Here is a 56750-nt window from a genome sequence, read left to right on the forward strand (position 1 = left end):
CGGCTCCTTCGCCCTCCGCGGATACCCGCACGGTCATCCCCGGGCAGGCGCGGGGGATTTCGGAGGAGGATGCCGAACAACCTTGGCTGCCTTGGGGATTCCCGCCTTCGAAAGAGTGAGCCCCTGCGGATTCGGACAGGAGCGAGAGGGCGCCGGCGATGAAGGGGGCGACGGCGCGGCCGGGTTGTGCGGCCGTTGCGTTGCGTTGCATTGCGATGGTGATCGCCGGGCTCACGTGTCCGCTTCACCGTCGTACCGCGCACATCGTTCTTCGTCACAGCGGCTTCGTCACATGGGCTTCGTCACAGCGGCTTCGTCCACGAGGCGTCCGAGCGCGTCAGCGTGAACGCCGCGATCGTGGCCGCCACCAGGAGCACCGCGGCGAAGAGCAGGGGGAGGGCCGTTGCGCCGTGCTCGACCGCGACGGCGCCCGCGAGGCCACCGGCGAACATCGACCCGGCCGAGAGCATCCGGCGGCCGACCTTGCTGCCCTTGCCGCCTGCGAGGCGGCTGTCCGACGCGACCCCGGTGATGGTGAGGGTCAGGACGGTCGTGGTCAGATCGGGGACGGCGAGGGTGCGGGCGGTGGCGTTCTGGATGCCCAGGGCCAGGCCGAGGAGGCCGATCAGGGTGTATTGGACGGTGCCCGTGTGGGGCGTCGCGGTGGTCTGCGCGACGACGTACGCCGCCACGACCAGGGTGGTCTCCAGGAGGAGCGCCAGGTGCAGTACGCGGCCTCGGTGGGCCCCGACCCGGTGCGCGAGGCGGCCGCCGGCCAGGGCGCCCGCGGCGAACGCGGCGAGTGCCGCGAGCGAGGCGGTCAGGGAGAAGCCGGCCGCGCCCGCGATCGCGAAGCCGGAGAAGACGACGTTGCCGGTCATGTTGGCGACGAAGACGTGACCGAGGACGAGGTAGCTGAAGGCGTCCACGAGGCCGGTGACCACGGTCAGCGTGAGCATCAGCGGGGGGAGTGGACCGTGCCGGTCGTCCACGTCGGGGACGACTGTGGTCCACGCGTCGCGCAGTACGGCAGACATGGCATTGCTCCCATTCGCTTCGCTGAAGGCCTTCCGGCTCCTTTTCGAGCGTCTCTCCGCGGGGAGCGTTGCGTCCAACATATGGATACGGACGCAGCGATCGGCCAGAGCGATCGATCGCCCCGGCGCTGTCTTTGAGCCCCTGACCTCAGCCCCTTGCTCTCAGCCCCGGCCCTCAGCCGCTGACCGCGTGTCGCTCCACCACCTCCAGGAACGCCGCCCCGGCCGGCGCCAGTCGTTTGCTGTCGTGGACTACGCAGATGGTGTGCACCGCCGCCTCGTCCGCGATGCGCAGCGCGCGGGCGCCGTAGGGCAGCAGACCGTCTCTGCCGAAGACCGACGACCGCGGTACGACCGTCACGCCGATCCCCCGTGCCGCCAGCCGGACCATGTCCTGGATCTGGCCGACCTGGAAGTGCCGGCCCGGTTCCACTCCGGCGCGGGCGAACGCTGCCTCGACCTGGCGGCGCAGTCCGCTGCCCCGGGTGAACTGGATGAGCTGGTGGCTCTCCGGCAGGTCGGCCAGGTCGACGACGACGTCACCGCCGTCGGCCAAGGCGTGCTCCGCGGGCACGACGAGGACGAGCGGGTCGCGGTCCAGGACGAAGTGGTCGAGCCCTTCCGGGACTTGGTGCGGGTCGAGGCCCACCACGGCGATGTCGAGGTCGCCCGCCAGGACCGCGGCGGCCATCTCCGCGCTGGGCGCGTTGGTCACGTGGAAGTCGATGCCCGGGTGACGGGCGTGGTAGTCGGCCATCACCTCGACCAGGTCGACCGAGGAGGCCCGCGTCTGCAGCAGCCCCAGCCGCAGGCGCCCGCGCCGCAGGCCGGACAGGGCGTCGAGGGCGGCCTGAGCGTTGTCGACGTCGGCGAGGATGCGGCGGGCCAGCGGTTCCAGGAGCTCCCCGGCGGCCGTCAGCCGCACGGAACGGCTCGTGCGGCTGAACAGCTGGGCCCCTACGTCCTTCTCCAGGCGGGCGATCTGCTGGCTGAGCGCGGACTGGGCGACGTAGCAACTGGCCGCGGCCTGCGTGAAGTTGCGCGTCTCGGCGACGGCGAGGAAGTACTTCAGGTGGCGCAGGTCCATGGCCGCCGCCCCTTCTGTGACCGGTGTCCGGTGACCGGCCCTCTGCGATCTGGTATGGCGATTGATTCGAGGAGAACCATGCCTTGAGCCGATTCATTGTCGCAGAGGTATCGGGGAGCTACCGCGGACCTGCCGCAGACCTGGTGGGCGACGCCGTCCCCCCGATTTCTACTGGTGGCCGCCGCCCAGGCGGGCGCGCAGCAGGTTGGGGTCGGTGGCCGTGGTGTAGGCGGCGCTGGGCACGTACACGTCCTTGCCGCGCAGGGCGACGGAGGTCGGGTTCTGCAGTCCGTCGCCGGCGTCCAGGACGGTGGTGCTGGTGCCGTCGGGGCGGATGCGGACGACCGTGTTGGGGCCGTTGAGCGCGGCGAGCACGTCGTCGCCACGGCCGGTGAAGGCGAAGTCGTCGATGCCGGCCAGGCCCGAGGCCTTCACCTGCGGTGCGCCCGCATGGTTTCCGGGGCGGATCGGGATGCGCAGGAGGGTGCCCTGATCGAGGTTGGTCGCCCACACCGCGCCGCCGTGCACCTTTACGCCGTTGGCTCCGAGGAAGCCCTTCGAGGCGAGTTCGGGGGCGGTGGACCAGGCGGTGGGTGTGCCGCCGGAAAGGGGGACGGTCCATACGGTGCCGAGTACCGAGTCGGTGACGTAGAACCGGCCGCTGCGCGCGTCCAGGGCGAGGCCGTTGGGCAGGCCCGTCGCGGGGAGGGCGGCGATGCGCTGCGGCGCGTGTCCGGGGCGCAGTCGCCACAGCCCCGTCAGGTCGGCCGTGCCGGTGGCGTAGAGCACGTACACGGTGCCGTCGGCGGTGTGGACGATGCCGGTGGTCAGGGGGAAGCCGAGGACCGGTGTGTTGACCCCGCCGTCGGTGGGTGCGGGGAGGGTGGCCAGGATGCGGGTCGTGCCCCGCGGACTGATCTGCGCCACCTGTCGGCTCGCGGCGAAGGTGACGTCCGCCGTGCCGTCGGGGAGCAGGCTGATGTTCTCGGGCAGCTGGCCCGCGGAGAGGTCGAAGTGGGTGGCGATCCGGATGTCCGTCAGTGGCCGGTCGGCGGGCCGGGCGCTCGCCGGGGCGGCGGTCGCCATGAGGGTGGACGCGGCTATGAGCGCGGCGACGGACGCGGCCGAGAGGACGGTCCTGACGGTGGTGATGCGGGTGCTTCGCTTGGACATGGTTCCTTCACTCACTGTTTCAGGGCATGCGGCGGCTGGGTGGGCGGCGCCTCGTCGGAGAGGGGCCGCTGGTACTGGGGAGATCAACTCGGTTCAGGTGGTGGGTATTTCGGTCGTGCCGTGGTGTGGTGCGGGTGCTTCCCGCGGTGCGGTGACGTGGGCGAGCAGGGTCAGGGCGGCCGCGGAGGCGGACCCGGGACCGGCGGTGGCGACGACAAGTGCCGGGCCGTCTCCCTGCGGGCTCTGCAAGGTCTGTTGAGTGACGGTCACCGTCCCGACGAGGGGGTGCCGCATCTCGTAGTCGGCGACATCGCAGGCCAGCACGCGGTGATCGGCCCACATGGAGGCGAACTCCTCACTGCGCATGGTGAGTTCACCGATGAGGGAGGCCAGCGACGGATCGTCCGGGTGCCGGCCGGCGGTGATACGCAGGTGGCCCACCACCGCCCGGGCCTTCGCGGGCCAGTCGACGTACAGGTCGCGGGTGTGCGCGTCGAGGAACACGAGCCTGGCCATGTTCGGCCGCCGGCCCGGGTCGTCGGGGCTGTCCGGATCCAGATGCCCGGCGAACAGCCCGTGCCCCGGCCGGTTCCAGGCCAGGACGTCGGTACGGCGGCCGACGACGACAGCCGGGGTGCCGCCCTCGATGGCCGCCAGCAACGCGCTCATCGCCGGGGTGATCCGCTCGGCGCGCGGCCGTGCGGCGGCCCTCTTCCGCCCCGACGTCCGGGCCAGGTCGTGCAGATGGGCCCGCTCGGCCCCGTCCAGCCGCAGCGCGTTGGCAAGAGCGTCGAGCACCTCGCGCGAGGCGTTGCGCGACTGTCCCTGCTCCAGGCGGGTGTAGTACGGCGCACTGATCCCCGCGAGCATCGCCAGCTCCTCCCGCCGCAAGCCCGACACCCGCCGCCGCTCCCCGTACGTCCGCAGCCCGACGTCCTCCGGCCGCAGCCGCCCGCGACATGCCTGCAGAAAATCGGCGAGGTGCCCGTGCTTGGTCATGAACCCGAGTATGGGCAGCGGGGGCGATCCGTGCCTGACCCTGTGGGGGTGGGGGTGGACAGGGTCTGTCGCGGATGCTCTGGCGGCATCGCGCCGTCGACGGTCACACGTTCATCAGATCCTTCGGCTCTGCGCGGTGGCGGCCCTTCGGCAGAGCCGTCCTGGCCGTCAGTCCTCGGGACTGCCACGCGTTGTCACGGAGCTTGAACAGGGCCCAGTAGCGGGTGGGGCACAGCAGCACGATGTTCATGAACACGGCCGTCGGAGTTCCGACGAGCCACGAGTGCAGCCGCTGGCGGGTGGTCATGTCCGGCCGCATCAGTACGTAGAGGCCGGCCTGGCCGTATCGGACCACGAGATAGACCACGAGGTAGACCAGGGCCACGCCGGGGTTGTGGTAGCGGCCGCCCAGAGTCATCACCGTCATCACGAGCGTCCAGGCCAGCATCACCGGGGTGATGACGAGTTGAAGGAGGCCGAAGGTCGGTGAGATGAGCTGCTTCAGGGAGAGGCGGGAGTAGACGAACGGCAGCATCCACCACCAGGAGCGGGCCCAGCGCAGGCGTTGCCGATACGTCTTCTCCAGCGTGGTCGGCATGTCGGTGATCACGCCGGCCTCGTTGACGGCCACGACCTCACCACGCATGAGAGCCCGCAACGCCAGCCAGCGGTCGTCGCCCGTTCCGCACTCCACCTCGTAGGCGTCCAGGTGGTCGTACAGCAACTCGGCCCGGTAGAGGGCGAGTGCGCCCGACGTCGTCTCCAGCGCTCCCAGCATGGAACGCGAGGACCGCATCATCACGCACGAGGTGCCGATGTCGATGTCGGCGGCCCTGGAGACCCAGGTCTCCTCGAAGTTGCGGATGTAGATCATCCCGGTGGTGGCCTGGATCCTCGGATTGCTCATGGCCCGCAGTTGCTGCTCCAGCGCGTCCGGGAAGGGCTCGCCGTCCGAGTCGATGGTGAGGACGAAGTCGAAGTGCTTGTTCCGCGCCTGGAGATGACGGAGCACGGTGACCTGGGCGCCGCGCTTGCCCTTGTTCTCCTGCCGGTGCCAGAAGACCCGGGGATGTTCGAAGGGCTCCACGGGGTGGTGCGTCGAGCCGTCGTCGATCACGTGGATCTCGTCGACCGGGTGCGTCTGGGCCAGCAGGGACCACACCGTTCGGTGCAGGTTCTCCGTCGGCTCCTCGAAGGCCGGGATGATGGCCACCGTCCGGCCGGGAGCGACGGGCAGGTGGGTGAAGGATCTGCCCTTCAGGAACGAGAGCAGGCAGAGCACGATCACCATCATGCCCAGCCACCAGTAGAACGTCAGGATCGGGCTCTTCGACTGGAGGTGCACCACCACGGTGGCAGCGGCCAGAGCCGCCACCACCACAGCGGTCACCGCGATGAATCGGACTCGCGATGAAGTGCTCAAGCGGTCACCCGCTCAGCACGGGTCGCCAGGCGGAAGACCGCCACACCGCTCATCACCAGGAGCATGGCCCCCAGCACGATCCATCCCAGCGCCGTGCCGCCGGTGGCGGCCAGTGCCGCTCCCCCGGTGGCCGTACCGATCGCGGCGCCCACACCATTCTGTCCGTACATGTTTGCCTCTTTCCGGAGCGCCTCAGGCGCTCGACGTCGTGGCCGGTCGGCATGGCACCGCGTATGTCCAACACGCGGGCGCCGAGCTACGGCTGTTGTGCCTTCTCGCGCTCTAGAGCCGCTCGACGTGCGGGGCTGTCGCCATGACGCCTCGCGTGTCCAGCACGTAGGCGGCCTCGGCGGCGAGTCGGGCGAGATCGAACTCACCGTGCGGGGTGAGCAGGACGACCGCGTCGAAGTCGGCGACGCTCATGTCGTGTTCCGCGGTGGCGAAGGGAATCTCCCTGGCGCCACCGTCCGGCAGGTGGGGGTCCACGACAGTGACGTCGGCCCCCATGGTGCGCAGCCTGTCGATGACCTGGACGGCCGGCGACTGGCGGGCGTCCGCGGTTCCCGGCTTGTACGCGGCGCCGAGGGCCAGGATGCGAGCGCCATGAACGCTGCGGCTGAAGCGGCGGCTGAGCGAGTCCTGGAGGCGGCGCACCACGTAGTCGGGCTGGCCTTCGTTGATGTCCTGGGCCAGCTCGATGAGCCGGAAGGTCTGCCCGTGTCGCGTCTTGACGTGATGGCTGAGGTAGACGGGGTCGATGGGCAGACAGTGTCCGCCGACGCCCGGTCCGGGCAGGAACCTGGTGAAGCCGAAGGGCTTCGTCGCGGCCAGCTCCAAGGTGTGCCACACGTCCACGCCGAGTGTGTGAGCCATCCGGGAGAGCTCGTTGACCAGCGCGATGTTGACGTGCCGGTAGGTGTTCTCGAACACCTTGGCCAGTTCGGCCTCTTCCAGCCCCGATGCCGGGACGGTGACTTCGGTGACCGAGTCGTAGAAAGCCTTCACCTGACGCAGGCAGGCATGGGTGAGCCCGGCAACGATCTTGGGCGTGTTCTCCAACCGCCAGTCCGCGTTGCCGGGGTCTATGCGTTCGGGACTGAACCCGACGTGGAAGTCCCGGCCTGCGACCAGGCCCGAGCCCTCCTCCAGCAACGGGATGAGGACGTCACGAGTGGTGCCTGGATGCGTGGTCGACTCGAGCACCACGGTGGCTCCCGGCTCCAGCCACTCGGCCAGGACGGCGCCTGCCTCCCGTACGCAACTGAGGTCCGGCGCACGGTCGGTCAGCGGAGTCGGCACGGTGATGACCGCGACCTCGAAGCCCTTGAGGTCTTCCGGGTCCGAGCTCGCGGTGTACGCGCCCGAACGCAGCACTCGCTGCAAGCGGTTGGAGTCGATGTCCTCGATGTAGGACGATCCGGCCGCGAGCTTCTCGCAGCGTTTTCGGTCGGGTTCGTACCCCGTCACGATGTGTCCGGTCTCGGCGGCCCTGAGAGCCAGGGGCAGGCCGACATAGCCCTGCCCGAGCACGCAAACGTGCATGGTGGTTTCCTCCCCTTCAGCCGGCCCGCGAGCATGCGCGAACCGGAAAACGGCGCCCCTGAAATGCGAACTGACTGTTCCTGAAGCAGGCAGTCGCGGCGTCGGGTACTGCATGAAGCGGTGCGGGAGCGTCTGGCCGAATTCCCCTCGGGTTGCAGCAAACGCCTACCTCGAACATCACCGCGTCACCGACCTGTCCAGGCCCCCTGCCTGAACGTGACCGAAGCATGGTCGGCGATCTTCACAAACCCCCTCATTTGTGGATCTCCAGAGTTCAACAGGATTCCGCCGAGCGGAGCCCTCTTTGCCGATTCAAAACCTGTCGGCGATGGTCAATCGCCTATGGCCCGCGGCTCGGCGACACCTCGACACACCCAAAGAGATCTTCACGAGTCCCCCGTCTTCTTGCTTGGTCAAGACTTCAAGGGATTGCCGCCAAGCGGAAGGCCTGTTTCCAGATCGCGACATTTAGAGCGGTGCACTAGCGAACACCGCGCGCCCCCTACGCGCGCCCCTCACTCCGCTGTCCAGATCTACGCGCCGCTAGTCGAGGATTCAATCCCTGGATTTCTCAGAGGAATCCAGCGGTCAGTCAGTCGAGCCGGGCGCACGCAGTTTCTCGTAACCCACGAACTCGAAGACCCGAACCCCCAGTTGAAGCGGCGCGGGCCGCCCGTCGAAGCGATGTACTCCCACCGACTGGAGCTGCCCCTCGCCGGTCAGCCATTCGCCGGCGAAACCCCGTTCCTCGAACCACCGGCAGATCAGCGGGACCCGGTCGGGGGTCTTGCGGTGCCGTGTCCAGATGACCCGGCCGCCGGTCCTGGTCAGTTGCGCGCAGGCGTCGATCGTGCGCTCGATGTCCTGGTCCGTGATGTTGCCGAACAGCCCGCAGATCAGGACGAGGTCGGCCGGTGCCAGGCCGGCGTAGTGGTCGAGGAGCGCGGCGTCGGCGGTGACGGTCTCGATCTGGTGCAGGCCGGCCGATCGGGCGGCCGACGCGGCCAAGTCGGTGTTCTGCGGGTCCAGTTCGACCAACCGGGCGTGTACGTCGTCGCGGCGGGTGTGGGAGGGCAGGACGCCCAGAAGGTCGCGGGCCTGGCCGGCGCAGAGGCTGATCACCCTGAGAGGGCCGGGCGGGCAGGCGTCCAACGCCTCGCGGATGCGGTCCTGGACCGTCAACAGACGGCGGGCCAGGGGCGATTCAGGGGTGTCGTAGGCATCGTGCCATTGCTGCCAGTCCATGCACGGAACCCTAGGCGAGCCTCGTTCAGCAGCCAGTGCCGCTTCAGGCAACGTTTGCCTCGTTGTGGTGCGGCCTGCCGCTCGGGTTCCGGCCTGGAGCACGGGAATCAGGGCAGCGGATCCCACTTCGTCCAGATCCTGACCGCCGCAGCAGGTGCCCCCATGGTCCCGGGCGGGGGCTCTTGATGAGCGATCAGCATGCTCCGCGGCAGTTGCTGGTCCATGCCGGGATGTCAGCGTCCGCTCGACCACGTGTCAGGGCTCGGTGCCAGGACCGCGTCGACCACCCCGCCCCCCGTCGTCATCACGTCCGCCACGAAGCGCAGGCGGCCGACGTGGAGTTGGCGTAGGGCCGGGCCGTGGTCGAGGGCCACGACCAGGGTGACTGCCAGTAGGAGGAGTTGCCACAGGAACAGGACCGGGCGGCGGGTATGGCGGGGTAGTTGCGCCAGGGACTCGTGGAGGCGGTCGCAGTGGAAGGGGACGTGGCGTTCCTCGTCGGCCAGGATGCGGGATGCCACCGACGAGGTGAGCTGGTCCTCGGTGCCGTCGCGCAGGGCGCGGTAGTAACGCAGCGCCACCACCTCCGCGATCATCAGGACCAGGAGTTCCAGGCGCAGGCCCATGAGGCGTCGTAGCCGTACGAAGACCGTGTCGGTCCAGTGGCCGGTCAGGGTCGGTGTGCCGTCGGCCTGGAGGAGGAGGGCCAGGAGGCGGGCGTGGTTCTGTTCCTCGGCGACGAAGAGGCGGACCGCCCGGGCGTAGTCGGCGTCGCCCGCCTGGTCCGCCTTGGCGACGAGGTTGGCGCCGTCGCCGTCCTCGCCGACCTGGAAGCGTTGGACGCTGGACCGTATCGCCGGGTGCAGGGCCGCCCCCTGGGTCCAGTCCGGGTCGCCCTTGGCCCTCCGCGCCTCCCGTTCGTCCTCGAACCGCTGTGTCCACTTGGCGAATCCGTCGGTCCGCACGCCGGGCCCCCTCTCCGGGACACGGCCACCGTGTCCGTGTCCTGGAGAGCAACGACGCCCGGCGGGCATCAAAACGTTCCGCCGGTTCAGCCCCGGTTCAGCCCCGGTTCCGCTGTTCCCCTGGCCCGCGTCAGCGCTTTCGGGCCAGAGTGATGCCGTCCGCCATCGGCAGCATCGCGAGGTCGACCCGCTCGTCGCCGTGCAGGGTCTCGTTGACCGCGCGTACGCCCACGGTGTCGGGATCCTGCTGCGTGGGGTCGGCGACCCTGCCCGACCACAGGGTGTTGTCCAGGACGATCAGGCCGCCGGGCCGGGTGAGGGCGAGGGACTGCTCGTAGTACTGCGGGTAGTTGGCCTTGTTGGCGTCGATGAAGACCAGGTCGAAACAGGCCGGGCCGCGTTCCAGGAGCAGGGCGTCCAGGGTCTCCACGGCGTCGCCGAGACGCAGTTCGATGCGGTCGTCCAGGCCCGCCTGCTGCCAGGCGTGACGCGCCATCGCCGTCCACTCCTCGCTGACGTCGCAGGTGAGCAGCGTTCCGTCGGCGGGCAGGACACGGGCCATGCACAGGGCGCTGTAACCGGTGAAGGTGCCGATCTCCAGAACCTCCCTGGCCCCGGTAAGCCGGACCAGCAGCGCGAGGAACTGGGCCTCCTCCGGCAGGATCTGCATGATCCGCCTGGGCAACACGGCGGTGTCCTCCCGCAGTTGCCGCAGTGCGGGCTCCTCGCGCAGGGAGATGTCGCGGACGTAGTCGAGGACGGGTGGGGTCATGTCGATCTGGTCACGCATGGTGGCTCCCTGACAGCGAAGTATCGTTACGATCAGCATTCACATGCAATCAGAGCGTGACGAACCTTGGCCAATCGCACGTCATCCGTTTGCGTGGGAACTCACCGCCGGGACACGCGTGTTGAACCGAGCCGCCCGGCTGAGAGCCAGTTGTGGGCGCCGGTCAGAGCCGGGGGCCAGATCCCGGTTGCCAGGCCCCGGTCGCCAGATCACGGTCGCCAGGCCCCGGTCGCCAGATCACGGTCGCCAGATCACGGTCGCCAGATCCCGGTCGCCAGACCCCGGTCATCAGATCCCGGTCGCCAGACCCCCGCCGCTAACCGACCTTGGCCGAATCCGCCTCCGCTGGCTCCCCCTCCGCCGCTGCCAGGGCTCGGTTGCGCCGCACCGACGACCAGAAGGACCAGCCGATCAGGACCACGCCGACGAGACCGGTGATGACCTCGTTGATCTGGTACTGGATGGTGACCATGAGGATCACGGCCAGCGCGCCGATCGCGTAGTGCGCGCCGTGCTCGAGGTAGACGTAGTCGTCCAGCGTGCCCTGGCGGACCAGGTAGACGGTGAGCGAGCGGACGTACATCGCGCCGATGCCCAGGCCCAGCGCCATCAGCACGATGTCGTTCGTGATGGCGAACGCGCCGATCACGCCGTCGAAGGAGAAGGACGCGTCCAGGACTTCGAGGTACAGGAACATGAAGAACGCGGCCTGGCCCGCCAGTACCACCGGTGCCCGCTTCCGCCCGCTGCGCTCGGCCGCCTCCTGCTCCTCCTGCTCGCGCTCCTCCTCGGCCTCCAGGCGGTCCTCGAAGAAGCCGGAGAGCCCGCCGACGACCATGTAGGTGATCAGGCCGGCGATGCCGGAGATGAGGACCGTCTGCGCCTTGTCCGCGTGCCCGCCGCCGTGCTGGTGGGCGTGGGTCGCGAAGGTGAACGACGTGATCAGCAGGACGATCAGGGCGATGCAGACCGACAGCATGTCGACCTTGCCGAGCTTGGCAAGCGGGCGCTCCAGCCAGCCCAGCCACTTGATGTCCCGGTCCTCGAAGATGAAGTCGAGGAAGATCATCAGCAGGAACATGCCACCGAACGCGGCGATCGCCGGGTGCGCGTCGGTGACGAGCTGCTGGTACTGGTCCTTGTCGGTCAGCGCGAGGTTGACCGCATCGTACGGATTCTTCTTGGCGGTGATCGCGACGATGGCCACCGGGAAGAGCAGCCGCATGCCGAAGACGGCGATCAGGACGCCGACCGTGAGGAAGATCGTCTGCCAGAAGGGCGACATCTTCTTCAGGATCCCGGCGTTGACCACCGCGTTGTCGAACGACAGCGAGATCTCCAGGACGGTCAGGATCGCGATGACGCCGAACGCCGTCCACCCGCCGTACAGCACTCCTACGGCCAGTCCGAGCGCGGTGGCCACGAACGACCAGCGGAAGGTCTTCAGAAGCACCGGTTGCCCCTTCCTGTCTCCGTTGTCGTGCGGTCGCCCGCGGACCGGGCATCGAACAGCCCTGACCGTCACCGGCGTTGTCTATCATGGCCGTCTGTCGCCCGGGTGTCGCGGCGAGCCCCCGGGAACGGACGCGCGTCGTCCGTCGCCGTCAGTCGTCTTCTGTGGTCGTCCGTGGGGACGAGGGGGTGTGATCGTCGTAGCGATACGCCCGGGCGCGGGCATACGTCACCGGGAGTACTGGCTGATCGGGTCCGCCGTCGCTGTCACCGCCCTCCTGACCCTGCACTCCCTGGTACCCAACCGCCCCGGACATATCGGCAGCGCCCTGGAGACGTTTCTGCCGTGGCTGGGCGTGGCGGTAGCGCTGCTCGCCTGCCTCGCGCTGATCGGACGGTCGGTGCGGGGGCTCCTCGCCTGTCTGCTGCCGACGGTCGCGTGGCTGTGGCTGTTCGCCGGGCTGTGGGTCCCGTCGGGCGCGTACGACCTGAGCGTCGTCCAGCACAACGTGGCCGACGACAACTCCGACCCCACCGGCACCGCCCGGGCGCTGCGCGCCACGCGCGCCGAACTGGTGGCCGTGGAGGAGCTGACGCCCGCGGCGCGGCCTTCGTACGAGAGAGTCCTGAGCGTCTCCCACCCCCATCGGGCGGTCCGCGGCACGGTCGGGCTCTGGTCCGCGTACCCCCTCTCGGACGTGCGGGCCGTCGACATCCGGCCCGCGGGTTTCCCGGACGGGTGGCAACGCGGTCTGCGGGCCACGGTCGCCGCGCCCGACGGCGAGATCGCGGTGTACGTCGTCCATCTGCCGTCGATCCGGCTCGGCGCGGGCGGTCTCGCGTCGGCGGCGCGGGACGAGAGCGCGGCGCTGCTCGGCGCCCGGATCGCGGCCGAACCGGCGGACGGGCTCCTGGTCGTCGGCGACTTCAACGGCACCGTGCAGGATCGCGGCCTGGACCCCGTCATCTCCCAACTCACCGCCCCCGGCTCGGGGTTCGCGTTCAGCTGGCCGGCTTCCCTGCCGGTGGCCCGGATCGACCAGGTGCTCGGCAGGGGGGTCGAGGTGACGGAGGTGTCGGCGCTGGACGCGACCGGGAGTGATCACCTTCCGGTGGTGGGACGCGTACGACTCGGGTAGGGCGGCAGGCCGACGGCGGCGCCCCTGCCGCCGCTGGATCCCCCGTTGCTCCCCTACAGGCCCACGTCCCGGCTGCGGATGTCGTCCAGGGACTCCCGGCGCACCAGGAGGCGGGCGTGGCCGTCGCGGACCGCGGCGACCGGGGGGCGGCCGACGAGGTTGTAGGTGGAGGCCATGGAGAGGTGGTAGGCGCCGGCGACGGGGACGGCGAGGAGGTCTCCGGGGCGTACGTCCGCGGGGAGTCGGACGTCGGTGGCGAGGGTGTCGCCGGCCTCGCAGTGGCGGCCCACGACGGTGACCGGGACGCGGTCGGTGGTGGTGCGGCGGCCGATCAGGCGGGGGGCGTAGCGGACGCCGTAGAGGGCCGGGCGGGGGTTGTCGCTCATGCCGCCGTCCACCGCGACGAAGGTGTGCGTGCCGGTGCGTTTGACGGCGAGCACGTGGTAGAGCGCGATGCCCGCGGGTCCGGCGATGGCGCGGCCGGGTTCGATGGTCAGGCGGGGTACGGGCAGGCCTGCGGCGGCGCAGGCGTCGTGCAGTTCGGCGCGGACCCGGCGGGAGAGGTCGGTGAGGTCGAGGGCCGGTTCGCCGGGACGGTAGGCGATGCCGTGGCCGCCGCCGAGGTCGAGTTCGGGCAGCACCAGACCGTGCTGATCGTGCAGCCGGGCCATGAGGCCGACGACGCGGCGCACGGCGGCCAGGTACGGCTTGACCGTGGTGATCTGCGAGCCCAAGTGGCAGTGCAGACCGGTCAGTTCGAGCTGCGGCTGGTCCAGGATGCGGGCGATGGCGTGCTGCGCGTGCCCGTCGGCGATGGACAGCCCGAACTTCTGGTCGTCCGTGCCGGTGCGGATCTTCTCGTGGGCGCCCGCGCTGACCGCCGGCACCACCCGGACCATGACCTTCTGGTGACCGCCGTGCCCAACTGCCGCCGCCAGCCGGGCAATCTCCGACGGACTGTCGATGACGATGCGGCCGACACCGAGGCGCAGGGCCATCTCCAGGTCGCGCGGGGACTTGGCGTTGCCGTGCAGCACCGTCCGCTCGGGCGGGAAGCCGGTGGTGACCGCCAGCTCCAGTTCGCCGGCCGAGCAGACGTCGAGGCCGAGGCCCTCCTCCTCGATCCAGTGGACCATCGCGCGGCACAGGAACGCCTTGGCCGCGTACAGGACTTCGGCGTCCGGGAAGGCGTGCAGATAGGTACGGCAGCGGTCGCGCACCTCGGCCTCGTCGAGGACGTACACGGGCGTGCCGAAACGGTCGGCGAGCTCCGCGAGCGGTACGCCGCCGACGGACAGTTCGCCGGGGTGCGGCTCGGTGGTGGAGGCGGGCCAGACCGACAGGTCGTCGGCGAGGCGGGCGACCGAGGGGTCGTGAACGGTGGTCATCTGGACAGCCCTCTCTCAGCCGACGCGCAGCGCGAGTACGACGGGGACGACGGGGACGACGGGGATGAAGGGGACGGCGGGGTTCGCCGGCCGCGCGGACCGGGGCGTGGACACAGGAGCGGGAGCCGGGGCGGGAGCCGAGGCCGGGGCCGTGAACTGGGGATCCACCGTGACGGTGGTGACGCCGAGGGGCTCGTTGAGCGCGCGCAGGGCGGGTTCGGCGAGCCTGATCCACGCCTGTCCTGCGCCGAGGGTCGCGGTCAGTCGCCGCGCGGAGGTGAAACCGACCGCTGTGCGGTCGCCCAGCGGGGTGCGGAAGACGCGGGTCACGCACCCCGACGGACCCGGCCGGACCGGGACGTACAGGGGTCCGGCCGGGAACCGATCGGAGGGTTCGGGGTCCTCGCCGTAGCCGGTCTCCGTCATGGAATGCCTCCAGGGCATGTGGGTCGCCGGCGTGTGTGGGTCGCCGGCGCAGGTGGGTCGCGAGCGCATGGGGGTCTCTTGCGACGGCCCCGACGCGGGGAGGCGAACGGGGTGTGCGAAGGACGCTATGCCCGCACTCCCCCGCTCTGTCCCGCCCGCCGACGGCTCATGACGCGATGCTGACGGAGATCGCGTGGACGCTGACGTGCTGCTTACGCGGGCGGGCGGGTGGGGGCGCGCAAGGCGTCAGGAGGGCGCCAAAGTCCGGCGTACGGGGTGGTCGTGCGGGGCGCGCGGGAGTGTGATGGAGGCAGTACCCGCGAGGTGCGCGGGCACGAGGAGCGGCGGAGCCATGTCTGATTCCGGTAGCGGTGACGGCCTGCCGGGAGCGGTTCGTGTGGTGGCCGGTGTGAGCGGCTCGCCGGGCAGTCTGACGGCTCTGCGCCGGGCGGCCCAGGAGGCCGCGCGCCGGGGCGGCGAGCTGTGGCCGGTGATCGCGTGGGAGCTGCCGGGCGGCGAGTTCCACGCGGCGCGCTCGTCCGTGCCGCCGCTCCTGCGGGAGCGCTGCGAGCAGCTCGCCCGGGAGGAACTCCTCGACATCCTCGACACGATGTTCGGCGCGGCCGGCCCCGGTGTCCCCCTGCACGCCCTGGTCGCCCGTGGCCGCGCCGGTCAGGCCCTGGTCCGGATCGCCGACCGCGACACCGACGTCCTGGTCCTCGGCGCCGGCCACCGCGGCCGCCTGCGCCGGCTCCTGTCCCCCTCGGTGAGCCACTACTGCCTCACCCACGCCGGCTGCCCGGTGCTCGCGATACCCCCGTCCCCACTGGAGGCCGACCTCGCGGCCGTGTGCCGCCGCAACAGCCGGCATCTGCGGCTGGACGACGGGCAGTTGACGCAGCGGCCTCGGGGGCGGGGGCGCATGCGGGACGCGTGAGGGCGGGGCCATCGGGCCCACTTGCCCTGCCGGGGTCATGGGCTCGTCTCGCCCCGCACGACGTGAGTCGGTCGCCCCGCCCGAGGTCAGTCCGTCGTCTCGCCCTGCGCGATCTCGATGTTCTCGTGCACCTGCAGCGCGACCGTCACCGCCGTAGCGCAGGAGAGCAGCGCGCAGGTGGTGAGGAGCGCGGCGATCCAGGTCCGGGCGCGCGGGGGTACGGGGCTGAGGAGCGCCGTGACCCGGTGCGGGACCGGGCCCGTCGCCACCCCGGGCAGGACGGACGGGTGCGGCGAGGGCGCGGACGAGGCGAGGGCCGCTCGGGCGATGGCCCGGGCCGTGAGGCGGCGGTCCCCCACCGCGCCGGCGGCGGCCTCGTCGGCGGCCCGCTCCGCGGCGAGCCGGATGGCCGCGCGGACCGGACGCAGCGCGGGGTGGCAGTGGGCGGTCAGCTCGGCGGCGGCCAGGAAGTAGTGGTGCCGGCCCGCGTTGTGGGCCCGCTCGTGCGCGAACAGCGCCTCGCGCTCCGCCGCGTCCAGGCTGCGCAGCATGCCGGTCGTGACGACGATGCGCCCCGGCCGGCCGGGCAGGGCGTACGCGTCCGGGTGCGGTGAGTCCACGACGCACAGGTCGCCCGCCGCGGGCCTGCGGTCGGCCTCGGAACGGGCCGCGCGGAAGCCGGTGACCTGCCGCAGCACCGAACGGCCCAGGGTGAGGGCCCCGACGGTGAGCAGGCCGGCGGCCAGGGCCGCGAGCGGAAGGGTCAGGTGGGCGGACGGGGTGCGCAGGGGGTGGGTCAGCTCGCCGAGCGCCGCGAACGCCGGGATCTTCAGCAGACCGGTGAGCGCGAGTGTGCCGAGCGCGGCGACCGTGCCGCCGGCCAGCAGCAGCGCCGAGGCGGTCAGGGTCCACAGGGCCGCGACCGGCGGGCAACGGTCCAGGATCCGGCGCGCCAGCGGGGGCGCGGCGAACGGCAGGAGCAGCGGGACCAGGAGCAACAAGACCTGGAGCAGGGGCACTTGGAGCGGCGGGATCACCAGCGGCGCGGGCGTCATTCGCCGTCCTCCAGCAGCCGGCGCAGCACCTGCTCGTCGTCCGGGTTGAGCTGTGCGACGAAGCGGGCGAGCACGGTCTCGCGGTCGCTGTCCCGGTCCAGTTCGCTGTGCATACGAAGAGCGGTGAGGCCCTGCGAGTCCTGGACCGGCCGGTACGCGTACCCGCGCCCCCGCCGCTCCCGCTCCAGCGTCCCCTTCTCGTGCAGCCGGGACAGGATCGTCGTCACCGTCGTACGCGCAAGGCCGGACGCGAGTTCCGTCTGGACCTGCGACGGGGTGAGCGGCGCGCCGGCGGCCCACAGCGCGGCCAGCACCGCCGCCTCCAGCTCACCCGCGGGCCGGCGTTCGTCCTTCTCGTCGGACTTCTCGTCGGACCTGTCGTCGGGCTTCTCATCGGTCATGGGGAACGATCCTCACCCTCAGATCGTCTACAGTGTCGTAGACCGTCTACAGAATTGTAGTCGGCGCGGAAGTGTTCGAAAGGGTGCACGCGATGACCACAGCCGCATCCCTATCGTCGCAGCTCGCGGTGAACACGCGGGACGCACGCTCCCTGCGGGCCGGGTTCGGCGTGCCGGACGTGGGTGCGGGCGCGGGTGAAGGCGTGGGTGTGGGCGCGGTGACGGTCCCGGTGGCTGCGGTGGTCTCGCCGGAAGTCGCCGCTGCCCCTGAAGCCGCCGCCCCGGTGATCCCCCTGCCTCCCACACCCCCTCCGCCCTCTCCGCCTCCAACCCCCACGGCATCGTCATGAACCGCCGGGACGCCGCCGAGCTCGCGGGCAGCGTGGGCGTGGGCGCGTGGACCGGGTTCGGTGTGCTGGCGATGGTCGTGGTGGGTGGTGACGGGGCTCCGCTGTGGCTGGACGGCACCTCGCTGAGCTGGTCCGTCGGGCACCGCCCGGACATCCTCGTGGCGCTGGCCCGCGGGGTGACCGCGACGGGTACCGGCGTCGTCCCGTACCTGCTCGTCGTGCTGGCCGGTGTGGTCGCGGGCCGGACCGCGCGCGGCCGGCTGACGGCCGCCGCCCTCGCCCTCGTCTGCCTCGCCTCGGGCCAGGCCCTGCGGTACGGCGTGCGGGATCTCGTCCACCGTGCCCGCCCGCCGCAGGCCGACTGGGCGACGACGCACGCCTCCGGCTGGGCGTTCCCCTCCGGCCACACCACCACGGCCGCGATCACCGCCGGGCTCCTGATGGTCGCCCTCTCCCTGCGCGCCCCGCGCGGCGGCCGGGCCCTCGCGGTGACCGCCGGCTGCTGGGCCCTGCTGGTCGGGGCGAGCCGCGTCTATCTCGGGGTGCACTGGCTCACGGACGTCATCGGCGGCTGGCTGTTCGCCATCGGCTGGCTGGGGATCTGCCTCTGCGTGATGGCTCATCGGCTGCCGGGGTGGTTCATATCGAGCACGACCACCGGGGCGCCGGGCGACGGGACCGCGGGCTCGGCGGACGGCAGGGCGGACGGTACGGCCGACGGCAGGGCCGGCCGCGCCGCCGGATGACCCGTGGACCCGCGTCCGGGTGAGGTCGCCGCCCGCCCCGCGTAGGTGCCCGCGCCGTCCCCGGATGAGTACGTGTGCTCAGGACCGGCACCGACGGCCCGGTCACCATGGCCGTATGAGCACACGGGGAGCACTTCTGACCGCCGCCGCCGTCCTGACCGCCGGTGTACCGGTGGCCACTTGGGGGCTGATGGGCCGACAGGACGCCGACGGGTTCACGGCGTCCGAACTCGACTACGCCCACCGGCCGCCGTCCGTCACGGACGGCACGGCCGCGCTGATCGGCGCGCTCGCGCTGGCGCTGGTGGTGGCGGCCGGGGCGCTGTTGGCGCGGGCCGACAACGGCGGGGCGCTGGACCGGCGTTGGTGGGGGGTGCTGGCGCCGCTGGTGGTCGCCGGGCTGATCGTCGGAGCGGGGATACGGGTCATGACCGCGGGGGTGGTCGGGGCGAACATCGGCGCCGGTCTGACGATCCTGTTCGGGGGTCCGGCCGTGGCCGCCCTGGTGCTGTGGGCGGCGGGCCGGAGCTGGTGGCTGACAACGCGTCACCCACACGAGGGCAACCGCCGCGACGGAGGCGACGAAGAAGGGCGAATCATCCGAATCGCCCCCGACGGAGCGTCACTTCCGGGATCCTGATCACACCTCACAGGTTCTGAAGGCACGATCTCGAAACGAACGACCCCAACCGCGCGTCCTCTTTGGCACACGATCCCGAGACGCGGAACCTGGTTGTCCACGGCCCGGGCACGCACGGCCCGGAAGCCCCCCACAGCCCAGGTACGCATGATCTTGACGCGCACGACCTCCGTCCACCGGCCCACCGTCCCGAAAGGACTCCACCCATGGCCACACCGCTCTCCGCCGCGAAGACCCTGACCGCCTTAAAGGCCGAGGGACTCACCGTCCACGAACACGCCGGCTGGAAGACCCACAACCGTGACGCGGCGACCGGCAAATCCTTCGGTCCCGTGATCGGCGTGCTGATCCACCACACCGCCGGACACGGCGACAAGGAGCTCTGCTACAAGGGCAGATCAGATCTCCCGGGCCCGCTGTGCCACGCCTGGCTCGGCAAGACGGACGGACTGTGGATGATCGGCCACGGCCGCACCAACCACGCCGGCTCCGTCGACCTCGACGTACTGAACGCACTGCGCGAGGAGAAGTCGCTCCCGCACGACGACCAGGCCAACGCCGACGGCAACGACGTGCTGTACGGCCTGGAGATCGAGAACCTGGGCAACGGCAAGGACCCCTACCCGGACGCGCAGTACCGGCAGGCCGTGCTGTGGGCCGCCGCGCTGTGCCGGGCGCACGGCTGGTCGGAGAAGTCCGTCGCCGGACACAAGGAGGTCCAGCCCGGCAAGATCGACCCCAGCTTCGACATGGACGACTTCCGGGCCGACGTGAAGAAGCAACTCGCCCTCACGGTCGGCAAGTCCACCCCTGGCAAGCCGCTCCCCGGCAAGGCCAACAAGCCCCGCGTCGACCTCTCCCGACTGGTCAAGGCGGCGAAGACCGACCCGGGCGCCAAGCAGGGTCACGTCAGCTACATGGCGGGCACGAACCTCGTCGAGGCGGCACTGGTCAAGCTGGGCTACCTGGCCAAGACCTACGCCGGCGACGGCTCCTTCGGCTCCACCACGGTCGCCGCGTACGCCAAGTGGCAGCACCAGCTGCACTACACGGGCGCCGACGCGAACGGCATCCCGGGCAAGATCTCCCTCGGCAAACTCGGCGACGCGTCCGGCCTGTTCACCGTGGTCGCCTGATACCGGCGGCCAAGGCCACCGGTATCAGCCGCCACGCCCGGCCCACGCCTCGCACACGTCCTCTCCCTACCACCCACATCTTCCGGCGGTATCTTCCGGCTGTATCTTCCGGGCGGTCCCGGGGTCTTGTCCGAAAAGGACCTCCCCGGGACCGCCCTGACGGCTCTGTGGAGTGAGCGCAACCCGGAGGAGGCATCTCCATGGCCAAGCATCTGGTCGTCTGCTGCGACGGGACCTGGAACATCGCCGACCAGCAGTCCAAGACCAACGTCACCAAGGTGGCCCTGGCCGTACGGCCACATTCGGCCGTGGGCACCGAGCAACGGGTCTACTACGGCAAGGGCGTCGGCACCCTCCGCGGTGAGCGGCTGCGGGGCGGCGCCTTCGGAGCGGGCCTTTCGCGCAACGTCCTGGACGCGTACCGCTTCCTCGTCCACACCTACCAACCCGGCGACCAGCTCTACCTGTTCGGGTTCAGCCGGGGCGCGTTCACGGCCCGCAGCCTGGCGGGGCTGATCCGCAACTGCGGCATACCGCGCCCGGAGCACGCCGACCGGATCGGGGAGGCGTGGGCTCTGTACCGCAGCCGCGCCAACAGACCGACCAGCGTGGCCGCGACCCTCTTCCGCCGGGCGTACTCCTACGAGACCGAGATCCGCTTCATAGGCGTGTGGGACACGGTCGGCGCCCTCGGCATCCCGGCGCTGCCCGGCCCCCGCCCCTTCCGGTGGCTGGTCGAGCGGTTCAACCGCCGCTGGTCCTTCCACGACACCGAGCTGAGCAGCTGGGTGAACGGCGCCTTCCACGCCCTGGCCATCGACGAGCAGCGCTCGGCGTTCGCGCCGACGCTGTGGCACCAGCAGCCCGGCGCGTTCGCGAAGGGCCAGGAGCTGAAGCAGGTCTGGTTCGCCGGGGTGCACACCGACATCGGCGGCGGCTACCCGGAGTCGGGCCTGTCCGACATCACCCTGCACTGGATGGTCGACCACGCCCGCGCGTACGGCCTGGAGTTCGAGGCCGACGCGTTCACCTCCGGAGGTTCCGACCGGTCAACGGCGGGCCGGCCGGAGCCGGAGACGGTGGATCAGGACCCGGATCCCACGGACGCGGACGACAGCATCGAATTCACCGTGGACCCCAGCCCGTCGGGCCCCCTGCACAACTCCCGGACCGGCCTGTACCGCCTCTCGAAGCCCCTCCACCGCCCCATCGGCCGCGCGACCGACAAGAAGACCGAACTCCTCGACGGCCGCGAGTACCTGGCCGACACGGCCCTGCTGCGCCGCCGGGAGGAGCAGGCCGACTACGACCCGCCGGGGCTCGACGACTACCTCAGGGACTTCGGCGAACAGCACATCGAGCGGGTGCCGCTGCCGCCCGACTGATCGACACCGCCGACCCGTACAGATTTCTTGTACGGGTGACAGAGGGTGAACGTACGCGCCGGGACGGGCAGTTCATCCGGCAATCGCCTCCGTCGAGCAGGGCGGCGCCTGCCTCGAAGTCGCCGCCTCACCCCGCACGATCCACGTCCGCGACTCCAAGCACACCGGTGGCCCCACCTTCACCGTCACCGCCGACACCTGGACCGCGCTCCTCGCGCCTGCCGGCCGCCGACAGCGCCAGGGTCACCGAGATCGACGCCGCCGCCATCATGGGCATCGCCGTTGCCGGTGAGGTGAGTTGGGCCGCCGAGCCCGCCAGTGCCGCGCCCACGCCCTGCATCGTCAGCATGCCGGCGCCCCTCAACCCGAGGGCGTGGCCCGCGAGTTCGTCGGGAGTGAGGGACATCAGGCGTTCCTGCTGGGCCAGGCTCGCGCCGTAGCCGACGGAGGCGACGGTGGTCAGCGCGGCGGCCCACAGCAGCGCCGGTCGCAGGGCGAAGAGGAGATACGGCGTGGCCAGGAGGAGGAGCAGCGGGGTGGCCAGCCGGGGGCGCCACGCGGGCGGTACGAGGCGGCCGACGGTGACATCGCCCACGAACATGCCCAGCGCCCCGCACGCGAACAGCACACCGGCGGCGTGCGGTGCGTAGGAGACGTAGAGGGACTCGATGCCGACCACCAGGCCGTTGGGGATCCACAGGCCCAGGTAGGTGAGGCGGCGGGGGCGCGAGGACCAGAGGAGGGCGTTCGTGTGCCAGGTCGCCTTGACCGACGGGCGGCCCGCGGTGCGGGGCGGACGGGCGGTCAGGCCCAGCCGGAAGACGAGGGCCGCGACCGCGTACAGGGCTGCCGCCAGGAGCAGGCAGACGCGCGGTGACAGGACCGCCAACAGGGCGCCGCCCAGCGCGAACCCGACGACCTGCGTCAGCCCGAAGACCATGTTGAAGACCGAACGCCCCAGTACATAGCCGTTCTTGGGCAGGATCTCGTTCAGCAGGCCGCCGCTCACTCCCCCGCCCAGCGAGGCGACCAGGCCCTGGAGGAAGAGGATGCCGAAGACCGCCCCGATCGGCAGGCCGGGCAGCGCCAGCAGCACCGTCACCGCGGCGAAGGCCAGGTTCATGCCGGTCAGGGTCGCCCGCGGCGGCAGCCGGTCGGAGCCCGAGAGCAGGAAGGTCGCCCCGACCATCTGCGCGAGCTGCGGCCCGAACATGCTCAGCGCCGACAGCAGCGGTGAGTCGGTGGCCCGGTAGACCATCGTGGCGAGGGCGAGACCGCCGATCGTCAGGGCCGCGCCCTGCGCGGTGAACGCGGAGAAGAACGGGGTGTATTCGGGCGTGCGGAAGAGCTCGCGGTAGCTGCGCATGGGCGGAGTCTGCGGGGGCGCGCAGCGGCGTCGTATTCTTTCGCGCGGACGCGCAACACCGGGGGGTGCGCATGGGGTGGTGGCAGCTCAACGCGGACACGCTCGCCCGCAGCCGCTTCGTCATCTCCCCGTTCGCCGAGACCTTCGCGGCCCTGAAACTGCTGCACGCGGGCACGGCCGCGCACCCCGGTGAACAGGCCTGGCTGCGCGACCAGTTGCCCGGCTACCGCGCCCGGCTCGCCGCCGACCCCGTGACCGCGCAGCTCGTCCACGCGGGCCTGGGCCGCTCCTGGATCGCCGACTTCCTCTGCCCCACCCAGAAGGACGGCGAGGGCTTCGAGGAGGTCGTCGCCCGCGTGCGGTCCGCCGACCCGGCCGCGGCCCGCGCCCACCTCACCGTCTCCACCCCCGGCCCGCTGCCCGCCGTACTGGACCGCGACGACCTCCCCGACCGGGCCGCCGCGCTCCTGGAGTACGTCTGGACCGAGACCGTACGACCGGACTGGGACCGGCGTCGGCGGGTCCTGGAGGCGGACGTGGTCGCGCGGACCGCGCAGGTCGGCCAGGGCGGCTGGGCGGCCGTACTGGACTCCCTGCATCCCGGGCGGATGCGCTGGCTCGGCGAGAACCGGCTCCAGGTGAACCGGCAGGAGTACCCGCCCCGCGAGATCTCCGGCGCCGAACTGGTCTTCATGCCGGTCACCCCGAAGACCGGCTGGGTGTCCTGGGAGGAGGCCGAGATCTACGCGCTCGTCTACGCCTGCGCGGGCGCCCTCGCCGACCCCGGCAACCGGACCGTGCCCACCAGCCTGGGCGCGCTGCTCGGCGCCGCCCGCGCCGGCGTCCTCGTCCTGCTCGACTCCCCCATGAGCACGAGCCAGCTGGTCGCGGTGACCGGCCAGGGCCTGGGCTCGGTGGGCCGCCATCTGAAGGTGCTGCTGGACGCGGGTCTCGTGGAGCGGCGGCGGGCCGGGCGGTCGGTGCTGTACTCGCGGGCGGCGGCCGGGGAGGTGCTCGTGGAGGCCCAGAACCGGGCCGACACCGAGCGGAGTTAGCATCCGCTTATGACGACTACAGATGGTTCTTCCCCCCTCGACGTCGAGATCGGTGCCCTCAAGGGCGGCTCGGCGGACCTCTCCCAGTACGCAGGACAGGCGGTCCTCATCGTCAACGTCGCCTCCAAGTGCGGCCTGACCCCGCAGTACACCGGCCTGGAGAAGCTCCAGGAGCAGTACGCCGACCAGGGCTTCACCGTCCTCGGCGTGCCCTGCAACCAGTTCATGGGCCAGGAGCCCGGCAGCGCCGGGGAGATCGCCGAGTTCTGCTCGGCGACGTACGGCGTGACCTTCCCGCTGACCGAGAAGGTCGAGGTGAACGGCGAGGGCCGGCACCCGCTCTACCAGCGCCTCACCGGCTTCGCCGACGCCGAGGGCCACACCGGCGACATCCGCTGGAACTTCGAGAAGTTCCTCATCGGCCGCGACGGCACGGTCGTCGCCCGCTTCTCCCCGAAGACGGAACCGGATGCGGCGGAGGTCGTGGCGGCGGTAGAGGCACAACTCGCCTGAGCGAAGGGGTGAGAACCGCCGGCTGAGATCCGGCGGCCACCCCTTCAGCCCGCCCGACGGCTGAGACCGGGCAGCCACCCCCTCATCCCAACCGGCGGCTGAGGTCCGGCGGCCACCCCCTCAGCCCGTCCGGCGTTTGAGGACGAGGCCGTTCAGGCCGAAGCGGGGGCCTGGGGGCGGCAGCCCCCAGAACGCCCGCCCCGGCCGACGGTCACTCCAAGCCGACGGTCAGTTCAGGCAGGCGGTCACTCCAAGCCGACGGTCACTTCAACTCGTCCGGACACGGAGTGCCCCGCGGCAACTGATAGGGCGCACCCAACCGATACGTCCCCGCCTTCGGCGCCACCAGGATCGTCCACTTGTCGCCCTTGTCGTCCTCTTCCGTCTGCATCAGACAGCCGTTGACGTTGTCGAACGACTTCGGCGTGCCGTCGGCCCGGTGCTTGGACGCCTGGGTCTCCTGCGGTGGCTTCACGCCCTTGCCCTTGGCGTCGACCAGGCCGAGCCACGGCGAGTAGGGGACGCGGATCAGGATCCGGCCGGGCGTCTTGACCTCGATGGTCAGCTCGCCCTGCTCCGCGCGGTCGACGGTGGCGGGCGAGTCCGCGAGCGGGGTCGGGTCGGTGACCTGGAACAGCTGCCAGTTGGCGTCGCCCCAGATCTGCTTCAGATACGGCATCCCCCGCTGCACCAGCTGCCGCTCGCGCGCGCCGCCGTCGCCGTCGGGCTGGTCCTTGGGCAGCACGACGAAGTGGACGGCCCAGCGCTGCAGCCACTCGTGGTAGTTCGCCGAGTTGAGGGTGTCGTCGTAGAAGAGCGGGTTGCGCTCCATGTCGGCCTGGCGGTTCCAGCCGCGGGCGAGGTTGACGTAGGGCGCGAGCGCGGAGGCCTCCCGGTGGGAGGCCGCGGGCACGACTTCGACCCGGCCCTTGGCGGCGCCGACCTCCTGGAGTTCGTTCACCAGGGGCGCCAGCTCGCGCGTCCAGGACGCGGTCGGGGTCGTGACGACGACGTCGTCGACCGACTTGAAGCCGATCCAGAAGGTGAAGCCGACGATCGCCAGCACGGTCACGTACCAGGTGCGCGAGCGCGGCACCATGAACGGCAGCGCCGCGACCAGCGCCACGCCCGCGAACAGCATCGCGAGGCGGGTGATGTTGGAGCCGATCTGCGAACTGACCAGCCACACCCCGAGGACGGCCAGGCCGTACACCGCGGACGTCAGGCGGACCGTCTTCCACTCCTTGGGGACCAGCGCGAAGACGAGGACGGCCGAGATGAAGGGCAGGATCATCGAGCCGAACTTCATCGGCTGCGTGCCCGAGAACGGGAACAGCCAGGCCGAGACGGCCACGACCACGACGGGCGCGATCCCCAACGCCCAGGCGCCCGGGCGGCGCTTCTGCAGGAACAGGGCCACCGCCACCAGCCCCACGAACAGCCCCGCCACCGGTGACGCCATGGTCGCGAGCGCGGCCAGCGGGGCCGCGCACAGGGCCTTCGCCCAGCGTTTGTAGCGCCAGCGGTGCGGCCAGCAGAAGACGACGGCGACCGCGCCGAGCGCGAAGACGGTACCGAGGCCGTACGTCACCCGGCCCGAGGCCGCGTTGCACAGGAAGGCGAAGACGCCGGCGAGCGAGGCCCACAGCGGATTCCGCACCGACCGGCTGCGCAGCAGGATCAGCGTCAGCAGCCCCGCCGAGATCGTGCCGGCGATCATCATCGTCGTACGGACGCCCAGGACGGACATCAGATACGGCGACACCATGCTGTACGACACCGGGTGCATACCGCCGTACCAGGCGAGGTTGTACGCGGAGTCGGGGTGCCGGCCGACGAACTCGGCCCACGCGTCCTGGGCCGCGAGGTCGCCGCCACTGTTCGCGAACGTGAAGAACCAGGCGATGTGCAGGACGCCGGACAGCGCCGTGAAGGAGAGCACCGGGTGGCGCAGGAAGCGCTCACGCAGGGCGGACACCACGGCGGGGGCCCTACCTGGCAGCCGGGTCTCCCACCCCTCGGACCGTGCCTCGGGCACGCGTATTCGCGGGCCGGATACCGGGCCCGGATCGGCGTCGTCGGCACGTGTCGGCTCCGCTGTGGCCACCTGAAGGCACTCCCCGTGGTGTCCCGTCTTCTGTTCAGGTCTTCTTCTCGTTCAGGTCTGCCGTCTGTGCGCGTCCCGAGCGCTCCGGCCTGCCCCGTTTCGTGACGCTAGCACGCACCCCGCCGGGGAGCGCCCGGGTGGGGCCCACCGACGGGGTGCGCGGGCGGCAGATGTCTCGCGGCGTTCCGGATCAGCCGATACGCGTCAGCTTGGCGGTGAAGCCGGGCTCCGTGAGGTCGGACCGCAGGGTGACCGGGACCTTGACCGCGCCGCCGGAGCCGTCGCCCACGGTGAGGGTGCCCACCTTGGTGCCGGCCTTCGCGGTGTGCGGTACGTCGTCGGCGGCGAAGGACAGCTTCACCTTGAGGCCGGCCCAGCCGACCGCGGTGACGTCCTTGGTGAGCACGACCGGGGTGTGGCCGCCGAGGCCGTCGTCCACGTAGCCGACGACGGTGCCCTTCTTCAGGATCTTCGTCGAGGTCAGCGCGTCCTGCGCGGCCAGCATCGCGGTCTTGCTGACGGCGTTGACCGTGTCGATGATCGGCGCCGTGTGCTGGCCGAGGATCGCGCCGACCACGGTGACCGTCTCGCCGCCGACCTTTTTGGTGGCGGCGAACAGGAGGTTGCCGCCGGCCTTGGTGGTCGTGCCCGTCTTGATGCCGAGGGCGCCGTTGTAGGGGACGAGCCGGTTGTAGTTGTTCCAGGTCTTGCCCGACGGGTCCTTCCAGCTGGGCAGCTTGGTGATCTCCATCAGCGCCGGGATCTTCACCAGCTCGTTGCCGAGCTTCACCTGGTCCGCGGCGGTGGAGACGGTGGTCTCCTTGAGGCCGGAGGCGTCGGTGTACTTGGTGCCCGTCATGCCGAGTTCCTTGGCGGTGTCGTTCATCTTCTTGATGAACGCGGCCTCGGAACCGGCGTCCCAACGGGCCAGCAGACGCGCGATGTTGTTCGCGGACGGGATCATGATCGCGGACAGGGCCTGCTGTTCGGTGAGTATGTCGCCCTTCTTGACGGTGTTGAGGGTGGACTCACCGTCCTTGTCGTAGCCGCCCTCCTTCTCCGCCAGCGCGTCCACGGTGATCTTCTCGCCCTCGGCGCCCGCCTTCAGCGGGTGGTCCTTGAGGACGATGTACGCCGTCATGGCCTTGGCGACCGAGCCGATCGCGACGGGCGTCTGCTTGCCGAAGGCGCCCATCGTGCCGATGCCGTCGATGTCGAGGCTGCCCTGGCCCTCGGACGGCCACGGGAGGTCGGCCTTGCTGCCGTCGAAGGTGTAGGAGTCGTCGGCGGTGAGCTGGAGCGAGGGGGTCGGCAGCGGGCGCATGGCCTGCACGATCGCAAACACGACTGCCAGCAGCAGGACCAGCGGGGTCCAGATCTTGACCCGCCGCACGAGCGTGCGGACCGGAGTCTGGGGCGGCGGCGGGGTGTTGGTCAGCTCGGCCAGCAGATCCAGCGGCGGCTTCGGCGGCAACGGCTGCTGAGTGGTCCGCTCGGGCCCGACCTGCGGAACGGGCGCGGTCGCGTCGGCCGGCTTCCGCACCGGCGGCTGGTCGAGCGGCTTGAGCGCGACGAACTTGCTGGTGCGCTCGGCTTCCTGCTCGGGAGCTTTGGCGGCGGGCGCCTTGGCGGGCGGACCCGCCTTGACCGCGTCGGCGGGCTTGGGGGTGTCAGCAGGCTCAGGGGCGTCAGCAGGCTTGGGGGCATCGGATGTCTTGGCGGCATCGGATGCCTTCGGGGCCCTGAAGTCGCCGAGCTTGAGCATGGTGGTCGGCTGGTCGAGCTGGGGCCGCTTGAGCATGGTGGTGTGCTGATCGACAGCGGGTTCCCCGGCCACGCCGTCATCGTCACCACCGCCCTCGGACGCGTCCTCGGCATCGGCGACCTTGCCTCCGCCCACCGGCGCGTCTTCCGGCTCGCCCGCGTCCGCCCGGCTGCCGTCGACAGGCGCGTCCTCGGGCTCATCATCGGCGACAACCGCGTCGGCGGGCTCCGGGGCCCTATCGCGAGCCTCATCGCGCACGCCTACGCCCACCGGCGCGTCTTCCGGCTCGCCCGCGTCCGCCCGGCTGCCGTCGACAGGCGCGTCCTCGGGCTCACCGTCGGCGACGGCCGCGTCGGCAGGCTCCGGCGCCTTATCGCGAGCCTCAACGCGCACGCCTGCGCCCATCGGGGCGTCCTCGGGCTCGGGCCCGGACTCGGACTCGGCCACGTCCGCCCGGCCGGCGCCCACAGGAGCGTCCTCAGGCTCATCGTCCGCGGCGACCGCGTCGGCGGGCTCCGGTGCCTTATCGCGAGCCTCATCGCGCACGCCTACGCCCACCGGGGCGTCTTCCGGCTGGACTGTGTCCGCCCGCCCGGCCCCCGCAGGGGCATCCTCAGCCTCATCGTCCCCGGCGACCGCGTCGGCCGGCTCCGGAGCCTTGTCGCTCACGTCGGCGTCCGTACGAGCGTCCTCGGGCTCGGTCACGTCCACCGGGACGGCGTCGACCGGCGCGTCCTCGGGCTCGTCGCCCCCGGCCTCGTCGTCGGCGGCCTCGTCGGCCACCGCAGCGGCCTCCTCGGAGTCACCCCCGGTCCCGCCGGCGCCCTCGGAGCTCTCGGCGTCCTCGGAATCATCGGAGGACTGAGAGGTCCCGTCGCCGGACGCGCCCGCGTCCCCGACCGCCCCTTCGCCTCCCTGAACAGTCCCGCCGCCTTCGGCACCCTCGGCACCCTCGGCACCCTCGGCACCCTCGGCACCCTCGGCACCCTCGGCGCCCTTGGCACTCTCGGCGGACTCATCGACCTCGGTCGACTCCGCGTCCGCCTCCGACTCCGCGTCCGCCTCCGACTGGGCCGCGTCCGGCCCGGCCTCGGGTTCCGCGTCCGGCCCGGCCCCGGGTTCCGCGTCCGTCGCCAGATCCCGTACCGAGAAGACCCGCGTCGCCGTGTCCACCCCGCCCCGGGCGCCGGCCTCCGGCGCGGGGGCCGGCCGCTCCGGGTCCCTGCTCACCGCCAGGCGCGGATCGCGTTGCCGCGTCCTCGCCTCGGGAACCGGACCCGCGCTCCCCGACGTCGATTCGATCGACGACTCGCGCTGCTTCGACCTGTCGGGGGACTCGCCCGCCACCGGTGCCTCCTCCTTGCCGCACGCCGTCCGCGCGGCTACCGAACCGTCTGACCGCCCGCTCGGACTACGCCTCCCCGACGCTGTCCGAACCATGTACCAGTGTCCTGTGTGCGGGCTTAACCTCTGCGGTAGACGAGAACGACATACCTACCGGTTCCACTACAAAGAGGTCACGCACCCTCGACAGACCAATGTGAGAGGGGTCACCCTGTCTTTCATCCACGCGGGGAGGCATGGATGGGCAGGAGCCGCAGAACACTTCCGGAAGAGCTTCTGCTGCTGGCATTGGACCCGACCACGGGTACCACTGCACAGCCGCAGTCGCTCGACCTCGGTCTGGCCGGAGCACAGCTAGTGGAGCTGGCGCTGGCCGGACGGATAGCCCCAGACGGGGATCGTATCGCCGTGGTGGCACCACGGCCGACTGGAGATCCGACACTGGACTGCGCGTTGGAGTTGCTGCGAAGGCGTGGCGCTCCGGTGCGTGCGGTCCACTGGATCGGCGGGCCCCGACTGGGGTTGCGCCAGACCTACCTCTCGCATCTGGAGCGGTGCGGCATGGTGCATGCCGTGGCGGGCCAGATGTGCGGGGTGTTGCCGACGACTCGTTATCAGGCGACGGACAACGCCATCAGCCGGGAGATCCGTGCCCGGCTGGATTCCGCGATCCGTACCGGCGTACCGCCGGACCCACGGACCGCGGCGTTGGCCGCGCTCGCTCACGCGGTCGGCCTCGGCAAGCACCTGTATCCGGGCAATGAGGGACGCTCGTCCCGCTCCCGGCTGCGGGATCTGATCCGGCACGACCCGATGGGCGGCCTCGTGGCACACGCCGTGATGGACGTCCAGAACGGTGTGGCGGCCCAGCCGCGTCGCAGTCCGGCCCCGGCCGGCCGGCAGGCGGTCGGACCACCGGTCAGGCAGGCATCCGAACCCGCTCGCGGTGTTCCGATGCAGCCGCACCGCAGTTCCATGGCGCGTGTCGTGGCCCACTGAGCCGCAGTTCCACGACATCGCCGTACGACATCACCACCGCAGAACCGCACGACCGCAGAACCGCACCGCCAAGCGCCGCACCGCAAGTCCCCATGACCCGGTACGGGAGCCGCTGGACCGAGCGGGGTGAAGCAGACGTAACGTCTCTTCACCCCGCTCGGCCGCGTCTCGGCCGGGTCCGTGAAAAGAGCCGAGGGGCTTTCGGAAATCTCGAATACGGCCCGGACCTGCCGCATATCCAACGTTTCCCAGCGGTAGTAACCACCTTGGTGGCAATCTGCTCAACAGCAGATACGCAAAGTGGCAAACGTAGGTCCGCAGCCGGAGGTGCACGTCCCGTGGCGTCCAGTGTCAATCCCACCGTCCGGCGACGCCGGCTGGGTCAAGAGTTGCGCCGGCTCCGTGAGCTGAAGGGCATGACGGCCGAGGAGGTCGCCGAGCGACTGCTGGTGTCGCAGTCGAAGATCAGCCGGCTGGAGAACGGCCGGCGCAGCATCAGCCAGCGTGACGTCCGCGATCTGTGCGGGGTCTACGAGGTCGAGGACGTCCGCATCGTCGACTCGCTGATGCAGATGGCCAAGGACTCGCGCCAGCAGGGCTGGTGGCACTCCTTCGGCGACATCCCCTACAGCGTCTACATCGGACTGGAGACGGACGCGGCGAGTCTGCGCGTCTACGATCCCCAGGTCGTCCCCGGTCTGTTGCAGACCCGGCAGTACGCCGAGGCGCTGATCGCGGGCGCGTTGCCGGAGACCGCCGCCGCGGACGTGGAGAAGCGCGTCCAGGTGCGGCTGCGCCGGCAGGAACGAATCACCGCCCCGGAGAACCCGCTGCGCCTGTGGACGGTGATGGACGAGGCGGCTGTACGCCGGATCGTCGGCAACCGCTCCCTGATGCGCGACCAGCTGGAGCATCTCGTCGAGCAGTCCCAACTGCCGCACGTCACCGTGCAGGTGATCCCCTTCGAGATGGGCGCGCACCCGGGCGTGAACGGCCAGTACGCGATCCTTGAGTTCCCCGACGCGGCGGACTCCAGCGTCGTCTACATCGAGGGCGTGACCAGCGACCTGTATCTGGAGAAGGCGAACGACGTCCAGAAGTACAGCGTGATGTACGAGCACTTGAGGGCGCAGGCGCTGAACGCGGACCAGTCGCGGCAGTTCATCGCGGACATCGCGAAGGAGTACGCGCGGTGAACCAGGGCCTTCCGAGGCGGTCTTCGACGGAAGCGGCGGCAGAGTACACCTTCCGTAGGCCGAATTGGAAGACCCACCTGGAATATGCCATTCAGACGAGTGAATAGTCGCTTCGTACGCGGAGGTTGGCGAGTACCGTCGATCACGCCAATCAGACACAAAGGTTGGCGCAAACCAGCAACTCGTCATCTGGCAATACGGAGCAAAAATGGCAATTCGTCAGGGCGCCACGGCCACCTGGACCAAGTCCTCCTACTCCACCGGGAACGGCGCCTGCGTCGAGGTCAAGTCCCCGGTCACCGAGGGCCTGTCCGTCCGTGACTCCAAGGTCACCGAAGGACCGGAACTGGCTTTCCCCTCCGACGCGTGGAACGCCTTCGTGGCCTCGGTCAAGGCGTAACAGCACGTCAGTCACACATGCGACAACTTCACAAGCTGCACCACCCAGGGCCCTCTCGACCAGCTCGCCGTCCTTGCCGAGGGGGCTCGGCTTGTGCCCTCACGCTTCTGACGCCTCCGGTCAGCGCAGCCGGTCCACATAGGTGTCCGTCCCCGGCACAGTCGGGATGAACGGCGCCACCAACTCGACCCGCCCCAGGCCCGATTCGGCGATCTGCTCGTCCAGTCCGGTGAAGTGCGCATCCCAGCACTCGCGCGGGTCGGCCTCCAGGAACCACAGCAGGGTCAGCCGGGTGTCGACCCCTTCGACCTGCTTGACATAGGTCATCCGATCACCGGGCAGGGGCGTCGGCCGGAAGACGGTCACCAGCGCGGCCGGCGATCCGGCGATCCGCTTGGGCAGATGGCGTGAACGCAACCACTCCGCCAACTCGGCCCGCTGCTCCGCCGATTCGGCGTCGATCACCTCCAACACCAGCCCCGCGTAGGGGTGGTCGAGGGCGTGGAAGTCTCGCGGCCCGGCCGCCCCGTCCCGGTACACGCTCGCCTCGTGGTCCTGGAAGGCGGTGAAGACGTGGGTGCGGTCCTGGTAGACCCGGGCGTCCCGGTTGAGCCGCCTGTTGATCGCCACGGTCCACTTCATGTGGTCGTCGTAGCGGCCGTCGGTGATCCAGTACGTGGAGAGGTAGCAGCCGGCCGCGACCGGCTGGGCGATCGCCGACTTCTCCGGGTAGCGCAGGAGTTGGAGATCCCGGGTGGCGACCCAGCGGCGCCCGGCGTACATCCAGGGCATCGCCATCGCACCGGCGTAGTAGTGGTCGTCCTCGTACCAGCGGTTGTACGCGTACTCGTGGCCCGGGTGCGGCTCGACCATGGTGATCAGGGCGTGGCCCGGGCGGACTCCGTACGGGCCGACGGCGGCCAGTTCGGCGTACGTCTGACTGCGGGTGTCTGTCTTTTCGGGGCCCTCGGACATGGGCGCTCCCCTTCCTTCGTCCGCCGGTCGCCCATACTCTGACGCCCCGTCAGAAAAAGCGCCAGGGTCAGGGAAGCGCTGGGTCGGAGGTCTCTCATGTCACTGCTCGCGGGCAAGACGGTCGTCGTGTCGGGAGTCGGCGCCGGGCTCGGTCATCAGGTCGCGGCGGCGGTCGTGCGCGACGGCGGGAACGCGGTGCTCGGGGCGCGCACCGAGGCGAACCTCGCCAAGAGCGCCTCCGACATCGATCCGGACGGGGCGCACACGGCGTACCGGGCGACCGACATCACCGACGAGGCGCAGTGCGAGGCTCTCGCCGCGCTCGCGCGGGAGCGGTTCGGGCGGATCGACGCGGTCGTCCAGGTCGCCGCCTGGGACAGCTACTTCGGCGGGGTGGAGGACGCCGACTTCGCGACCTGGCAGGCGGTGATCGACGTGAACCTGCTGGGGTCGCTGCGAATGGCGCGGGCCTGTCTGCCGGGGTTGCGGGCGGCCGGGGGCGGGTCGGTGGTCCTGATCGGGACGCAGTCGGCGGTCGCGGCCCCCTCCCAGGTGCGGCAGGCGGCGTACGCGGCCTCCAAGGGGGCGCTGACGAGCGCGATGTACTCGCTCGCGCGGGAGCTGGGGCCCGACCGGATCCGGGTCAACACCGTGCTGCCGGGCTGGATGTGGGGGCCGCCGGTGCAGGCGTTCGTGCACTTCACCTCGCACACGGAAGGGGTGCCGGAGGCGGACGTACTGAAGCGGCTGACGGATCGGATGGCGCTGCCGGACCTCGCCACGGACGGGGACGTGGCGGACGCGGCCGTATTTCTCGCCTCGGACCGCGCGCGAGCGATCACAGGACAGTCCTTGCTGGTCAACGCGGGTGAGTTGATGCGATGACGTCACTTTCACAGTCGATCGACTGTTCAGATACATAAACCCAGGACAGCAAGCGGAACGATTTTACAGTCTCTTGACCTACCACTTGCTTGCCGTGGGCACGCCACCCCGCCCAGAGTTCACATGCCCGACCCCGGCAGCGGGAACATGGAAGGGGACCCATGAACAGTCTCGACTGGGCTGTGCTCATCGCCTATTTCGGCGTGATGATCGCCATCGGCGTCTGGTCGCACAAGCGAGTGGACAACGTCAGCGACTTCTTCACCGCCGGCGGCAAGATGCCCTGGTGGCTGTCCGGCATCTCGCACCACATGTCGGGCTACAGCGCGGTGATGTTCACGGGCTACGCGGGCATCGCCTACACCTACGGCGTCACGTCGTTCATCACCTGGTCCTTCCCGATCGCGCTGGGCATCGCCATCGGTTCCAAGCTGTTCGCGCCGCGCATCAACCGGCTGCGCTCACGGCTGCACGTGGCCTCTCCGCTCGAATACCTCAAGAACCGCTACGACTTGAAGACGCAGCAGGCCCTCGCGTGGTCCGGCATGCTGCTGAAGATCGTCGACGTCGGCGCCAAGTGGGCCGCGATCGCGACCCTGTTGTCGGTGTTCACCGGGATCTCCCTGAACCAGGGCATCCTCATCACCGGCGCGATCACGGCGGTCTACTGCACGATCGGCGGCCTGTGGGCCGACGCGCTGACCGAACTGGGCCAGTTCATCATCCAGTTGCTGGCCGGTGTCGCGATGTTCGTCGCCGTCGTGCTGAAGCTCAACGACAAGGGCATCGGCTTCCTCGGCGCCTGGGACGAGCCGGCCCTGCACGGCCACGGCAAGCCGCTGGTCGGCCCGTACGGCACGGTCTTCCTGCTCGCCTTCCTCTTCATCAAGCTCTTCGAGTACAACGGCGGCATGCTCAACCAGGCCCAGCGCTACATGGCCACGGGCAGCCCGCGCGAGGCCGAGCGCTCGGCCCGGCTGTCGGCGGCGCTGTGGCTGATCTGGCCGGTGGTCCTGTTCTTCCCGATGTGGATGTCGCCGCTGCTGGTGACCGCGAAGAAGCCGGACGGCTCCGACTCGTACGCCCTGATGACCGAACAACTCCTCCCCCACGGTCTGTTGGGCCTCGTCATCGTCGGTTTCTTCTCGCACACCATGGCCATGTGCTCCTCCGACGCCAACGCGATCGCGGCCGTCTTCACCCGTGACGTGGCTCCTGTGGTGTCCAAGGCGGCGCGGGCCTGGAACGAGCGGGCCGGGCTGATCGCGGCCCGCGTCACCACCGTCCTCTTCCTCGGCCTGTCCATGGCGGTGGCCACCCAGGTCAACTCGCCGACCTTCAACGACATCATCACCGTCGTGATCAAGTGGGTCGCCGGTCTCATGGGTCCGATCGCGATCCCGATGATGCTGGGTCTGCTCCGCCCGTTCCGCCGCTCCGGCCCGACGGCGGCGCTCACCAGCTGGTCCATGGGTCTGCTCGCCTTCTGGCTGGTCAACTACCCGATCAACTGGAACGTCGACGGCGGTGTCCCGCTCCAGTACCAGGTGTCGATCCCGCTGGCCGTGTCGCTGATCCTGTACATCCTGGTCGGCTTCCTGAAGCCGGAGGACACCCCGGAGCGGCTCGCGGTCATCGAGACGATCAACACGGACGACGACAGCGCGGCGGTCGCCGTACCGGCCCCGGCCGGCCCGGTCGAGGACACGGTCGCCACGTCACCGACCAAGGACTGACCCGCTCAGGCCCGCGGGTAGCGCACCAGCCACCCGGGGGACGATCCACCGGGACCGTGCAGCGCAGGGCCCTGGGTCATCTCCATCGCGAAGTCGTCCGCCAGTTCCAGCAGTGTGGGACGGCCCTCCAGCTCGGCCAGCCAGGCCGGCGGGAGGGCCGTTTCGCCGTGCAGGGCGCCAAGGAGGCCGCCGGTGAGGGCGCCGGTCGCGCCCGAGGGGCCGTCGTGGTTGACCGCGAGGCACAGTCCGTGCCGGACGTCCTCGCCGACCAGGGCGCAGTACACGGCGGCCGCCAGCACCCCGTCCGCCGAGCCGTCCGCCGCCAGCTCCTCCACCCGCGCCGGCGTGGGCATGCCCTGCCGGACGGCGCCCAGGGCGTGCTGCAGGGCGTCGGAGACGTGCTCGTGCCCCGGCCGCGCCGCCAGCAGCCCCAGCGCCCGCTGCACGGCCGCGTCGAGGCTCTCACCGCGCGCGAGCCCGTGCACGATGACGGCGTACGCCCCCGCCGACAGGTACGCCGTCGGGTGCCCGTGGGTCTGCGCCGCGCACTCCACGGCGAGTTGGACGACGAGCTGTGGCTCCCAGCCGACGAGCAGCCCGAAGGGCGCCGAGCGTGCGGTCGCCTCCGGGCCGAGTTCGGCCGGGTTCTTGGGGGACTCCAGCGTGCCCATGGTGTCGTCGCCGAACCCGATGAGCAGCGCGCGGGTCGGCTCGCGCCGGGCGTACAGCCACTCCTCGCGGGCCAGCCAGCCGTCGTCCTTGCGGCGCTCGTCGGGCCCCCAGTCCCGCTGGGTGGAGGCCCAGCGCAGATACGCCCGGTGCAGATCGGTCGGCGGATGCCAGGCGCCCGTGTCACGGCGCACCTGGGCCCGTATCAGCCCGTCCACGGAGAACAGCGTGAGCTGCGTGAGATGGGTGACCGCGCCGCGCCGGCCGTAGGCGAAGACGAGATCGGCGACGCCTTCCGCGCCGTACGCCTCCCTGATCTCCTCCAGGTCCAGCTCGTCGACGGGCGCGCCCAGCGCGTCCCCGACGGAGACCCCCAGGAGCGTCCCGCGCACCCGGCTGCGGAAGTCCTGCTGTTCGGCACGGCCCCAGACGGCCCCGGCTGTCGCACCCACCAAGACCTCCCCGACGGCACCACCTCTACGCACGACAGCACAGCACTGTAATCGAACGGGGACGGTGGGTTGAGGGGGCGGGAGGATGCGCGACATGTTCGGCGTGCGGTCATGAACGGTCGAGGATCCGCCAAATCAGGTCATATCCCATCCAGTCTCCGCCGTACGGTCGCCCGCTGCTCCTGGGCCCAGGCGGAGGAGGGATTGAGTTCCAGGGAGCGGTCCAGGTCGGTCAGGGCCTCGGCGTCGCGGCCCAGGTTCGCCAGGGTCGCGCCCCGGCTGGCGTACGCGGACGCGTAGTCGGGGTCGAGAGCGAGGGCCAGGTCGTAGTCGGCGAGGGCCTCCTCGTCGCGGCCGGCGGTGCGCAGGGCGTCGCCGCGCTCGCAGTAGCTCCAGGCCCAGTCGGGTTCCAGCTGGACGGCGCGGTCGAGGTCGGCCAGCCGACGCCCGGGGTCGCCGAGGTCACGCCACACCCGGGCCCGGCGGACGAGCGCCCAGGCGTAGGCGGGCCTGAGGTCCAGGGCGCGGTTCAAGTCGGCGAGGGCCAGGTCGAGTTCGCCTCGGACGAAGTGGGCGGTGCCCCGGGAGGCCCAGCCGAAGTCGCTGCTCGGATCCAGGCGCAGGCCCTCGTCCAGGTCGCGGACCGCCTCGTCCGGATGGCCCGCCATACGGTGGTGCTCGCCGCGCAGGATGTGGTGGTAGGCGTTGGCCGGCTCCAGCGCCACCACCCGGTCCAGCCCCCGCAGCGCCGCCTCGTAGTCGCCCATCCCGCCCAGGGTCACGGCCTTCGCCCGCAGAGCCCGTACGAGATCCGGCTCAAGGGCGAGCGCGCGGTCCCAACTCTCCAGCGCCCGCTCGAACTCACCGCCCCGGGCCAGGGCGTCGCCCTGGTGCGACCAGGCCTCCGCGCGCCAGGGCTCGTCGCCCCGCGCGCGACTCAGCAACAGCCCCAGCAGCCCGGCCGTACCCCCGTCCGCGAACGCGTCCGTCAGGGCCCGGCCGTACGTCCGTACGGTCTCCGCGTCCGTGTCCTCGCCGGCCTCGGCCACCAGCCGTACCCAGCGGCCCACCACGTCGTCGCCGTACGAGCAGGCGGCGACGATGTCGGCGGGGAGCGTGGCCTGTGCGGTCCGGGGCCGTGCGCACAGGGAGTGGTAGGACTCGGCGAGCCGCAGTGCGCGCCACTCCTCGTCGGCCCTGAACTCCTCGGGCTCCCGGCCCAGTTCGGCCTCCGTCCGCCACCGGCCGAAGACCTCGGCGAGCCGGGTCTGGCGTTCGGTCCAACCGCGTGGGGAGCGGCGGCGCTGCAGGCGGAGCATCGGCTCGCGCACGAGGTCGTGGTAGCGGACCCGGTCACCGCCGCGGTCGTCGACGAACGGCAGCCCGCGCAGCCAGGCGAACAGCGCGTCCGCCTCTTCCTCCGGGCAGTCGACGGCGGCCCGGAACACGTCCATGTCCAGGCCGCGGGGCAACGCGCACGCGAGCGCCACCGCGCGGCGCACCGGGTCCTGCTCCCACTTCAGGAAGCGCTCGACGGCCGTGGCGCTGGGGTCGCCCACGTCGTCCGGGTCGGCGGGGTGCTGCTCGGCGAGCGTCGACACCAGCACCGGGAGCCCGCCGGTGAGCCGCAGCACCTCCTCCACCACGGGCTCGTCCACAACTCCCTTGCCCGCCAACAGGCCCCGGGCCTCCGCCTCCGTGAACGGCCCCAGCGGCACGTCCGTCATGAAGTCGGCGAAAGCGCCCCAACGGGCGGTGTCGAAGGGGCGTTGGCCGGAGGTCACGATGACGACGTTGGCGGCCAGGGTGCCGTACCGGTCACTGGTCATCACCTCGTGCAGCCACCCGTCGAGAAACGGCGCCGTCCGTTCGTAGGTATCGAAGAACAGGACGACCCAAGGGGCCGCTGACGCCGCCTCGCCGAGCTCCCCGAGCAGCACCGGCGTCAGCACCTTCTCGGGCGCCAACACCAACTGCACGTCCTCCTGACTGCGGAAGCGCGCACTGAGCCCGGCCCTCAACCGCTCGGCGCCCTGGGCGAGTTGGCCGGCGTCGAGCACACCCGCCAGGGCCCCCACCCCCGGCACCATCCCCAACCCGACCAACCCGGCCCGTGCCGCCACCACGCTCCCCACGGACGGCCCGCCCCCGTCCCCCTCGAGCGCGAGCGCGGCCTCGGCCTCGTGCCGCCGCTCCCGATGGGCGACGAGCAGCCGGTCGAGCTCCTTGAACCGCCGCCCCTGGCCGGCGAATTGACGCGCGACAACCCCCATGGCCTCCGGCACGCTGCCGACGCCTTCGTCGACGTACGCGGTGAGCGCCCCGGCCTCCCGGGCGAGCTGCTCCAACTCCCGTACGAGAAAGGTCTTCCCGACCCCCGCATTGCCGTGCACGTGAAAGAGGAACCGATGCCGCTCGTCCTCGGGCGGGAGGTCGAAGTTCCCCCGGAAGGCAGCCCGTTCGGCACCCCTCCCGACGAATCCGGCCCGCCTGCGCCGCCGGATCAGTTCCTGCATCGACGGCCGCGCCTGCGCCACCCTTGCGCTCCCTTGTCCGCCGGTTGCCTCTGGGGCCGGGTGGGGCCATTGTCGCCCAGCGGCCACACGGCGGGGAGTTCTGGCTCAAAGCCGACGCGGCCCACTCCGTCAGGAGGGGAAGGACATCCCCATGACCACTCCCACCTCACGCGCCTCGCGTGCCCTCCCCCTCGCCGCGACCCTTCTCACGGCGACCGTCGCGCTCTACATCGCCCTGGTCGCGTTCGGGAACATCACCGACTTCGACAGCAATCAGCAGTTCGTGCGGCATGTGCTGGCGATGGACACGACGTTCAAGGACGACGACCTGATGTGGCGGGCGGTCACCAGTCATGGGCTGCAGGACGCCGCGTATGTCGTGATCATCGCGTGGGAGGTCGTGGCCGCGGTGGTGTTGATCGGCGGGACCTGGTTCTGGGGGCGGCGGGAGTACGGGCGGGCTCGGCAGGTCTCCACGTACGGGCTGTTGATGTTGATGGTGCTCTTCGGGGCCGGGTTCATCGGGGTCGGCGGGGAATGGTTCGCGATGTGGCAGTCGGAGGACTGGAACGGGCTGGAGGCGGCGACCCGGGTGTTTCTGCTGAGCGGGGTGGTGCTCCTGGTGATCCACCTGCCCGGCGCCGCGCCCGACGCCGACTGACGATCGCCCGTCCGTCGCCGCCCTCCGACGACCGCGACCTTCGTGCCCGCCGAGCCGACTACCGCTAGTCGACGACCGTGACCTTCGTGCCCGCCGAGCCGAACGTCCACACCGCGTCGCCGTCCGCCGTGCCCATCCGGATGCCGCCGGTCTGGGCGCCGGAGGCGGGCGGTGGGGAGGAGCCGTCGACCGCGTTGGAGAAGGCGACGTTGACGCCCGACTTCAGGGTGAAGTAGAGGACGTGCTCGATCCGTACGCCGTCGGAGCCGGTGAGGGGGCCCTCCCTGCGCTTGCCGACCGTGTAGGTGCCGGGGTCCGGGGCGACCGTCCCCGGCCAGACGGCGAAGGTGCGGCTCGCGGTGTCGGTCGCGTCGACCAGCCAGACCCGTTTCTGGCCGAGGGAGTACACGATCCGGCGTCCGGTGCCCGAGCCGTCCGGCACGGCTGCCGGCGCCGCCGTCTTCGTGGGCTTGGGATGCGCCGTCGCGGACGCGCTCGGGCGGGCGGTGGCCGCCTCCGGCTTCGTTCCCTTGTCGGCCTGCACGGCCAGGACGACGACAGCGGCGATCGCTCCCACCGTCAGACCGGTAACCCAGACCTTCGGGGCTGGCACGGCACGCATCTCCTCGACTAAGGATCCCCGTCAAACGGAGAACGGGCGTCGGATCATCGTACCGGCCCCGACCTCGACGCCCGCCCAGCCGGAAGCCTCCGCCTGGCCGGCCGCAAGCCTCTGCCCGCCCGGCCCGAAGCCCCCGTCCCCTCAGTCCAGCACCGGCAGCAGCTCCGGCAGGTGCCCGTCCGAGGCCGCCGCCGCCCGCTGCCGTTCCTCCGACACCTCGCCGTACAGGGTCGTCCGCGCCCTCGCCGGACGGCCCGCCGCCTCCGCCACCGCGATCAGGTCCTTCACCGACTTGTACGAGCCGTACGACGAACCCGCCATGCGCGAGATCGTCTCCTCCATCAGCGTGCCGCCGAGGTCGTTCGCTCCGGACCGCAGCATCTCCGCCGCGCCCTCCGTGCCCAGCTTCACCCAGCTGGTCTGGATGTTGGGGATGTACGGGTGCAGGAGCAGACGAGCCATCGCCGTCACCGCCCGGTTGTCGCGCATCGTCGGGCCCGGCCGCGCGATCCCCGCCAAGTACACCGGCGCGTTGGTGTGGATGAAGGGGAGCGTCACGAACTCCGTGAAGCCGCCCGTCCGTTGCTGGATGCCCGCCAACGTCCTCAGGTGGCCCAGCCAGTGCCTCGGCTGGTCCACGTGGCCGTACATCATCGTCGAGCTCGACCTGATGCCCAACTCATGGGCGGTCGTGACGACTTCGATCCAGGTCGCCGTCGGCAGCTTGCCCTTGGTCAGGATCCAGCGGACCTCGTCGTCGAGGATCTCGGCGGCGGTGCCGGGGATGGTGTCCAGGCCCGCCTCCTTCGCCGCGCTCAGCCACTCGCGGATCGAAAGGCCGGTCCGCGTCGCGCCGTTGACGACCTCCATGGGCGAGAAGGCGTGGACGTGCATCCCGGGGACCCGCTCCTTCACCGCCTTCGCGATGTCGAAGTACGCCGTCCCGGGCAGGTCGGGGTGGATCCCGCCCTGCATGCAGACCTCGACGGCCCCGACCTCCCAGGCCTGTTGGGCGCGGTCCGCCACCTGGTCCAACGACAGCGTGTACGCGTCCGCGTCCGTACGGCGTTGCGCGAAGGCGCAGAAACGGCAGCCCGTGTAGCAGACGTTGGTGAAGTTGATGTTCCGCGTGACGATGTACGTCACCTCGTCGCCGACCACCGACTTGCGCACGTCGTCCGCGATCCGCGTCAGCGCGTCCAGCGCCGGACCGTCCGCGTGCAGCAGGGCGAGGGCTTCCTCGTCGGTCAGCTTCGTCGGGTCGTCGGCCGCAGTCGCCAGCGCCTGCCGTACGTCCGTGTCGATGCGCTCGGGGACCATGCCGGGGGCCGCCGCCTCACGCAGGGCGCCCCAGTCGCCGTACACCTCGTCGAAGTCGTCACGGCGGTCGGACGTACGGCCCTCGGTGTCGATCGTGGTGTGCAGATCCGTACGGCCGGAGGCGACGAAGGCCTCCTCCGGCTCCTGCCAGGCATGGCCCTCCACCACCGCGTCGGGGCGGGCCAGGCCCGTCTCCGGGTCGGCCAGCGCGGCCACGTGCGGGCGCAGCCGCGGGTCCAGCCACGGCTCGCCGCGCCGGACGAACTCCGGGTACACGCAGAGACGTTCCCTCAACTCGAAACCGGCCGCCGCGGAACGGGCCGTGAGCTCCTCGATCTGCGGCCAGGGGCGTTCCGGGTTGACGTGGTCGATGGTCAGCGGGGAGACCCCGCCCCAGTCGTCGATGCCCGCGCCGATCAGCCGCTCGTACTCGCTGTCGACCAGGTTCGGCGGGGCCTGGATGTTGGCGCCGGGGCCCATGATGTGCCGGGCGACGGCCACCGTGGCGATCAGTTCGTCGAGTTCCGCGTCCGGCATACCGCGCATCGCGGTGTCCGGCTTGGCGCGGAAGTTCTGGATGATCAGTTCCTGGATCGAGTGGTACGACCGGGAGACCTTGCGCAGCGCGAACAGGGACTCCGCGCGCTCCTCGTACGTCTCGCCGATGCCGATGAGAAGGCCGGAGGTGAAGGGGACGGACGAGCGGCCCGCGTCCTCCAACACCCGCAGCCGTACAGCGGGTTCCTTGTCCGGGGAGCCGTAGTGGGGACCGCCGGGCTCGGACCAGAGCCGGGTCGCCGTCGTCTCCAGCATCATGCCCATGGAGGGCGCCACCGGCTTCAGCCGCTGGAAGTCGGTCCAGGACAGCACGCCCGGGTTGAGGTGGGGCAGCAGGCCCGTCTCCTCCAGGATGCGGATGGAGATGGCGCGGACGTAGGCGATCGTGTCGTCGTAGCCGTGCGCGTCGAGCCACTCGCGCGCCTCGGGCCAGCGGTCCTCGGGCTTGTCGCCCAGGGTGATCAGGGCTTCCTTGCAGCCGAGGGCCGCACCCTTGCGGGCGACGTCCAGCACCTCGTCCGGGGACATGAACATGCCGTGGCCGGCCCGGCGGAGTTTGCCGGGGACCGTGACGAAGGTGCAGTAGTGGCATTTGTCGCGGCACAGGCGGGTGAGGGGGATGAAGACGCTCTTCGAGTACGTGATGACGCCGGGGCGGCCGGCTGCCTCCAGGCCTGCGTCGCGCACGCGGGCCGCGGATGCGGTGAGGTCGGCCAGGGACTCACCGCGGGCTTGCAGCAGCACGGCGGCCTCGGTGACGTCCAGGGCGACGCCGTCACGAGCCCGTTTGAGGGCGCGACGCATGGAGTTCTCGGTCGGGCCGGTTCCAGGAGTCACGGAAGTCGTCATTTAGTGAGCATACGTTCGGGGTCCGGGGGTTCGGAGAGGGTCCTGGGTGGAGCAGTACGTTGCCGGGTGTCAGTGCGTCGTGGCTGGTCGCGCCCACGCGGCGGAGCCGCAGAGTGATACAGCCCCGCGCCCCTGGGTGGGTGACCTCGACGCCCGCTTAGAGGTACGCCGCGTATTCGTCCAGCACCCCAAGAACCTCCGTCTCCCCCGCCGGGGGTAGTTGGACGACGACCTCCTCGATGCCCAAGCCCGCATAGTGCGCGAGCTTGCCCGCCGTCGGGTAGATCGCGTACGGGACGATCTGGAGGGCCGCCGGGTCTCGGCCCGCGTCCGCCCAAGTCGCCCGCAGCACCGGCAAGGTGTCCGTCAGGCCCCGCCCCCCGATCGGCATCCAGCCGTCGGCGTACTCCGTGATGTGGGTGAACAGCTTCGGGCCCGCCGCTCCGCCGATGAGGGTGCGGGGGCCGATGACCGGGCCGCGCGGTTTCTGGGCCGGCTTGGGGAACGCCCAGCTGGCCCGCACGCTGCCGAACTCCCCGTCGTAGGCGGTGGGTTCGGTCGACCAGAGGGCCCGCATCAGACCCATCCGGTCCCGGCCCAGTTCCCGCCGTGTCCGCCAGGTCACGCCGTGGTCCGCGGCCTCCTCGACGTTCCAGCCGAAGCCGAGGCCGAGGGTGAAGCGGCCGCCGGAGAGGTGGTCGAGGGTGGCGATCTGCTTGGCGAGGTCGATCGGGTCGTGCTGGGCGACCAGGGTGATGCCGGTGCCGAGGTCGAGCCGCTCGGTCACCGCGGCGGCCTGGGCGAGGGCGACGAAGGGGTCGAGGGTGCGGCCGTACTCGGGCGGCAGCTCGCCGCCCATCGGGTACGGGGTCGTCCGCTCGACGGGGATGTGCGTGTGCTCGGGCAGGTACAGGCCGGCGAACCCGCGCTGCTCCAGCTCACGAGCGAGCCGGGTCGGGGCGATCGTCTCGTCGGTGAGGAAGATCGTTACGGCGATACGCATGCCCCATCTGTACCGGCCGCGCCCTCAGATGTCCATACCGACCGGTCGGCCTCATCCATGCCGGTGACGAAGACCACTCAGGGATTTACCGTGGACGCGTGACCCCCGACCGGGACCAGGAAACGAGAACCTTCAGCGGCACCCTTCCCCCAGGGGCGCCGGACTATGTCTACGTTCCCGTCGAAGTCCCGGACGGTGTACGGGAGTTGTGGGTCTCGTACACCTACGACCGGCCGTCCGTCCCGCCCGGCACCCCCGGCAACGCCCTCGACATCGGTCTCTTCGACGAGCGCGGCACCGAGGTGGGCGGGGAGGGCTTCCGGGGGTGGTCGGGCGGAGCCCGGAGCGAGTTCTTCGTACGGGCGGACGCGGCGACACCCGGCTATCTGCCGGGCCCCCTCCGCCCAGGTGTCTGGCATGTCGCGCTGGGGCCGTACACGGTCGCTCCGCAGGGAGTGTCGTACGAGGTCGTGGTCACGCTCACGTACGGGGAGCCCGGGGACGCGGTGCCGGAGCCGGCGTATCCGCCCGGTCGGGTCGGCGGCCGGGGTCCTGGCTGGTACCGCGGCGACTGCCACCTGCACTCCTGGTACTCCGACGGGCGCCGCACCCCGGCCGAGATCGCGGCGCGGGCGCGGGCCGCCGGGCTGGACTTCATCACCTCGACCGACCACAACACGCCCTCCTCACACGCCCATTGGGCCGCCGAGGCGGGCGAGGACCTGTTGATCCTGCTCGGCGAGGAGGTGACGACCAGGAACGGACACGTGCTCGCCCTGGGGATCGAGCCCGGCACCTTCGTCGACTGGCGTTACCGGGCCCGGGACGCCCGGCGCTGGGAGCGGTTCGCGCGGCGGATCCGCGAGGCCGGTGGGCTCGTCGTGCCGGCCCATCCGCACGCCCCCTGCGTCGGCTGCGCCTGGAAGTTCGGGTTCGGGGAGGCGGATGCCGTCGAGGTGTGGAACGGGCCCTGGACGCCGGACGACGAGGTGGCGCTGGCGGAGTGGGACGCGGGGCTCGTCGCGTCCGTGCGCGACGGCGCGGAGGGGCGGCCCTGGCTGCCGGCCATGGGCGACAGTGACGCGCACCGCGATCCGGACGTGGTCGGGCTGCCGCAGACGGTCGTCCACGCCGAGGAACTGAGCCGGGAGGCGATCCTGGCGGGGCTGCGGGCGGGGCGGTCGTACGTCGCCGAGTCGCGGTCCGTGACGGTGGACTTCGGCGCCTTCACCCACGACCGGGGCGCGGGCATCGGCGAGCGGCTGGAGACCGACCCCGACACCCCGGTCACCGTGCGCCTGACGGCCGAGGGTGCCCCGCGCCGCACGGTCCGCTTCGTGACCGACCAGGGCGTGCTGTTCACCGGTGGCCCGCTGCCGGTCTCCGGCTCCGGCACGGTGGAGTGGCGTACGACCGCCGCGCACGCGGCCTACGTACGGGCCGAACTGCGGCACGAGACGGCGGTCGGGCCGTTGCCCGGGGTGATGGCGGCGTTCACGAATCCGGTGTTCCTGGGGCGTCCGTGAGGGCGGTGTTCAGGAACCCGATGTTTCCGGGTCGTCGCTGACCGACTGGAGGTCGGCGACGACTGCCGCGTGGTCGGAGGGCCAGACACCGTCGACCGGACCGTGCCCGGTCCGCCGCACGCCTCGCACGGTGCCGATCCCGCCGGGGCCTGCCGGACCGCCTACGTGGACGTAGTCGACGCGGGTGCTGGGGCCCAGGCCCGGGTGGACGTACGGGTTGGCGGTGTCCCAGGTGGTGGCGGGGGCGGCCGGATCGGCGTAACTCCAGGCGTCGAAGAAGACCTGGCCGGGGACGACGGGGGCGGTGCGTGTCCCGCAGAAGAGGCGGATCTCGTCCGAGTCCGGCCAGGCGTTGAAGTCGCCGGTGACAACGGGCGGGAAGTCGGTGCCGGAGCGGTGGGCGGCGACGAACCCGGCGAGGGCGGCGACCTGCTCGCAGCGCACGGCGGAGAGGTGGAGCTGCGAGGTCAGGTGGACGGTGAAGAAGGGCAGCGGGTGGCCGGGGGCGGCCACGCGCGCGTAGAGGGCGAGCCGGCCGTCGTCGGCCTCCTCGGGGGCGGGCAGGCGCAGTACGTCCTGCTCGACGACGGGCCAGCGGCTCAGTACCGCGTTGCCGACCTCGACACCCGGCCGGCCGATCCGGCGCTGCCAGCGGTCGGAGGCGGGTGAGGGGGCCCAGGTCCAGTGCAGGCCCAGTTCGCCGGCCAGCCACTCGGCGAGGTTCTCGCCGTCGGCGGCCCACACCTCCTGCAGTCCGACGACATCCGCGTCGGTCTCCCGCAGCACGGCCAGGATCGCCTTCTGCCGCTCCGCCCAGGGGCCGAACCGCCACCACAGGTTCCAGGTCATCACACGCATCGCCGACACCCCTTCGCCTGCCTGTCCACCGACGCTGGGACCATTGAAGCCGCTGCCACCGGCGTCCGCCGGGAATCGGACGGCAAAGAGACGACACGAGACAGGAGTCTCAGCGGCCATGTCCAGCAACGCCGAGAACAAGTACCGGAAGGCCCGCTCCTTCCAACGCCGCCTCAACCCCATCATGCGCCGCCTGCCCCTCCAGACGGTCCTGGAGACCACGGGCCGCACCTCCGGCCTGCCCCGCCCGACCCCCGTGGGCGGCCGCCGCATCGGCGACACCTTCTGGCTGGTCTCCGAATTCGGCGAACGCTCCCACTACATCCGCAACATCAAGGCCGACCCGAGGGTGCGGGTGCGGATCCGGGGGCGCTGGCACACGGGTACGGCCCACCTGATGCCGGAGGACGACACCACGGCACGCCTGCGCACGCTGCCACGGATGAACAGCACGTCGGTGCGGGCGATCGGGGCGGGGTTGCTGACCGTGCGGGTGGATCTGGAGCGGTGAAGTACCCCTTCTCTCACCCGGGCCGGCCGATTCTCACCCGGGCCAGACGATCGCCTGTACCTCGCTGTACGCGTGCAGGGCGTACGAGCCGACGTCCCGGCCCACCCCGCTTCTCTTGAAGCCGCCGAACGGGGCCTCCATGTTGCGGCCGACGGTGTTGATGCCGACGCCGCCGGCGCGGAGGCGGCGGGCGACGCGGAAGGCCTTGGCGACGTCGGAGGACCAGACGTAGTCGATGAGGCCGTAGTCGGTGTCGTTGGCGAGGGCGATGCCCTCCTCCTCGTCGTCGAAGGGGATGACGACGACCACCGGGCCGAAGATCTCCTCGCGGGCGACCCGCATGTCGTTGGTGCATTCGGCGAGGAGGGTCGGGGGGACGTAGAAGCCGCGTTCCAGGGGCGGGCGTTCGCCGCCCGCCAGCACCACCGCGCCTTCCTTGCGGCCGAGTTCGACGTACGACTCGACGCGGTCGCGGTGGGCGGCCGAGATCACCGGGCCGACGACCGTGTCGGGTTCCCTGGGGTCCCCTACCTTCAATCGGCCCGCGTACAGGGCCAGTTGCTCGACCAGGCGGCCGTACACGCCCCGCTGGGCCAGCACGCGCGTCGGCGCCGTGCAGATCTGGCCGCTGTAGAAGGAGAAGGTCGTGCCGATGCCGGCCACCGCCGAGCCGATGTCCGCGTCGTCCAGGACGACCGCCGCACCCTTGCCGCCCAGCTCCATCAACTGGCGTTTCATGTCCCGGCCGCACGCCTCGGCGATGCGCTGCCCGACCGCCGTGGAGCCGGTGAAGCTGACCATGTCGACGTCGGGTGAGGAGACGGCCGCCTCGCCGACCCCGACCGAGCCGCCGGAGACGACGTTCACCACACCCGGCGGCGCCCCGGCCGCCTCCAGCGCCTCGGCCATGCGGTAGACCGAGAGCGGGTCCTGGGGGGCGGGCTTCACGACCACCGTGTTGCCCATGGCCAGGGCGGGCGCGACCTTGCCCGCGGGGTTGGCCCACGGGTTGTTGTACGAGGTGATGCAGGTGACCACACCGACCGGCTGGCGTACGGCGAGCGCGCCCATGACGCCGGCCTTCCCCATCGGCCCGGCCTCGTTGATCTGCGGCGGGATCGCCCATTCGGCACTCTCCACGCGCGCGTACCGCCGGAAGCGGGCGACGCCCACCCCGACCTGCATCGCACGCGCCGTCCCCGTCGTGGCGCCGGTCTCGGCCCGGGCCAGTTCGGCGTACGGCACGAACCGGCTCGCGATGATGTCCGCGGCCCTCCCGAGCACCGCGGCCCGTTCCTGCGGTGAGGTCCGCGACCACGGCCCGAAGGCCTCGCGGGCCGCGGCGCAGGCCGCGTGCACCTGATCCCGCGAGGCCTCCGGCGCCCAGCCGACGGTCTCCTCGGTCGCCGGATCGACGACCTCGTAGTGCCCGCCGTCCGGTTCCACCCAGGCACCGCCGACGAACAGCCGCTGCCCGTCGGGTACTTGACCCGCCGGAGTCACCTGGCTCACCTGGTGCTCACCGTCCTGGTGTCCCGCCCCGAGCGCAGCACCTTCCCCGGCACAGAGCCGCTCACCACGTCGTCCCGGATCGCCTCGACCCCGTTGACCCACACGGCCCGTATCCCGATCGCCTTGGCGTCCAGGCGCGGGCTGTCACCCGGCAGGTCGTGCACCAGGGTGGCCTTGCCGGCGTCGATCCGCTCCGGGTCGAAGAGCACCAGGTCCGCATGGAAGCCCTCCGCCACCCGTCCGCGCTCCCGCAGTCCGAACAGCCGCGCCGGATCGTCGGTCAGCATCTTCACCGCCTGTTCCAGCCCCACCAGCTTCCGTCCGCGCAGGCAGTCGCCGATGAACCGCGTGGTGTACGGCGCCCCGCACATGCGGTCCAGATGCGCGCCCGCGTCGGAGCCGCCGAGCATGACGTCCTCGTGCTGCCAGGTCTCGGCGCGCAGCGCCCAGGACGCCGGGTCGTTGTCGGTCGGCATGGGCCACAGGACCGTACGCAACTCGTCGGCGGCGCAGATCTCGACCAGCGTGTGGAAGGGGTCCTGCCCGCGCTCGACCGCGATGTCCTGGACGACCCGTCCGGTCAGGCCCTCGTTCGCCTCGCTGTAGGTGTCGCCGATGACGTACCGCCCGAAGTTCGCGAGCCGCCGGAAGACGCCCGCCTCCTTGGACGAGGCGTGGCGCAGCATCTCCGCCCGCACGTCCGCGTCCCGCAGCCGTTCGATCCGCTCCGGCACGGGGAGGCCCAGGATCGGGCCCCATCCGGGTATCAGGTTCAGCGCGCAGAAGGTCCCCAGCGACATGTTCATCGGCGTGAGGATCGGCATGGTCAGCGCGACCACCCGGCCCCCGGCCTTCCGTGCCCGCTCGCTCGCGAACAACTGCCGGGGCACCCGCTCGGGGACGGAGGCGTCGATGGTCAGCACGTTCCAGTTCAGGGGCCGCCCGGCCGCCGCGCTCATCTCCGCGAACAACTCGATCTCGGCATCGCTGAACTGGTCGAGACACCCGGCCACGATCGCCTCGATCTGCGTCCCCTCGTGTTCTCCGACGGCCTTGGAGAGGGCGAGCAGTTCGGCGGGCTTCGCGTGCCGCGAGGCGACCGGCTGTCCGTCCCCGTCGGAGTGGGTCGAGGACTGGGTGGTGGAGAAACCCCAGGCCCCGGCGTCCATGGCCGCGTGCAACAGCCCGACGATCTCCGCCAGTTGCTCGTCGGACGGCTGCCCGCCGACGGCCTCAGGCCCCATCACATGCCGGCGCAACGCACAATGGCCCACCATGAAACCGGCGTTGACCGCGATCCGCCCCTCAAGGGCGTCGAGGTACTCCCCGAAGGAACTCCAGCTCCAGGGCGCCCCCTCCTCCAGGGCCACCAGCGACATCCCCTCGACCTTGGACATCATCCGCCGGGTGTATTCGGCATCGGCGGGCCGGGAGGGATTGAGCGGCGCGAGGGTGAACCCGCAGTTCCCGGCCGCGACCGTCGTCACCCCGTGATTGAGGGAGGGGGTGGCGTACGGGTCCCAGAACAGCTGGGCGTCGTAGTGGGTGTGGGGGTCGACGAACCCGGGCGCGAGGACCAGCCCGGAGGCGTCCTCGACGGTCCGGGATTCTTCGGTGACCGTACCGACGACGGCGATCCGGCCGTCCCGAATGCCGACGTCGGCGGTACGGGCGGGCGCACCGGTGCCGTCCACGACAGTGGCACCTTTGATGACGTAATCGAGCATGGCCGGATCCCCCTTACACGGACTGACGGAACCGCGAAGTCCGATGAATCGGATCCGTGTCGATCTTCGGAATCACGTGCTCCCCGATCAACCGGATCGTCCGCAGCGTCTCCTCCTTCGGCACCCCCACCGGCAGCCCGAAGCTCAGCTGATCCGCCCCGGCCTGCTCCCACCGCTTGCACTGCCGCGTCACCTCGTCGGGATCCCCGCAGATCAGCAGCTCCTCCTCGATCAGCAGCTCCACGAACTCCGCGTTGTACTCCGGGAGGGTCTCCGGCCACACCGGGAACCCCTCGGGACGGGGGAACGTGTCGTGGTACCGGAACACCAGCGAGGGCAGATAGTGCAGCCCGCCGTTCACGGCGACCTCGATCGCCTCGGCGTGCGTCGGCGCGCAGATCGCCGTCGTCGTCACCATCACGTTGTCGTTGACGAAGTCACCGATCGGCTCCGCGTTCACGACCGCCGTCTTGTACTGCTCCAGCACCCACTCCATGTCGGAGACCTTCTGGATGCTGAAGCCGAGCACGCCGAGCCCCTTGCGCGCGGCCATGGCGTACGACGGAGGGGAGCCCGCCGCGTACCACATCGCCGGGTGCGACTTCCCGTACGGCTTCGGCAGGATCTTGCGCGGCGGCAGCTGCCAGTGCTTGCCCTGGAAGCCGACGTACTCGTCCTGGAGCCACATCTTGGGGAACTCGGCGATCGTCTCCTCCCAGATCTCCTTGGTGTAGTTCATGTCGGTCACACCCGGTATGAAGCCGAGGATCTCGTGCGAGCCGGCGCCGCGGCCGGAGCCGAACTCGAAGCGGTTCTCGGTGAGATGGTCGAGCATGGCGACCTTCTCGGCCACCTTCACCGGGTGGTTGACCTGGGCCAGCGGGTTGAAGATGCCCGAGCCGAGGTGGATGCGGTCGGTCGCGTGGGCGAGGTAGCCGAGGAAGACGTCGTTGGCGGAGAGGTGCGAGTACTCCTCCAGGAAGTGGTGCTCGGACGCCCAGGCGTACTTGAAGCCGGACTTGTCCGCCTGGATGACGTACTCGGTCTCCTCCATCAGCGCCTTGTGCTCGGCGAGCGGATCGGTCTCGGCGCGCTTGCCCACATATCCCTGTACAAAGAGCCCGAATTCCAAGGAGGTTCACCGTCCCAAGTCCTGGTGTCGCCAGTGAGTGCTTCGACTTTCTGACGTGTCGTCAGATTCGTCAATAGGTGACGGGCCGTCAGATGATGCTGACCCCGGCCAGCCAGCCCCCGTCGATCACGAACGGCTGCCCGGTCACGTACGAGGAGTCGTCGGAGGTGAGGAAGAGGGCGAGGCGCGCCACTTCCTCGGGGCGCCCGATCCGGCCGAGCGGCACGAGCTTGCGGTACAGCTCGTCGAGGGCCCTGGACATCCCCTCGGCGTCCGCGGCCGGGTCCAGCTGGGCCGGGTTGGACATGGCCGTGTCGATGGCGCCCGGACACATGGCGTTGACCCGGATGTGCCGGTGGGCCAGTTCGAGGGCGGCGACGCGGGTGAGCCCGAGGATGGCGTGCTTGGTGGCGGCGTACGTGCCGACGGCCGCCATGCCGGTCAGGGCCGTGTACGAGGCCGTGTTGACGATCGTGCCGCCGTCCTCCATCGCCGGCGCGACGGACTTGATGCCGAGGAAGCAGCCGACCTGGTTGACCCGCACGACCTGCATGAACTCGTCGAGGGGCGTGTCGACGAGGGAGTTGAAGCGCAGGATGCCCGCGTTGTTGACGAGGCCGTCTATGCGGCCGTGCGCCTCCTTGGCGACGGTCACCGCCGAGCGCCAGGCCTCCTCGTCACCCACGTCGAGATGGACGTACCGTCCGCCGATCTCCTCGGCCAGAGCCTCGCCCTGCTCGTCCAGGACGTCGGCGAGCACGACCTCGGCGCCCTCCGCTCTGAAGAGGCGGGCCTCCTGCTCGCCCTGTCCGCGCGCCGCACCGGTGACGATGACGACACGTCCGTCCAGCTTGCCCATCACGGTCTCCTTAGAGAAGAGGTGCCGTCTCCGCACCGAACGCCGCCATCTGATCGACGAGTTCGGCGCGGTCGCGGCAGCGGAAGCGGACCTGGATCTGGTGCACGCCCATCTCCCCGTACGCCCGCAGGGACTCGGCGAGTGCGTCCGGCGGGCCGGTGAGCGTGCGGCGGCCGACGTCCCAGGCGGGGGTGCCGACGTAGAGCGGTTCGGTGATCGCGCCCATCGTGAACGGGCCCTCGATACCCGCCCGTTCGCGCAGTTCCCGGATGCGGGCGAACTGGGCGGGCAGGCGGTCGCGCGGGTCGCCCTGGGGCAGCCAGCCGTCGCCCTTGAGCGCGGCGCGGCGGACGGCGGCGGGTGAGGAGCCGCCGACCCAGAGGGGGACGTGTGGCTGGGCGGGGCGGGGGCGCTGGCCCAGGCCCTCGAAGTCGTAGAGCTTGCCGTGGTGTTCGGGGAACTCGTCCGGGCCGAGCGCCTCGCGCAGGGCGTCCACGCACTCGTCGAGGACCGGTCCGCGCCGGTCGAAGTCGACGCCCAGCGCCTCGAACTCCTCCCGGACATGCCCGGCGCCGACCCCGAGGATCAGCCGGCCGCCGCTGAGGTGGTCGAGGGTGGCGTACTGCTTGGCGGTCGCGAGCGGGTGGCGCAGGCCGACCACGGCCACGTGGCTCAGCAGCCGTACCCGCTCGGTCACCCCGGCCAGGAAGGAGAGGGTCGCCACGGGGTCGTACCAGGTCGTGCCCATCGCGGCGGCCAGGCGGCGCGGGACGCCGACGTGGTCGCAGCCCGCGATGTAGGCGAAGCCCGCGCGGTCGGCGGCGCGGGCGACCTCGACGAGGTCGGCCACGCCGGCCGCGGCCTCCCACGGCTCGGCGTAGATCGTGCTCTGGGACTGGACCGGGAGTTGGATGCCGTACGCCGGGGCGCTCACCGCCACAGTCCCTCGGGGGTCAGGCCGAGCAGGTCGATGGCGTTGCCGCGCACGATGCGTTCCACCACGTCCGGGGCGAGGTGCCCCATCTGGGCCTCGCCGACCTCGCGGGACTTGGGCCAGGTCGAGTCGGAGTGGGGGTAGTCGGTCTCGTACAGGACGTTGGCGACGCCGATGGAGTCGAGGTTCTTCAGGCCGAAGGCGTCGTCGAAGAAGCAGCCGTAGACATGCTCGGCGAACAGCTCGGACGGCGGGCGGTGGACCTTGTCGGCGACCCCGCCCCAGGCGCGGTTCTCCTCCCAGACCACGTCGGCGCGCTCCAGGATGTACGGGATCCAGCCGATCTGGCCCTCCGCGTACATGACCTTGAGGTTCGGGAAGCGCTCGAACTTGCCGCTCATCAGCCAGTCGACCATCGAGAAGCAGCAGTTGGCGAAGGTGATCGTCGAACCGACCGCGGGCGGCGCGTCCTTGGAGGTGGAGGGCATCCGGCTGCTGGAGCCGATGTGCATGGAGACGACCGTGCCGGTCTCGTCGCAGGCGGCGAGGAAGGGGTCCCAGTCGTCGGTGTGGACGGAGGGCAGGCCCAGGTGCGGGGGTATCTCGGAGAAGGCGACGGCACGCACTCCGCGGGCCGCGTTGCGGCGGACCTCGGCGGCGGCCAGCTCGGGGTCCCAGAGCGGGATCAGGGTGAGCGGGATGAGACGGCCCTGCGCGGCGGGGCCGCACCACTCCTCCACCATCCAGTCGTTGTAGGCCTGGACGCAGAGCAGGCCCAGTTCACGGTCGGCGGCCTCGGTGAAGGTCTGGCCGCAAAAACGCGGGAAGGTCGGGAAACAGACCGCGGACTGGACGTGGTTGACGTCCATGTCGGTCAGACGCTGGGGCACGTCGAAGGAGCCGGGGCGCATCTGCTCGTAGGTGATGACCTCCAGCTTGATCTCGTCCCTGCTGTAGCCGACTGCGGTGTCGAGGCGGGTCAGGGGGCGGTGCAGGTCCTCGTAGACCCACCAGTCGCCGATGGGGCCGTCGTCCCCCGGCTCGCCCATGACGGGGGCGAACCGGCCGCCGAGGAAGGTCATTTCCTTCAGCGGGGCGCGGACTATGCGCGGTCCGGTGTCGAGGTACTTCTTCGGGAGGCGGTCCTGCCAGACGTCCGCGGGCTCCACGGTGTGGTCGTCCACGGAGATGATCAGGGGGAACTCGGCCTGGGCGGTGTCGTGGGTGTCCATGGCGGCCACGGTAGCGCCGATCTGACGGGTCGTCAGCTATGCGGATGGCGGCTTCTTGACGCTCCGCTCCGCGCGGATGCGTGCACGGAGCGTGTGAGGGCTTTGTGATATCCCGCGCGGCCGGCTGTGACCGTGCCCTCCACAGCTGACGCATCCGCCATGAACAAGGCAAACTGACGGGGTTGAAGACAGGCTCTAGGGGGACGGCCATGGACGTACCGCGAGTACCGGAGCAGAGGCGCCGCGCTGTCGCCGGCCCGGAGGCGCTGGCCTTCGGGGTGCTCGGTCCGGTGCGCGCCCGGCGCGGCGAGGAGCAGCTGAGCACCGGCTCCCCGCAGCAACGCGCTCTGCTGGCGGCCCTGTTGCTGCGCGAGGGCCGGATGGCGACCGCGGCCGAGCTGATCGACGCCCTGTGGGGCGAGGAGCCGCCGTCGCAGGCGCTGGCCGCGCTGCGCACGTACGCCTCCCGGCTGCGGAAGGTGCTGGGCGCCGGGGTCCTGGTCAGCGAGTCCGGCGGGTACGCGGTGCGCGGCCTTGACGAGGGCGCGCTGGACCTGGCGGTGGCACAGGAGTTGGCGGCCGAGGCGGAGAAGGCGAAGAACGCCGGCGACCTGTGCCATGCCCGGGAGGTGCTGGGGCGGGCCCTTGCGCTGTGGGACGGGGAGGCGCTGGCGGGGGTGCCGGGGCCGTACGCGGAGGCGCAGCGGGTCCGGTTGGAGGAGTGGCGGCTGCAACTGACGGAGACGCGGCTGGACATGGACCTGGAGCAGGGCTGCCACGCGGAGGCGGTCTCGGAGTTGACCGCGCTGACCGCGGCGCACCCGCTGCGGGAGCGGCTGCGCGAGCTGCTGATGCTGGCTCTGTACCGCAGCGGCCGCCAGGCGGAGGCCCTCGCGGTGTACGCGGACACGCGCCGCCTACTGGCCGAGGAACTCGGCGTCGACCCGCGCCCCGGCCTGCGCGAGCTCCAGCACCGGATCCTCCAGGCCGACCCGGGCCTCGCGGAGCCCTCGGCGCCGCAGCCGGAGCCCGCCACCGCCTCGGTCCGCCCCGCGCAACTGCCCGCCACGGTCCCGGACTTCACCGGCCGCTCGGCCTTCGTCGCCGAACTCGGCCAGGTCCTCGCCTCGGCGGAGGGCCGGGTCATGGCGGTGTCGGCGCTCGCGGGCATCGGCGGTGTCGGCAAGACGACCCTCGCCGTGCACGTGGCCCACGAGGCGCGGGCCGCCTTCCCGGACGGACAGCTCTACGTCGACCTCCAGGGCGCCGGGCCCAGGCCCGCTGAACCGGAGACGGTCCTCGGCTCCTTCCTGCGCGCCCTGGGCACACAGGACTCGGCGATACCGGCCACCCTGGAGGAGCGCTCGGCGCTGTACCGGTCCGTCCTGGACGGGCGCCGGGTGCTGGTGCTGCTGGACAACGCGCGGGACGCGGCGCAGGTCCGTCCGCTGCTGCCGGGCACCGCGGGCTGCGCGGCGCTGGTCACGGCCCGGGTGCGGATGGTCGATCTCGCCGGGGCGCATCTCGTCGACCTGGACGTGATGTCGCCGGACGAGGCGCTGTCGCTGTTCACGAAGATCGTGGGCGAGGAACGGGTGGCCGCGGAGCGGGAGGCGGCCCTGGACGTGGTCGCGGCCTGCGGGTTCCTGCCGCTGGCCCTGCGTATCGCGGCCTCCCGGCTGGCGGCGCGCCGGACCTGGACCGTGTCGGTGCTGGCGGCCAAGCTGGCGGACGAGCGGCGCCGGCTCGACGAACTCCAGGCCGGTGACCTGGCGGTGAAGGCGACCTTCGAACTCGGCTACGGCCAGCTGGAACCGGCCCAGGCCCGTGCCTTCCGCCTGCTGGGCCTGGCCGACGGCCCGGACATCTCGCTGGCCGCCGCCGCGGCCGTACTGGATCTTCCGGTGGAGGCGACGGAGGACCTGCTGGAGTCCCTCGTCGACACCTCCCTGGTGGAGTCGGCGGCGCCGGGCCGCTACCGCTACCACGACCTCGTACGGCTCTACGCGCGTTCTTGCGCGGAGCGGGACGAGTTGCCGCCCGCGGAGCGGGAGGCGGCCATGTCCCGGCTGCTGGACTTCTATCTCGCGACCGCCGCGGGCGTCTACGCGATCGAGCGGCCCGGCGACCGCCTGGTGCACCACCTGGAGCG

General features: G+C 71.0%; 49 protein-coding genes and 1 pseudogene (2 of these 50 running past the window's edge). 19 read left to right on the forward strand and 31 right to left on the reverse strand.

Features of this window, described 5'->3' with window-relative positions:
* On the forward strand, positions 1 to 119 hold the final stretch of the coding sequence (locus ACIQI8_RS33205) for a helix-turn-helix domain-containing protein (protein ID WP_402358675.1). The gene continues 988 nt to the left of window position 1, outside the view; only the last 119 of its 1107 coding nucleotides appear in the window; its start codon lies off the left edge, out of view; it ends in the stop codon at positions 117 to 119.
* A 183-nt stretch (positions 120 to 302) separates the two neighbouring features.
* Here the strand turns inward: ACIQI8_RS33205 and ACIQI8_RS33210 are convergent, their stop codons facing one another.
* From ACIQI8_RS33210 to ACIQI8_RS33260, 11 genes are all read right to left on the reverse strand, one after another.
* Positions 303 to 1037 carry a YoaK family protein gene (locus ACIQI8_RS33210; protein ID WP_402358678.1) on the reverse strand — a complete coding sequence of 245 codons (735 nt, stop codon included), beginning with the start codon at positions 1035 to 1037 and terminating at the stop codon, positions 303 to 305.
* Positions 1038 to 1212: 175 nt separating this feature from the next.
* Positions 1213 to 2124, reverse strand: a complete 912-nt coding sequence (locus ACIQI8_RS33215) for a LysR family transcriptional regulator (protein WP_402358681.1) — start codon at positions 2122 to 2124, stop codon at positions 1213 to 1215.
* A 168-nt stretch (positions 2125 to 2292) separates the two neighbouring features.
* On the reverse strand, positions 2293 to 3297 hold the full coding sequence (locus ACIQI8_RS33220) for a hypothetical protein (protein ID WP_402358684.1): 1005 nt from the start codon (positions 3295 to 3297) through the stop codon (positions 2293 to 2295).
* A gap of 93 nt (positions 3298 to 3390) precedes the next feature.
* Positions 3391 to 4296 (reverse strand): helix-turn-helix transcriptional regulator, encoded by a 906-nt coding sequence (locus ACIQI8_RS33225; protein WP_402358687.1) that lies wholly within the window; start codon positions 4294 to 4296, stop codon positions 3391 to 3393.
* 103 nt (positions 4297 to 4399) lie between these two features.
* Positions 4400 to 5686 carry a glycosyltransferase gene (locus tag ACIQI8_RS33230; protein WP_402358690.1) on the reverse strand — a complete coding sequence of 429 codons (1287 nt, stop codon included), beginning with the start codon at positions 5684 to 5686 and terminating at the stop codon, positions 4400 to 4402.
* A gap of 29 nt (positions 5687 to 5715) precedes the next feature.
* Complete coding sequence (locus tag ACIQI8_RS33235; RefSeq protein WP_124003915.1) at positions 5716 to 5889, reverse strand: peptidase; 174 nt, start codon at positions 5887 to 5889, stop codon at positions 5716 to 5718.
* A 112-nt stretch (positions 5890 to 6001) separates the two neighbouring features.
* A complete protein-coding gene (locus tag ACIQI8_RS33240) occupies positions 6002 to 7261 on the reverse strand; it encodes a nucleotide sugar dehydrogenase (RefSeq protein WP_402358693.1) in 1260 nt (419 codons plus the stop codon).
* 588 nt (positions 7262 to 7849) lie between these two features.
* Positions 7850 to 8506: a class I SAM-dependent methyltransferase gene (locus ACIQI8_RS33245; protein ID WP_402358696.1), complete on the reverse strand. Its 657-nt coding sequence runs from the start codon at positions 8504 to 8506 to the stop codon at positions 7850 to 7852.
* Between the two features lie 233 nt (positions 8507 to 8739).
* Positions 8740 to 9471: a ferritin-like domain-containing protein gene (locus ACIQI8_RS33250; RefSeq protein WP_402358699.1), complete on the reverse strand. Its 732-nt coding sequence runs from the start codon at positions 9469 to 9471 to the stop codon at positions 8740 to 8742.
* Between the two features lie 130 nt (positions 9472 to 9601).
* Positions 9602 to 10261: an O-methyltransferase gene (locus ACIQI8_RS33255; RefSeq protein WP_402358702.1), complete on the reverse strand. Its 660-nt coding sequence runs from the start codon at positions 10259 to 10261 to the stop codon at positions 9602 to 9604.
* Between the two features lie 316 nt (positions 10262 to 10577).
* The gene (locus ACIQI8_RS33260; RefSeq protein ID WP_402358705.1) at positions 10578 to 11714 is read right to left on the reverse strand and encodes a DUF475 domain-containing protein; all 1137 of its coding nucleotides are present in this window, start codon (positions 11712 to 11714) and stop codon (positions 10578 to 10580) included.
* A 193-nt stretch (positions 11715 to 11907) separates the two neighbouring features.
* Between ACIQI8_RS33260 and ACIQI8_RS33265 the strand changes: the two genes are divergently transcribed.
* Complete coding sequence (locus ACIQI8_RS33265; protein WP_402359708.1) at positions 11908 to 12852, forward strand: endonuclease/exonuclease/phosphatase family protein; 945 nt, start codon at positions 11908 to 11910, stop codon at positions 12850 to 12852.
* Positions 12853 to 12905: 53 nt separating this feature from the next.
* On the opposite strand, the gene lysA is transcribed toward ACIQI8_RS33265, so the two are convergent.
* Entirely contained in the window at positions 12906 to 14240 is a 1335-nt protein-coding gene (gene lysA / locus ACIQI8_RS33270; RefSeq protein ID WP_402358708.1) for a diaminopimelate decarboxylase, read from the reverse strand.
* A gap of 15 nt (positions 14241 to 14255) precedes the next feature.
* Positions 14256 to 14666 carry an SAV_915 family protein gene (locus tag ACIQI8_RS33275; protein ID WP_402358711.1) on the reverse strand — a complete coding sequence of 137 codons (411 nt, stop codon included), beginning with the start codon at positions 14664 to 14666 and terminating at the stop codon, positions 14256 to 14258.
* A 352-nt stretch (positions 14667 to 15018) separates the two neighbouring features.
* Here ACIQI8_RS33275 and ACIQI8_RS33280 point away from each other — a divergent pair, with 352 nt between their 5' ends.
* Complete coding sequence (locus tag ACIQI8_RS33280) at positions 15019 to 15603, forward strand: universal stress protein (protein ID WP_402358714.1); 585 nt, start codon at positions 15019 to 15021, stop codon at positions 15601 to 15603.
* 86 nt (positions 15604 to 15689) lie between these two features.
* Here ACIQI8_RS33280 and ACIQI8_RS33285 read toward each other — a convergent pair whose 3' ends face one another.
* Both ACIQI8_RS33285 and ACIQI8_RS33290 read right to left on the reverse strand, forming a co-directional pair.
* On the reverse strand, positions 15690 to 16658 hold the full coding sequence (locus ACIQI8_RS33285) for a M48 family metalloprotease (protein WP_402358717.1): 969 nt from the start codon (positions 16656 to 16658) through the stop codon (positions 15690 to 15692).
* Complete coding sequence (locus ACIQI8_RS33290) at positions 16655 to 17059, reverse strand: BlaI/MecI/CopY family transcriptional regulator (protein ID WP_402358720.1); 405 nt, start codon at positions 17057 to 17059, stop codon at positions 16655 to 16657. The genes ACIQI8_RS33285 and ACIQI8_RS33290 overlap by 4 nt, the downstream gene beginning before the upstream one ends.
* Positions 17060 to 17405: 346 nt before the next feature.
* On the opposite strand from ACIQI8_RS33290, the gene ACIQI8_RS33295 reads away from it, so the two are divergent.
* From ACIQI8_RS33295 to ACIQI8_RS33315, 5 genes and pseudogenes are all read left to right on the forward strand, one after another.
* Complete coding sequence (locus ACIQI8_RS33295; protein WP_402358723.1) at positions 17406 to 18155, forward strand: phosphatase PAP2 family protein; 750 nt, start codon at positions 17406 to 17408, stop codon at positions 18153 to 18155.
* Positions 18156 to 18270: 115 nt separating this feature from the next.
* Entirely contained in the window at positions 18271 to 18795 is a 525-nt protein-coding gene (locus tag ACIQI8_RS33300) for a hypothetical protein (RefSeq protein WP_402358726.1), read from the forward strand.
* Positions 18796 to 19001: 206 nt separating this feature from the next.
* Entirely contained in the window at positions 19002 to 19931 is a 930-nt protein-coding gene (locus tag ACIQI8_RS33305; protein WP_402358729.1) for an N-acetylmuramoyl-L-alanine amidase, read from the forward strand.
* 200 nt (positions 19932 to 20131) lie between these two features.
* The gene (locus ACIQI8_RS33310) at positions 20132 to 21316 is read left to right on the forward strand and encodes a DUF2235 domain-containing protein (RefSeq protein ID WP_402358732.1); all 1185 of its coding nucleotides are present in this window, start codon (positions 20132 to 20134) and stop codon (positions 21314 to 21316) included.
* An 82-nt stretch (positions 21317 to 21398) separates the two neighbouring features.
* Positions 21399 to 21476: pseudogene (locus tag ACIQI8_RS33315) on the forward strand (DUF397 domain-containing protein); the annotation flags it as partial.
* On the opposite strand, the gene ACIQI8_RS33320 reads toward ACIQI8_RS33315, so the two are convergent.
* Positions 21444 to 22682, reverse strand: coding sequence for an MFS transporter (locus ACIQI8_RS33320; RefSeq protein WP_402358735.1), 1239 nt, complete (start codon positions 22680 to 22682; stop codon positions 21444 to 21446). The pseudogene ACIQI8_RS33315 and the gene ACIQI8_RS33320 sit on opposite strands and share 33 nt — an antisense overlap.
* Before the next feature lie 71 nt (positions 22683 to 22753).
* Here ACIQI8_RS33320 and ACIQI8_RS33325 point away from each other — a divergent pair, with 71 nt between their 5' ends.
* Positions 22754 to 23737: an ArsR/SmtB family transcription factor gene (locus ACIQI8_RS33325; protein ID WP_402358738.1), complete on the forward strand. Its 984-nt coding sequence runs from the start codon at positions 22754 to 22756 to the stop codon at positions 23735 to 23737.
* A gap of 9 nt (positions 23738 to 23746) precedes the next feature.
* The gene (locus tag ACIQI8_RS33330; protein WP_402358741.1) at positions 23747 to 24250 is read left to right on the forward strand and encodes a glutathione peroxidase; all 504 of its coding nucleotides are present in this window, start codon (positions 23747 to 23749) and stop codon (positions 24248 to 24250) included.
* A 262-nt stretch (positions 24251 to 24512) separates the two neighbouring features.
* Here the strand turns inward: ACIQI8_RS33330 and ACIQI8_RS33335 are convergent, their stop codons facing one another.
* On the reverse strand, positions 24513 to 26357 hold the full coding sequence (locus ACIQI8_RS33335) for an MFS transporter (RefSeq protein ID WP_402358744.1): 1845 nt from the start codon (positions 26355 to 26357) through the stop codon (positions 24513 to 24515).
* Positions 26358 to 26547: 190 nt separating this feature from the next.
* Entirely contained in the window at positions 26548 to 29469 is a 2922-nt protein-coding gene (locus tag ACIQI8_RS33340; protein ID WP_402358747.1) for a D-alanyl-D-alanine carboxypeptidase, read from the reverse strand.
* Between the two features lie 237 nt (positions 29470 to 29706).
* Here ACIQI8_RS33340 and ACIQI8_RS33345 point away from each other — a divergent pair, with 237 nt between their 5' ends.
* From ACIQI8_RS33345 to ACIQI8_RS33355, 3 genes are all read left to right on the forward strand, one after another.
* Complete coding sequence (locus tag ACIQI8_RS33345; RefSeq protein WP_402358750.1) at positions 29707 to 30465, forward strand: GPP34 family phosphoprotein; 759 nt, start codon at positions 29707 to 29709, stop codon at positions 30463 to 30465.
* Between the two features lie 338 nt (positions 30466 to 30803).
* A complete protein-coding gene (locus ACIQI8_RS33350; RefSeq protein WP_402358753.1) occupies positions 30804 to 31661 on the forward strand; it encodes a helix-turn-helix domain-containing protein in 858 nt (285 codons plus the stop codon).
* Positions 31662 to 31869: 208 nt separating this feature from the next.
* Positions 31870 to 32061: a DUF397 domain-containing protein gene (locus ACIQI8_RS33355; RefSeq protein ID WP_402358756.1), complete on the forward strand. Its 192-nt coding sequence runs from the start codon at positions 31870 to 31872 to the stop codon at positions 32059 to 32061.
* Between the two features lie 120 nt (positions 32062 to 32181).
* On the opposite strand, the gene ACIQI8_RS33360 is transcribed toward ACIQI8_RS33355, so the two are convergent.
* On the reverse strand, positions 32182 to 33036 hold the full coding sequence (locus ACIQI8_RS33360) for a hypothetical protein (protein ID WP_402358759.1): 855 nt from the start codon (positions 33034 to 33036) through the stop codon (positions 32182 to 32184).
* A gap of 96 nt (positions 33037 to 33132) precedes the next feature.
* Here ACIQI8_RS33360 and ACIQI8_RS33365 point away from each other — a divergent pair, with 96 nt between their 5' ends.
* Positions 33133 to 33921 (forward strand): SDR family oxidoreductase, encoded by a 789-nt coding sequence (locus ACIQI8_RS33365; protein ID WP_402358764.1) that lies wholly within the window; start codon positions 33133 to 33135, stop codon positions 33919 to 33921.
* Positions 33922 to 34082: 161 nt separating this feature from the next.
* Entirely contained in the window at positions 34083 to 35657 is a 1575-nt protein-coding gene (locus ACIQI8_RS33370; protein WP_402358767.1) for a sodium:solute symporter family protein, read from the forward strand.
* A gap of 5 nt (positions 35658 to 35662) precedes the next feature.
* Here the strand turns inward: ACIQI8_RS33370 and ACIQI8_RS33375 are convergent, their stop codons facing one another.
* Positions 35663 to 36778, reverse strand: coding sequence for an ADP-ribosylglycohydrolase family protein (locus tag ACIQI8_RS33375; protein WP_402358771.1), 1116 nt, complete (start codon positions 36776 to 36778; stop codon positions 35663 to 35665).
* A 140-nt stretch (positions 36779 to 36918) separates the two neighbouring features.
* The gene (locus ACIQI8_RS33380; protein WP_402358774.1) at positions 36919 to 39315 is read right to left on the reverse strand and encodes a tetratricopeptide repeat protein; all 2397 of its coding nucleotides are present in this window, start codon (positions 39313 to 39315) and stop codon (positions 36919 to 36921) included.
* A 130-nt stretch (positions 39316 to 39445) separates the two neighbouring features.
* Here ACIQI8_RS33380 and ACIQI8_RS33385 point away from each other — a divergent pair, with 130 nt between their 5' ends.
* Positions 39446 to 39955, forward strand: coding sequence for a DUF2165 domain-containing protein (locus ACIQI8_RS33385; protein ID WP_402358777.1), 510 nt, complete (start codon positions 39446 to 39448; stop codon positions 39953 to 39955).
* Between the two features lie 64 nt (positions 39956 to 40019).
* On the opposite strand, the gene ACIQI8_RS33390 is transcribed toward ACIQI8_RS33385, so the two are convergent.
* From ACIQI8_RS33390 to ACIQI8_RS33400, 3 genes are all read right to left on the reverse strand, one after another.
* On the reverse strand, positions 40020 to 40577 hold the full coding sequence (locus ACIQI8_RS33390) for a hypothetical protein (protein ID WP_402358780.1): 558 nt from the start codon (positions 40575 to 40577) through the stop codon (positions 40020 to 40022).
* Between the two features lie 141 nt (positions 40578 to 40718).
* Positions 40719 to 43304, reverse strand: a complete 2586-nt coding sequence (locus tag ACIQI8_RS33395) for a bifunctional FO biosynthesis protein CofGH (protein WP_402358783.1) — start codon at positions 43302 to 43304, stop codon at positions 40719 to 40721.
* Positions 43305 to 43461: 157 nt separating this feature from the next.
* Positions 43462 to 44307 (reverse strand): LLM class F420-dependent oxidoreductase, encoded by an 846-nt coding sequence (locus tag ACIQI8_RS33400; protein ID WP_402358786.1) that lies wholly within the window; start codon positions 44305 to 44307, stop codon positions 43462 to 43464.
* 83 nt (positions 44308 to 44390) lie between these two features.
* On the opposite strand from ACIQI8_RS33400, the gene ACIQI8_RS33405 reads away from it, so the two are divergent.
* Complete coding sequence (locus ACIQI8_RS33405; RefSeq protein WP_402359711.1) at positions 44391 to 45833, forward strand: CehA/McbA family metallohydrolase; 1443 nt, start codon at positions 44391 to 44393, stop codon at positions 45831 to 45833.
* A 9-nt stretch (positions 45834 to 45842) separates the two neighbouring features.
* On the opposite strand, the gene ACIQI8_RS33410 is transcribed toward ACIQI8_RS33405, so the two are convergent.
* Complete coding sequence (locus ACIQI8_RS33410; protein WP_402358789.1) at positions 45843 to 46691, reverse strand: endonuclease/exonuclease/phosphatase family protein; 849 nt, start codon at positions 46689 to 46691, stop codon at positions 45843 to 45845.
* A gap of 118 nt (positions 46692 to 46809) precedes the next feature.
* On the opposite strand from ACIQI8_RS33410, the gene ACIQI8_RS33415 reads away from it, so the two are divergent.
* Positions 46810 to 47202, forward strand: coding sequence for a nitroreductase/quinone reductase family protein (locus ACIQI8_RS33415; protein WP_402358792.1), 393 nt, complete (start codon positions 46810 to 46812; stop codon positions 47200 to 47202).
* 33 nt (positions 47203 to 47235) lie between these two features.
* On the opposite strand, the gene ACIQI8_RS33420 is transcribed toward ACIQI8_RS33415, so the two are convergent.
* The 6 genes from ACIQI8_RS33420 to ACIQI8_RS33445 form a co-directional block, all read right to left on the reverse strand.
* Positions 47236 to 48714: an aldehyde dehydrogenase family protein gene (locus ACIQI8_RS33420; RefSeq protein ID WP_402358795.1), complete on the reverse strand. Its 1479-nt coding sequence runs from the start codon at positions 48712 to 48714 to the stop codon at positions 47236 to 47238.
* Positions 48711 to 50441 carry an amidohydrolase family protein gene (locus ACIQI8_RS33425; RefSeq protein ID WP_402358798.1) on the reverse strand — a complete coding sequence of 577 codons (1731 nt, stop codon included), beginning with the start codon at positions 50439 to 50441 and terminating at the stop codon, positions 48711 to 48713. The genes ACIQI8_RS33420 and ACIQI8_RS33425 overlap by 4 nt, the downstream gene beginning before the upstream one ends.
* Before the next feature lie 13 nt (positions 50442 to 50454).
* Entirely contained in the window at positions 50455 to 51573 is a 1119-nt protein-coding gene (locus ACIQI8_RS33430; protein ID WP_402358802.1) for an LLM class flavin-dependent oxidoreductase, read from the reverse strand.
* 88 nt (positions 51574 to 51661) lie between these two features.
* A complete protein-coding gene (locus tag ACIQI8_RS33435; protein ID WP_402358806.1) occupies positions 51662 to 52432 on the reverse strand; it encodes an SDR family NAD(P)-dependent oxidoreductase in 771 nt (256 codons plus the stop codon).
* 10 nt (positions 52433 to 52442) lie between these two features.
* A complete protein-coding gene (locus ACIQI8_RS33440; protein ID WP_402358809.1) occupies positions 52443 to 53366 on the reverse strand; it encodes an LLM class F420-dependent oxidoreductase in 924 nt (307 codons plus the stop codon).
* Entirely contained in the window at positions 53363 to 54598 is a 1236-nt protein-coding gene (locus tag ACIQI8_RS33445; RefSeq protein ID WP_402358812.1) for an amidohydrolase family protein, read from the reverse strand. The genes ACIQI8_RS33440 and ACIQI8_RS33445 overlap by 4 nt, the downstream gene beginning before the upstream one ends.
* 209 nt (positions 54599 to 54807) lie before the next feature.
* On the opposite strand from ACIQI8_RS33445, the gene ACIQI8_RS33450 reads away from it, so the two are divergent.
* On the forward strand, positions 54808 to 56750 hold the 5' portion of the coding sequence (locus tag ACIQI8_RS33450; protein ID WP_402358815.1) for a BTAD domain-containing putative transcriptional regulator. 1000 nt of this gene lie beyond the right edge of the window; the window shows 1943 of its 2943 coding nt (coding positions 1-1943); it begins with the start codon at positions 54808 to 54810; the stop codon falls past the right edge of the window.

It is taken from the genome of Streptomyces sp. NPDC092369, assembly GCF_044755245.1.
In the GTDB taxonomy this organism is placed as follows: Bacteria; Actinomycetota; Actinomycetes; order Streptomycetales; family Streptomycetaceae; genus Streptomyces.

Bases quoted from the DNA above. Each gene is read 5' to 3' on its own strand.
- ACIQI8_RS33290 (WP_402358720.1), bottom strand. From the start codon at position 17,059: ATGACCGATGAGAAGCCCGACGACAGGTCCGACGAGAAGTCCGACGAG.
- ACIQI8_RS33275 (WP_402358711.1), bottom strand. From the start codon at position 14,666: ATGACGGAGACCGGCTACGGCGAGGACCCCGAACCCTCCGATCGGTTC.
- ACIQI8_RS33435 (WP_402358806.1), bottom strand. From the start codon at position 52,432: ATGGGCAAGCTGGACGGACGTGTCGTCATCGTCACCGGTGCGGCGCGC.
- ACIQI8_RS33415 (WP_402358792.1), top strand. From the start codon at position 46,810: ATGTCCAGCAACGCCGAGAACAAGTACCGGAAGGCCCGCTCCTTCCAA.
- ACIQI8_RS33225 (WP_402358687.1), bottom strand. From the start codon at position 4,296: ATGACCAAGCACGGGCACCTCGCCGATTTTCTGCAGGCATGTCGCGGG.
- ACIQI8_RS33245 (WP_402358696.1), bottom strand. From the start codon at position 8,506: ATGGACTGGCAGCAATGGCACGATGCCTACGACACCCCTGAATCGCCC.
- ACIQI8_RS33425 (WP_402358798.1), bottom strand. From the start codon at position 50,441: ATGCTCGATTACGTCATCAAAGGTGCCACTGTCGTGGACGGCACCGGT.
- ACIQI8_RS33300 (WP_402358726.1), top strand. From the start codon at position 18,271: ATGAGCACACGGGGAGCACTTCTGACCGCCGCCGCCGTCCTGACCGCC.
- ACIQI8_RS33370 (WP_402358767.1), top strand. From the start codon at position 34,083: ATGAACAGTCTCGACTGGGCTGTGCTCATCGCCTATTTCGGCGTGATG.
- lysA (WP_402358708.1), bottom strand. From the start codon at position 14,240: ATGACCACCGTTCACGACCCCTCGGTCGCCCGCCTCGCCGACGACCTG.
- ACIQI8_RS33320 (WP_402358735.1), bottom strand. From the start codon at position 22,682: ATGCGCAGCTACCGCGAGCTCTTCCGCACGCCCGAATACACCCCGTTC.
- ACIQI8_RS33235 (WP_124003915.1), bottom strand. From the start codon at position 5,889: ATGTACGGACAGAATGGTGTGGGCGCCGCGATCGGTACGGCCACCGGG.
- ACIQI8_RS33385 (WP_402358777.1), top strand. From the start codon at position 39,446: ATGACCACTCCCACCTCACGCGCCTCGCGTGCCCTCCCCCTCGCCGCG.
- ACIQI8_RS33280 (WP_402358714.1), top strand. From the start codon at position 15,019: ATGTCTGATTCCGGTAGCGGTGACGGCCTGCCGGGAGCGGTTCGTGTG.
- ACIQI8_RS33445 (WP_402358812.1), bottom strand. From the start codon at position 54,598: ATGGACACCCACGACACCGCCCAGGCCGAGTTCCCCCTGATCATCTCC.
- ACIQI8_RS33215 (WP_402358681.1), bottom strand. From the start codon at position 2,124: ATGGACCTGCGCCACCTGAAGTACTTCCTCGCCGTCGCCGAGACGCGC.
- ACIQI8_RS33330 (WP_402358741.1), top strand. From the start codon at position 23,747: ATGACGACTACAGATGGTTCTTCCCCCCTCGACGTCGAGATCGGTGCC.
- ACIQI8_RS33295 (WP_402358723.1), top strand. From the start codon at position 17,406: ATGAACCGCCGGGACGCCGCCGAGCTCGCGGGCAGCGTGGGCGTGGGC.
- ACIQI8_RS33305 (WP_402358729.1), top strand. From the start codon at position 19,002: ATGGCCACACCGCTCTCCGCCGCGAAGACCCTGACCGCCTTAAAGGCC.
- ACIQI8_RS33355 (WP_402358756.1), top strand. From the start codon at position 31,870: ATGGCAATTCGTCAGGGCGCCACGGCCACCTGGACCAAGTCCTCCTAC.
- ACIQI8_RS33395 (WP_402358783.1), bottom strand. From the start codon at position 43,304: ATGACGACTTCCGTGACTCCTGGAACCGGCCCGACCGAGAACTCCATG.
- ACIQI8_RS33360 (WP_402358759.1), bottom strand. From the start codon at position 33,036: ATGTCCGAGGGCCCCGAAAAGACAGACACCCGCAGTCAGACGTACGCC.
- ACIQI8_RS33255 (WP_402358702.1), bottom strand. From the start codon at position 10,261: ATGCGTGACCAGATCGACATGACCCCACCCGTCCTCGACTACGTCCGC.
- ACIQI8_RS33325 (WP_402358738.1), top strand. From the start codon at position 22,754: ATGGGGTGGTGGCAGCTCAACGCGGACACGCTCGCCCGCAGCCGCTTC.
- ACIQI8_RS33310 (WP_402358732.1), top strand. From the start codon at position 20,132: ATGGCCAAGCATCTGGTCGTCTGCTGCGACGGGACCTGGAACATCGCC.
- ACIQI8_RS33345 (WP_402358750.1), top strand. From the start codon at position 29,707: ATGGGCAGGAGCCGCAGAACACTTCCGGAAGAGCTTCTGCTGCTGGCA.
- ACIQI8_RS33390 (WP_402358780.1), bottom strand. From the start codon at position 40,577: ATGCGTGCCGTGCCAGCCCCGAAGGTCTGGGTTACCGGTCTGACGGTG.
- ACIQI8_RS33410 (WP_402358789.1), bottom strand. From the start codon at position 46,691: ATGCGTGTGATGACCTGGAACCTGTGGTGGCGGTTCGGCCCCTGGGCG.
- ACIQI8_RS33240 (WP_402358693.1), bottom strand. From the start codon at position 7,261: ATGCACGTTTGCGTGCTCGGGCAGGGCTATGTCGGCCTGCCCCTGGCT.
- ACIQI8_RS33210 (WP_402358678.1), bottom strand. From the start codon at position 1,037: ATGTCTGCCGTACTGCGCGACGCGTGGACCACAGTCGTCCCCGACGTG.
- ACIQI8_RS33365 (WP_402358764.1), top strand. From the start codon at position 33,133: ATGTCACTGCTCGCGGGCAAGACGGTCGTCGTGTCGGGAGTCGGCGCC.
- ACIQI8_RS33220 (WP_402358684.1), bottom strand. From the start codon at position 3,297: ATGTCCAAGCGAAGCACCCGCATCACCACCGTCAGGACCGTCCTCTCG.
- ACIQI8_RS33285 (WP_402358717.1), bottom strand. From the start codon at position 16,658: ATGACGCCCGCGCCGCTGGTGATCCCGCCGCTCCAAGTGCCCCTGCTC.
- ACIQI8_RS33400 (WP_402358786.1), bottom strand. From the start codon at position 44,307: ATGCGTATCGCCGTAACGATCTTCCTCACCGACGAGACGATCGCCCCG.